Origin of the sequence: Moraxella sp. CTOTU46711 (assembly GCF_031975715.1) — a bacterium.
Lineage (GTDB): Bacteria > Pseudomonadota > Gammaproteobacteria > Pseudomonadales > Moraxellaceae > Faucicola.
In genome coordinates this window covers 57672-115342 of sequence record NZ_DALYMP010000004.1, presented here as the reverse complement: position 1 = coordinate 115342, position 57671 = coordinate 57672, and the positions used below count along the sequence as shown (strand labels likewise).

Annotated in this window: 40 protein-coding genes and 4 tRNA genes (1 of these 44 only partly in view); 16 read left to right on the top strand and 28 right to left on the bottom strand. The window is 44.4% G+C overall.

The features are described from left to right. The 4 genes from RTJ53_RS07505 to RTJ53_RS07490 all read left to right on the top strand — a co-directional run. Positions 1 to 989, top strand: the 3' portion of a protein-coding gene (locus RTJ53_RS07505; RefSeq protein WP_312276490.1) for a hypothetical protein. It extends 202 nt beyond the left edge of the window; only the last 989 of its 1191 coding nucleotides appear in the window; its start codon lies beyond the left edge, outside the window; the stop codon is at positions 987 to 989. Between the two features lie 448 nt (positions 990 to 1437). Then, positions 1438 to 1809 (top strand): HAD-IIIC family phosphatase, encoded by a 372-nt coding sequence (locus RTJ53_RS07500; RefSeq protein WP_312276489.1) that lies wholly within the window; start codon positions 1438 to 1440, stop codon positions 1807 to 1809. A gap of 43 nt (positions 1810 to 1852) precedes the next feature. Next, positions 1853 to 3427: an aminoglycoside phosphotransferase family protein gene (locus RTJ53_RS07495; protein WP_312276488.1), complete on the top strand. Its 1575-nt coding sequence runs from the start codon at positions 1853 to 1855 to the stop codon at positions 3425 to 3427. Further along, the gene (locus RTJ53_RS07490; protein WP_312276487.1) at positions 3418 to 4155 is read left to right on the top strand and encodes a glycosyltransferase family 2 protein; all 738 of its coding nucleotides are present in this window, start codon (positions 3418 to 3420) and stop codon (positions 4153 to 4155) included. The genes RTJ53_RS07495 and RTJ53_RS07490 overlap by 10 nt, the downstream gene beginning before the upstream one ends. 102 nt (positions 4156 to 4257) lie before the next feature. Here the strand turns inward: RTJ53_RS07490 and RTJ53_RS07485 are convergent, their stop codons facing one another. The 6 genes from RTJ53_RS07485 to RTJ53_RS07460 all read right to left on the bottom strand — a co-directional run bounded on the left by RTJ53_RS07485 (position 4258) and on the right by RTJ53_RS07460 (position 10961). After that, positions 4258 to 5334, bottom strand: a complete 1077-nt coding sequence (locus tag RTJ53_RS07485) for a WavE lipopolysaccharide synthesis family protein (RefSeq protein ID WP_312276486.1) — start codon at positions 5332 to 5334, stop codon at positions 4258 to 4260. A 174-nt stretch (positions 5335 to 5508) separates the two neighbouring features. Continuing rightward, entirely contained in the window at positions 5509 to 6480 is a 972-nt protein-coding gene (locus RTJ53_RS07480) for an HpcH/HpaI aldolase/citrate lyase family protein (protein ID WP_312276485.1), read from the bottom strand. 93 nt (positions 6481 to 6573) lie between these two features. Further along, a complete protein-coding gene (locus RTJ53_RS07475; RefSeq protein WP_312276484.1) occupies positions 6574 to 7713 on the bottom strand; it encodes a cysteine protease StiP domain-containing protein in 1140 nt (379 codons plus the stop codon). 2 nt (positions 7714 to 7715) lie between these two features. After that, positions 7716 to 8546 carry an HAD family hydrolase gene (locus RTJ53_RS07470; RefSeq protein ID WP_312276483.1) on the bottom strand — a complete coding sequence of 277 codons (831 nt, stop codon included), beginning with the start codon at positions 8544 to 8546 and terminating at the stop codon, positions 7716 to 7718. Between the two features lie 103 nt (positions 8547 to 8649). Further along, a complete protein-coding gene (locus tag RTJ53_RS07465; protein WP_312276482.1) occupies positions 8650 to 9849 on the bottom strand; it encodes a phosphoribosyltransferase domain-containing protein in 1200 nt (399 codons plus the stop codon). A gap of 29 nt (positions 9850 to 9878) precedes the next feature. After that, complete coding sequence (locus RTJ53_RS07460; protein WP_312276481.1) at positions 9879 to 10961, bottom strand: ATP-grasp domain-containing protein; 1083 nt, start codon at positions 10959 to 10961, stop codon at positions 9879 to 9881. Positions 10962 to 11401: 440 nt separating this feature from the next. Between RTJ53_RS07460 and RTJ53_RS07455 the strand changes: the two genes are divergently transcribed. Both RTJ53_RS07455 and RTJ53_RS07450 read left to right on the top strand, forming a co-directional pair. Continuing rightward, the gene (locus RTJ53_RS07455; protein WP_312276480.1) at positions 11402 to 12808 is read left to right on the top strand and encodes a short-chain fatty acid transporter; all 1407 of its coding nucleotides are present in this window, start codon (positions 11402 to 11404) and stop codon (positions 12806 to 12808) included. Positions 12809 to 12994: 186 nt separating this feature from the next. Further along, complete coding sequence (locus RTJ53_RS07450; protein ID WP_312276479.1) at positions 12995 to 15046, top strand: OPT family oligopeptide transporter; 2052 nt, start codon at positions 12995 to 12997, stop codon at positions 15044 to 15046. A 168-nt stretch (positions 15047 to 15214) separates the two neighbouring features. On the opposite strand, the gene RTJ53_RS07445 is transcribed toward RTJ53_RS07450, so the two are convergent. Next, entirely contained in the window at positions 15215 to 16729 is a 1515-nt protein-coding gene (locus tag RTJ53_RS07445; RefSeq protein ID WP_312276478.1) for an aminoacyl-histidine dipeptidase, read from the bottom strand. 231 nt (positions 16730 to 16960) lie between these two features. Between RTJ53_RS07445 and tauA the strand changes: the two genes are divergently transcribed. From tauA to tauD, 4 genes are all read left to right on the top strand, one after another. Continuing rightward, positions 16961 to 18040, top strand: a complete 1080-nt coding sequence (gene tauA, locus RTJ53_RS07440; protein WP_409418149.1) for a taurine ABC transporter substrate-binding protein — start codon at positions 16961 to 16963, stop codon at positions 18038 to 18040. Between the two features lie 29 nt (positions 18041 to 18069). Continuing rightward, complete coding sequence (locus RTJ53_RS07435) at positions 18070 to 18849, top strand: taurine ABC transporter ATP-binding protein (RefSeq protein WP_312276477.1); 780 nt, start codon at positions 18070 to 18072, stop codon at positions 18847 to 18849. 155 nt (positions 18850 to 19004) lie between these two features. Next, positions 19005 to 19808, top strand: coding sequence for an ABC transporter permease subunit (locus RTJ53_RS07430; protein ID WP_409418151.1), 804 nt, complete (start codon positions 19005 to 19007; stop codon positions 19806 to 19808). A gap of 30 nt (positions 19809 to 19838) precedes the next feature. Beyond that, on the top strand, positions 19839 to 20702 hold the full coding sequence (tauD, locus tag RTJ53_RS07425; RefSeq protein ID WP_312276475.1) for a taurine dioxygenase: 864 nt from the start codon (positions 19839 to 19841) through the stop codon (positions 20700 to 20702). Between the two features lie 137 nt (positions 20703 to 20839). Here tauD and RTJ53_RS07420 read toward each other — a convergent pair. Beyond that, a tRNA-Arg gene (locus tag RTJ53_RS07420) sits at positions 20840 to 20915 on the bottom strand. Positions 20916 to 21202: 287 nt separating this feature from the next. On the opposite strand from RTJ53_RS07420, the gene RTJ53_RS07415 reads away from it, so the two are divergent. From RTJ53_RS07415 to nagZ, 5 genes are all read left to right on the top strand, one after another. Further along, entirely contained in the window at positions 21203 to 21796 is a 594-nt protein-coding gene (locus RTJ53_RS07415) for a c-type cytochrome (RefSeq protein ID WP_159769166.1), read from the top strand. Between the two features lie 159 nt (positions 21797 to 21955). Then, on the top strand, positions 21956 to 22915 hold the full coding sequence (locus RTJ53_RS07410) for an ABC transporter ATP-binding protein (RefSeq protein WP_312276474.1): 960 nt from the start codon (positions 21956 to 21958) through the stop codon (positions 22913 to 22915). A 1-nt stretch (position 22916) separates the two neighbouring features. Beyond that, positions 22917 to 23690 carry an ABC transporter permease gene (locus tag RTJ53_RS07405; RefSeq protein WP_050324015.1) on the top strand — a complete coding sequence of 258 codons (774 nt, stop codon included), beginning with the start codon at positions 22917 to 22919 and terminating at the stop codon, positions 23688 to 23690. Between the two features lie 29 nt (positions 23691 to 23719). After that, positions 23720 to 24571 (top strand): NADPH-dependent 7-cyano-7-deazaguanine reductase QueF, encoded by an 852-nt coding sequence (gene queF, locus RTJ53_RS07400; protein WP_312276473.1) that lies wholly within the window; start codon positions 23720 to 23722, stop codon positions 24569 to 24571. A gap of 135 nt (positions 24572 to 24706) precedes the next feature. Continuing rightward, entirely contained in the window at positions 24707 to 25747 is a 1041-nt protein-coding gene (nagZ, locus tag RTJ53_RS07395; RefSeq protein ID WP_312276472.1) for a beta-N-acetylhexosaminidase, read from the top strand. Between the two features lie 131 nt (positions 25748 to 25878). Here the strand turns inward: nagZ and RTJ53_RS07390 are convergent, their stop codons facing one another. The 17 genes from RTJ53_RS07390 to RTJ53_RS07310 form a co-directional block, all read right to left on the bottom strand. Next, the gene (locus tag RTJ53_RS07390) at positions 25879 to 26433 is read right to left on the bottom strand and encodes a hypothetical protein (RefSeq protein WP_312276471.1); all 555 of its coding nucleotides are present in this window, start codon (positions 26431 to 26433) and stop codon (positions 25879 to 25881) included. 273 nt (positions 26434 to 26706) lie between these two features. Continuing rightward, positions 26707 to 26782: transfer RNA gene (locus tag RTJ53_RS07385), tRNA-His, on the bottom strand. A 31-nt stretch (positions 26783 to 26813) separates the two neighbouring features. Next, positions 26814 to 26887, bottom strand: a tRNA-Arg gene (locus RTJ53_RS07380). 62 nt (positions 26888 to 26949) lie between these two features. After that, positions 26950 to 27026, bottom strand: a tRNA-Pro gene (locus RTJ53_RS07375). A gap of 153 nt (positions 27027 to 27179) precedes the next feature. Further along, positions 27180 to 28301 carry a quinolinate synthase NadA gene (gene nadA / locus RTJ53_RS07370; RefSeq protein WP_312276543.1) on the bottom strand — a complete coding sequence of 374 codons (1122 nt, stop codon included), beginning with the start codon at positions 28299 to 28301 and terminating at the stop codon, positions 27180 to 27182. 205 nt (positions 28302 to 28506) lie between these two features. Further along, entirely contained in the window at positions 28507 to 29946 is a 1440-nt protein-coding gene (locus RTJ53_RS07365) for a lipopolysaccharide biosynthesis protein (protein WP_312276470.1), read from the bottom strand. A gap of 33 nt (positions 29947 to 29979) precedes the next feature. Next, entirely contained in the window at positions 29980 to 30528 is a 549-nt protein-coding gene (locus RTJ53_RS07360) for a tyrosine-protein phosphatase (protein WP_128680624.1), read from the bottom strand. A gap of 149 nt (positions 30529 to 30677) precedes the next feature. After that, on the bottom strand, positions 30678 to 32099 hold the full coding sequence (locus RTJ53_RS07355) for an FAD-dependent oxidoreductase (RefSeq protein ID WP_312276469.1): 1422 nt from the start codon (positions 32097 to 32099) through the stop codon (positions 30678 to 30680). A 150-nt stretch (positions 32100 to 32249) separates the two neighbouring features. After that, positions 32250 to 36719 (bottom strand): glutamate synthase large subunit, encoded by a 4470-nt coding sequence (gltB, locus tag RTJ53_RS07350; RefSeq protein ID WP_312276468.1) that lies wholly within the window; start codon positions 36717 to 36719, stop codon positions 32250 to 32252. A 222-nt stretch (positions 36720 to 36941) separates the two neighbouring features. Continuing rightward, positions 36942 to 37925: a hypothetical protein gene (locus RTJ53_RS07345; protein WP_312276467.1), complete on the bottom strand. Its 984-nt coding sequence runs from the start codon at positions 37923 to 37925 to the stop codon at positions 36942 to 36944. 69 nt (positions 37926 to 37994) lie between these two features. Next, the gene (gene aroB, locus RTJ53_RS07340) at positions 37995 to 39092 is read right to left on the bottom strand and encodes a 3-dehydroquinate synthase (protein WP_312276466.1); all 1098 of its coding nucleotides are present in this window, start codon (positions 39090 to 39092) and stop codon (positions 37995 to 37997) included. Positions 39093 to 39160: 68 nt separating this feature from the next. After that, positions 39161 to 39697: a shikimate kinase gene (locus RTJ53_RS07335; RefSeq protein WP_312276465.1), complete on the bottom strand. Its 537-nt coding sequence runs from the start codon at positions 39695 to 39697 to the stop codon at positions 39161 to 39163. A 107-nt stretch (positions 39698 to 39804) separates the two neighbouring features. Further along, on the bottom strand, positions 39805 to 42159 hold the full coding sequence (gene pilQ, locus RTJ53_RS07330) for a type IV pilus secretin PilQ (protein ID WP_312276464.1): 2355 nt from the start codon (positions 42157 to 42159) through the stop codon (positions 39805 to 39807). A gap of 17 nt (positions 42160 to 42176) precedes the next feature. Then, positions 42177 to 42710, bottom strand: coding sequence for a pilus assembly protein PilP (locus tag RTJ53_RS07325; protein WP_312276463.1), 534 nt, complete (start codon positions 42708 to 42710; stop codon positions 42177 to 42179). Further along, complete coding sequence (locus RTJ53_RS07320) at positions 42697 to 43458, bottom strand: type IV pilus inner membrane component PilO (RefSeq protein ID WP_409418148.1); 762 nt, start codon at positions 43456 to 43458, stop codon at positions 42697 to 42699. Before RTJ53_RS07320 ends, RTJ53_RS07325 begins: the two co-directional genes overlap by 14 nt. A 2-nt stretch (positions 43459 to 43460) precedes the next feature. Next, positions 43461 to 44132 carry a PilN domain-containing protein gene (locus tag RTJ53_RS07315; RefSeq protein WP_135888357.1) on the bottom strand — a complete coding sequence of 224 codons (672 nt, stop codon included), beginning with the start codon at positions 44130 to 44132 and terminating at the stop codon, positions 43461 to 43463. Further along, a complete protein-coding gene (locus RTJ53_RS07310) occupies positions 44132 to 45184 on the bottom strand; it encodes a pilus assembly protein PilM (RefSeq protein ID WP_224053501.1) in 1053 nt (350 codons plus the stop codon). Before RTJ53_RS07310 ends, RTJ53_RS07315 begins: the two co-directional genes overlap by 1 nt. Positions 45185 to 45385: 201 nt before the next feature. Between RTJ53_RS07310 and RTJ53_RS07305 the strand changes: the two genes are divergently transcribed. Then, positions 45386 to 48112: a penicillin-binding protein 1A gene (locus RTJ53_RS07305; RefSeq protein ID WP_312276462.1), complete on the top strand. Its 2727-nt coding sequence runs from the start codon at positions 45386 to 45388 to the stop codon at positions 48110 to 48112. Between the two features lie 129 nt (positions 48113 to 48241). On the opposite strand, the gene RTJ53_RS07300 is transcribed toward RTJ53_RS07305, so the two are convergent. From RTJ53_RS07300 to rpoB, 3 genes are all read right to left on the bottom strand, one after another. Continuing rightward, positions 48242 to 48760, bottom strand: coding sequence for a DUF6586 family protein (locus tag RTJ53_RS07300; RefSeq protein WP_312276461.1), 519 nt, complete (start codon positions 48758 to 48760; stop codon positions 48242 to 48244). An 86-nt stretch (positions 48761 to 48846) separates the two neighbouring features. Continuing rightward, positions 48847 to 53076: a DNA-directed RNA polymerase subunit beta' gene (gene rpoC / locus RTJ53_RS07295; RefSeq protein WP_312276460.1), complete on the bottom strand. Its 4230-nt coding sequence runs from the start codon at positions 53074 to 53076 to the stop codon at positions 48847 to 48849. A 145-nt stretch (positions 53077 to 53221) separates the two neighbouring features. Next, complete coding sequence (rpoB, locus tag RTJ53_RS07290; protein ID WP_312276459.1) at positions 53222 to 57340, bottom strand: DNA-directed RNA polymerase subunit beta; 4119 nt, start codon at positions 57338 to 57340, stop codon at positions 53222 to 53224. Positions 57341 to 57671 lie beyond the last annotated feature (331 nt).

Sequence of the window (57671 nt, the reverse complement as noted above, 5' to 3'; positions counted from 1 at the left end):
GCAATTTGGACGATCCTGATAAGGTGCAGTTACATTTTGATGATGCCCATAACCGCTGTGGCTTTTTGATGCAGCGGGGCAATGGTATTTTTAAAATCGATGGCATGACTATCAATGGTACTAAGGCGTTTTTGGGCTATGGACAGTGGCAAGATGAAGGCTATGGTGCCGGTATCATGTGCAATTACAATAGCCAGGTGCTCGTGGGGTCAAAGGTCCGTATCAATAAGTTTTATTATGGGGTTGCCGCCCGCTTTGGCTCAAGCATCCGCTGTGAGCCTGGGGTGATTGTGCAGTTTGCGGGGGATGTTGGGTTTTTCGCGTATGGCGGCTCGATAGATGCCCAGCAATGCGAGGCGTATCACTGTGCGCATTTGGATGAAGAGTTGGGTTTTGGATTCTGCGCGGAATCCAGCGGCTTTATCAATGCCGACAACAGCGTGTCTGCACACAACCATATCGCAGGGTTTTATGCACTCACCAATGGCTCGATGTGGTGCCATGATACCAGTGCCAGCGAAAACAAACATGGCTTTTTGGCGCTGCACAATGGTATGCTAAGCTGCAATAGCATCAACCGACGTACCAATGCCTTTCGCAATTATGGCTACGGCTATTTTGCTGACAATGGCGGGCGTATTTTGGCCAATCGCAGTCTTGGCAATGAAAACGTGATCGGTGGCTATTTTGCCCGTCATCAGGCCAGTATCGATATCACCCACGCCAATGCCAGCCACAACGAGGGTCATGGCTATACTGCAATCAATGCCACCTTGCTCGGTAACGGTGCTGAAGCGCGATTTAATCAAGGTAATGGCTTTGTCATAGGGCAGTCAGGTTTTTTGGATGGCAGTTTTTTGATGGCGTATGGCAATGCAGGCTATGGCTATCACTTAGATCATTGCCAAGCCTTTATGCCCTATGCCCGTGGCTGGAAAAACGCGCTGGGTCGTATGCACAAAGTCCATAGTCATGTCGCTATCAAATAAATTTTTCGCGACTTGCTACTGGCTACTGGTTTTTGCTTACTGTTTTTTTAGCTTTTTCGCCTTTTAATCTTTTAGCCTGTTAGCTCATCGTTAATAAGAGCCAATCTTTCATCAAATCACAACCTATTTCATTTAGATTTATCAGGCTCTCACCCAATTTTTACTGCATTTTTGGTGCTATGGCTTGCCCTCAAAAATTGTCAACATCGATTGGTTAATTGGTTAAAAGCGGTCTTGCCAATATTAAGCATTGTGATTAAGCCCTATAATCGATTTTTTTCTCGCATTCTTACCTAAAATTACAATAAGTAATGAATAAGTAATATCATTTGCTAGGGATTAGTTTTAAGGTATTGAAGTTAAAATAACAATCAAATACTTGATTTTATTATAAATACAAAAATTTTTAGTTTAAGTCTATCACTGCCATATTAGGAACATAATAACAATGAAGCGGCTAATCTTTGACCTAGATGATACCCTATGCACCACCCAAAATGGCGACTATGCCAATGCCCAACCTATCACCGAAGTTATCGAAAAACTTAGAGAATACCATCGACAAGGGTTTACTATTGTCATCAATACCAGTCGCAATATGCGCACCTATCAAGGCAATATTGGGGCTATTAATAAAAACACGTTACCAATTATCCTCGATTGGCTAGGACGACATGATATCCCGTATGATGAATTATACGTGGGTAAACCTTGGTGCGGCTTTGAAGGATTTTATGTGGATGACAAAGCTATTCGACCTGACGAATTGGTCAAGTTAAGCTATGCAGAGATTTGCCAGCTACTTGATTTAACACCTTAATAAAAAATAAAAACAATAACGACATTTAAGGTAATTTAACGCCATGATACTCATTAACGCCTCTTCCTATGTCAATGCCGAATTTGAAGCAGAAATTGGGCGCATTCCGCCTTGTATGCTGCCCATCGGCAATAAAAAACTATTACAACTCCAAGTCGATGTGGTACGCCAACAATTCCCCCATGAAAAAATTCTATTGTCACTACCCGAAGCTTATACCTTAACACTCAATGAAAAAGCAGTGATTGAGTCACTGCCCATTGATGTGGTAACAATCCCTGAAAATTTGGCATTGGCTGAGACGATTTTATATGTGCTTAATCTAGCCATTGATAAATCATACCAGCATATTCGTATCATCCAAGGGGATGTATTTTTACCACACTTAGTTGATTGCTCAGATTGTATTGGCGTGTCGGATAAAACGCGCCAATACGATTGGCAACAAACCAAAAAAATGAAAGAAAACCCCACCGATTGGATTGGCTATTTTGCCTTTTCCTCACGATTGGAGTTGATTAAAGCCCTAGCGATTAGTAAGAAAAATTTTGTACGGGCGATTTATTTGTACCAACAGACGATGCCAATGAAATCGGTCAACATTGAGTCGTATTATGACTGCAGTAATTTTGTCCATTATATTCATGCCCGCGCCAATATGACCACCGAACGCGCCTTTAATTCACTGCAGATTCGTGAAGGCATTGTCACCAAAAGCAGTGATGACAACAACAAAATTGAAGCGGAAATTTATTGGTACACCCATATTCCTGCGCCACTCAGACGTTTTACCCCACAGTTGATTGATTATCAGCAAGTGGACGGACAGTTTAGTTATAGCTTAGAGTTCTTGCCATTATTACCGCTCAATGAGTTGTATGTGCATGGGCTAAATACCACTGAATTTTGGCAACATATTTTTCAGCTATTAAAAGAATTTTTTAGTATGGCCAATCAGTCCGACGTGCATCGCCATATCGAAACAGGGTTTGCCAAATCATATGCCGAAGATTTGTACCATAAAAAAACCTTAAAGCGGCTGTACGCGTATGCCGATGATGCCGATGTCGATTTGAACAGACCTGTGATATATGATGAAACGATGCTTGGCAGTACGCTAGAGATTGCGCAGGACTGTATCGACAAAGCCTTGGCACTGCCAAACACCGTGAGTGTCATGCATGGCGATTTATGTTTTAGCAACATCATGTATGACATGCGCGGTCGCCGGGTAAAAGTTTTTGACCCACGCGGCACGGATTCTAACGGCAATTTTAGTATTTTTGGTAACGCAAGCTATGATTTAGCAAAGCTCACCCATTCTGTGATTGGTATGTATGATTTTATCATCGCAGGGCGTTATGAAATTATCGATAGCCCTAGCGGTAGCGATATAAGATTTGATATTGATAAGCGTTTGGAGCAAATCCAGCAAGAATTTTTTGCCGGCACTTGGGTCAATGGCATGACCACAGAATCTATCATGCCAGCGGTGGTGTTATTGTTTTTATCCATGCTACCCTTACACGCAGATAGACCCGATCGCCAGCGCGCCATGCTGCTCAATGCGTATCGTTTATACAAAATGTATGTGATGGAGGCAGTGACATGTTCGTAATTCCGATGGCAGGGCTAAGCAGTCGTTTTTTTAAGGCGGGCTTTGAGGTACCTAAATATCAATTGTCGATTGCCGATACCATTGTATTTGATTTGGCAATCAAGTCGTTTGAGCGCTATTTTAGTACCGATTTATTTTTGCTTATCGTGCGCGATGTGTATGATACCCCGCAATTTGTTGCTGAGCGATTAACGCGCTTGGGTGTGCGCAATTTTATGATTCATACCCTTGATGGCGAGACAGCGGGGCAAGCTGAAACAGTAGCCCTCGGACTGGGACTCGGTAATACTAGCATTGATGACGACGAGCCGATTTATATTTTTAACATCGATACCTTTCGCTATGATTTTGAAAAACCTGACTGGGTAGAGTCCGTTGATGGTTATTTAGAAGTATTTGAAGGCGAAGGCGACCATTGGTCATTTATTGCCGTCGATGACGATGATAAGGTGATTAAAACCACCGAAAAACAGCGTATCTCGAATCTTTGCAGTGATGGCTTATATTATTTTAAATCCAAGCAGCAGTATCTATCGTTGTTTCAACAAGCGATTGCCCAACAGTTGACGGTTAACAATGAATATTATATCGCCCCGATGTATAATTTATTAATCGCGCAAGGCGGCCGAGTTGGCTATGTCAAAATCACGGAAGACGACATTGATTTTTGTGGTACGCCGGATGAATACCAAGCGCTTAAAGCTCAAGGTTTAAAGATTGATACTTAAAGGCTCATGTTTAAAGGTTGATGTTTAAAAATTGGCGTTTAATTGTTTAACTGTTGAAAAAAAGCTTACCATCTGTTGGGTAAGCTTTTTTATTTAGCGAATTTAGGGATAAAGACGCGAGAAAATCTGCTGTTGATCGACTGGGCTATTCTGATAAAACTCTGCCGCGGCAACACTTTTCATCACTGCTCGTTCATTCGCATGCGCCAAGCGGGTTTCGTCAACCTGGTTGGGATACCAATATTGATAAAACAGCTGATACCAGTCATCATGGCTAATGCAGTTCATCGCCATAAAAGCATCGGTCAATGTCCACTCGTATTTGGGTAACCGCAGCCCATAGTCTGTCATATCAAGCACAATCACATCACTCGCCAAAAATGCCTTATGCGCGTCTAGAATCTGCTCGTTGAGCTCATTGTAATAGCTTGGTGTGGCAGCGTACCCGATTTGATTGGCATAATGACTGGCAATATGCTGCTCGACAGCCAACCGCGTACGAAATGTATTGTCCGCAAATTTGGCATCGATATCTTGTGCATGCGACTCAAAATAAGTGGCATTGTCACGACTCATCAGGGGTGCTGACCAAAACGCCTGCAGTCGATCAGTCTTGCCAAACTGCGCCCAGTCGCTAATATGAAACGCCATATGCTCAAACATGCTTGGGTCGATGGTAAAAAACGACGGCACTACAATCGGCGAGTAGTCGGTTCCTTTACTTTTTGAGGATAAATGGCGCTGTGAATGTAACGTTACTTGCTGGGTATAATAGCGATAAAATTGTAGCAGATTGTCATTGAGCAAGTAGCTATCGGCGCGTAGTTTGAGCGCATATTCGGTGCTGACTTGGCTTAAACCCGCTTGCGTGGATATGATTTGTCGATTGACGTTGTTAGGGGCGTCATAGCCAAATTTGATATTGGGTAGCCCACCAGGATCCGGGTTTAAAATCAGCTGATCGATACCCAATTTGTCGGCGCTGTCAAACTCGGTGGGCAAAGCAAGCGTATCCCAAGTCGATAATACAATGGTTGCATGGGGCAAGGCTGCTCGGGTTTTGGCGACGTTAGCTATGAAATCACTGCCGTCATCGCCGCCCTGCCCTAGCTGGAGAACGTTGATACCACCTTGAAAAATAACCGTCACTGACTGACTGGGGAGAGTATTTGCTTGCATAGGTTTCCGTGATGCTAGTTATCAGTTAAATTGTTATCATAAATTATTGTTATCTGCTAACCCGTCATCATAGCGCAATTTTGTTCAATTATCGGTCAGTGATTTGTTATCTGACTTTGATGTGACAAACTGTTAGACAGTGGCTTTTAGACCTTGACTGTTAAAAATTAGCTTTTAGACATTGGCACGGAGCATCACACTGGTCGCCCACGCGCGATGCGTGGCTGGCTCAAGCATACTGTTGTCTTGCTTGAACACCGCCTTGGCATCAGCAGCAAGAATCGCGGTGGCTTGACTGCGCTCTATATCGTTGACATAAAAAGCTTGTTTGACTGCAGCAATTTGCTCAGGGTGAATGATGGTTTTGCCCACCAGTCCCAAGGCGACATCTTGCCGCAATTCTTCAGCAAACAAGTCAGGTTTATCCAAATACTCAAACACGGGTGCAGTCAAATAAAAACCCTGCGGCACAAAACATGCAATTAACTGATAGATAAGTATGCCGACTGGGGTTTGATAGATCGTCACATCCGACGGACGACGCAAGCGCAGCGAGGCAAATAAATCATTGCCGCCAATACGCAGTGCCAAAATCGACTGGCTAAACCCTTCGCTAAAAGCTAGCGCCAGTTCTTGGTTGTGTATCGGGTTAAAGATGAGCCGAGTCTCAAGGGTCGGCATCAATAGCTGTGTCGATGGCAATGCCTGACAAGCCAATCGCCAATCGGCAAGGCTTTGCATATCGATTTTTGGTAATACAAAGCCATCCACTAAGGCAATCGCCTGCCAACTGGCAAGCTCGGTGAGCATCAAAGCGTTGCGCGGTCGGATAAACACCATCGGGCGTGAGGCTCGCGGTGAAATTGGACGCGATTCATCGCCGAAACCATGCGTCTGGGCGTGCTGAGCCCATGTCGCAAGCAGCTGCTTTAAGTTTGCGAGCGCGGCAGGAATTTCACTTTCACTTACCGCATCTTCCAAACAAATCACGATACTATCAATCTCAGCCAATTTTTGCTGGCTAATAATTTGCCAAATATCTTGGCGCGTGGCTGGCATATAAAGCGTCGCACCCAGCTGGTAGGGATTGATAGTTGGGGCAACGGGTTCAGCCAAAAAATGATTTACAGGGTGTAATAGTGTCATAAAAGTACAATGTGCGTAAAAGAGCGATTAGGATAAATGGGCGGTTAACAAGATCGATGAGCGCAAAGGCGCGGTTATCATTGGCTTTTGTCCTTAATTTTGGCTTCTGTTCTTAATAATGGTGACAGCTTGGTAAGGTGCAATACTGGCATCTTCAATTAATTGAATATTTTTTTCCTCACAAAGATGACGCAGTAACGCCGTATCTTGTCCGTCTGCCATCTCATTGACCAATACACACTCAGGGTCGCGCCGTAATATCGCGCGGGTCGCCTCGGCAATGGTGGGTTTGATACGGTTGCGATTGCTGATGGCAAAGCGCGCCGCTAAATCATCTATCACAGACTGGGTGGCAAAAGTCGGCAATAACTTGCCCGTTAGCGGCGTTGGTAAGGGCGTTTGCTGCCGCAGCGCATCAATGGTTTGGATAAACTCACCACTGCGATCCCAAGGCTGTAGCTTGTCATAATACACTGCTTGGTGCAGTCCATCACTAGGCTCACGATACAGGGTACGGGATATCAGCCCAGAGACAGTGCTATTGAGCAAACTTGCGGGCATCAGCCAATCATCATCACTTGCCGATAACCAAGCCACCCCGGCAGGATCTGCCAATGTCACCAGTGGAATCACCCCGTCACCTTGGTGAAACAGTTGCGCTTGTTGCCGCTTATCAGTGATTTGGGCTAAACTTCGTTGCAACTCACCATAGATAGCCCCTTTACCCGTCCAACCATCGACAAACACAATCGGACTATGGGGATGCTGCTGCAAAATATACTGCAAGGCAACAGGGTCAAGCCCGCGGTCACGGATGATACTCACCCCGTAATGCTGACTGGCTAATGCATAACTGGCAGATGCATCACTAAGCGCTTGTTGTAGTAATACCCCAATCGGCAATCCTGCCCGCACGAGACTGACCAATATCAGCGGCTGCGAGGCACTCACGCCATCATGAAATAGCTGATGTAAGCTAAAGGCAAGGCTTGTGACATCATTTGCCATGCGGTATTTGCCTGCCATCAATGCTTGATTGTACAAGGCTTCATGCGTGGCGCTGGGCGGTTTTTCAAGCGTGAGCATATCTGAATAATGGCGCTGACCTGATTGGATTAACGCTTCTTTTTGCATTGGGCTGATATCATTGACGCTATCAGCACTGACGATATCGAGCAGCAACGTAACCTCAGCGGGTAAATAACTACCCGAAAAATTAGCCTGAGTCATCATGATTATAAACACCCTTGACTGATAGCATCATGCAGTTGCCCTCGATTGGGCGTGCCATACCAGTCCAATAATTGTAAAAACGGCAAATCCGCCAAGCTATCACCAAAACCAAAACAAGGGCGGTTTTTCTCCAAATGATAATCGAGCAAAAAACGCATCGCGTGATGCTTGTTGACGACGTGCGGCAAGATTGCCAAGTTATTGGCATTGACATGGATATAAAACTCATCGCCCAAATCAGCCGCCTCATTGAGCACACTCGGCAGCTGTGCCGCAAACTGCAGCAAAGCATCGTGGTCTTTATGCCGATGTTTGATGGCGACATATACCATCAAATCCGTCGCGTTATTGTCTACTATAAAATGTTCATAATGTGGGGTTATGCGTAGTGCTTCAAACCCTGCCAATCGCGCCATAAGCTGGCTTAGTTTGGGTTGTAGCGTCACCAATTGCCCTGCCATTAGCCGCTGCCAACGCGCACAAAGCTGCCCCGATGGCGCTACAATTACCGCACCATGGGTCAAAACTTGCCAACTATCAAACGGCAGTTTGACGCGCATAATCTCAGTGGTATCTCTTGCGGTGACGGGGATGAGCTCAGTTGATTGGGATAACCAATTAAAAAAATGGCGCTGCTTTGGCGTCAAAAAGCTCAATGGCGCATTCTGCTTGTTGACTGTCGCCGCCACCAACCCATCCATTGGCAATTGCCAAGCTGCAATTTTTCGCTGGGTTTGAAACAAGGTATCATCCAAATCCATCAAAGCATAAGGCTTGACTAGCGCGACTTTTGATTCAAAAAAACGGGCTTCGGGTTTAAAAAAATCGGTCATTCACACTCACTTTTATCAAACTTAACTTTTATCGATTTTGTGGTTGATTGGGTTTTGGTTGTCGGACTGCAGATATCGCACTTCGGTTGTCAGGTTTAGAATGTCAGATTTCGGGTCTTGGTGAAATTACCATGACATTATCAAAGCGCCGCCAAATCTCGTCCACGCTATCTTGGGGGGTTTCCACGCACAACAGCACCCAATCCCACGCCTCAGGCGTCACGTTGTAAACAAAATTGGTCATGCCCAAGCCATAATGATCAAAGAACTTGATAACGCTAGTCACGGCGCTATCAGCATGGATAGCGATGGGTGACCGCGTCAAGGCAGAAAATTTGACATCCGCTTGATGCTGCGCCAGGCGTTCGGCAAGCAGCAATGGCAACCAAACAAACTCATTACTGCCCAGTACCAAGATTTTTTGATGGGCGAATGACGCTAGGGTCAATTGTCTTTGGCTCAGCGTATGATGCAAACCTTGCAGCAAAAAATCCAATCCCGATGTACTATCGCGTGTCGGTTGTCTACCCCAATTGCCGGTAGGCAGCAGTGGCTGACTGCCCGCCTTTGTGGTTGACACATTTGGCATGGTAACTGCGGGCGCATTCACCCTATCTATCCACGTCCAATCTCCTGCCAGCAAATGGTGGCGAAAAAAGGCGATGTCATTAAAAATATTATTATCCGTTTTGCCCAGTTTCTTACTAAGTTTTTTGCCCAGTGACCAATCAACTAACGTCGCCAAATGCACTTGCTCAAGCTTACTCATTCCTGCTTGACGCAGGGCGTTGACCACATTTTGGCAGGTATTACCTGTGGAGGCTTCGTCATCAACCATAATCAAGGTTTTGGCGTTTTCAACGTTCGCTTGTAGCGCGCTGTCATCACTTTGGTAAATCAAATGCACACTGGCATGACTATGATCTTCGCTAAACGTGGCAAGCAGCTCTGCTGCCTGTGCATGCCGCGTCGAGTTGAGCAAAATAGCTTGCGGATAACGCGCCTGCAGCACTTGATGCACCCCTGCAGACAGTCCAACAGCGGTCTCCGCCATACCAATTACCACAATTGGCTCGGGCAAATCATCGGGTATAAGAGTTGCCAACTGGGTAAAGGCTTGTCGCATCTTATCGGGGGATACCGGAATATGTCGCCCCAATACTTTGGATACAAACAAAAACGCGCGCTTGGGATTGATACGCTCAGCAAACCCCAACAAATCATCGAGTTGATAATCCGCGGTGGTTTGATAGCGTAAAGTAAGCTCGCCACGCGATAGCGAAATGGTTTTTTGCTCGGTCATGGCGTCTATTATCCTGTTATTTTTATCCGTTAACCGATTTTGACACTGGTCATCAGCGGCCGCACGATGCAAGGGGTGATGGTATCACGTACCGTTGGCAGATGCGGTTTAGCAATACAGCCTGACCAATAGGCAAAAGCTAATTGGGTTAGATTCATCGTACCGTTGTCAAAGGCATGATCGGTGTAACCAATCCCACCTGACGCGCGGCTATTGATTTCCAGTACCTTGTGCGTCCCATTTTCATCAGCCTTGGTTTGGATGCTCACAATACCATCGGCTTTTAGGGCTGCCACTAGGCGCTTGACAAGTTCCATCACTCCCTCATCATAGCCCACATGCTGTTCACTGCCGTCTTTATAGCGCGTCACTGCGGCTAACACTTCCCCTGTCTCACATACCACATCAATCGAATATTCTTTGCCTGCTAAATATGGCATCAGCAGCATGGCAATGGGTTTGTCAGTTACCATTTGGCTATGGTTATAGGCGTGTAAAAATTGTGCAAGATGAATTTTTTTAGCATCAGTAAAGTATAAATGTTCAAAACTATCCCATTCATCGACCGCTGCCGTATCGAGTCGCCAAAAACCTTGCGCAAATATGCCTTTAACGGGTTTTACACATAACGGCTGCCCACCATGCAACGCGAGCAGTGCCATTAACTCATCTGCATTATCGAACTGCCAGCCACTTGCCACAGGGATGTCATGTTGTTGGCAAAAGGCTGTAAAAGCGGCTTTATCATCCATTAATTCAAGCGTGGCTGTGTCAGTTGCGCCTGTCAATAACCGAATACCGGCTGCTTTGAAGTCTTGACGTCTGGCTTCGTAATCTTGGCTATTGCGCCCTGTCAATATCACTTTGCTATTGTGCTTTTTGGCCTGTGCAAGTACAAACCCCACCCGTTCACTTGGCTCGGATGGCTCTTGGTACGCTATATCAGCACAGTTTAAGATTTCTGGTCGTGGCTGTCGATGGGATGCCACGATGGTCATGGGTAAGTTATATTGGCATTTCATGGCTTGCATGGCAAGTAGCATCTCACGCTGGCTTGACTGCCCTTCTGCCAACCAAATTGAAAACGGGGTATTACTGGGGTTTAAAATCATTCAACTTCCATCACAACGCAGTTAGCACAAACCTTCATTGATTATGCTAAGCCAATAAATAGACACATAATAAAGTAAAATTTTGCGTAAGCAATGACATTTTTACTGAACTTTATCAAGTTGCAACATCACCCCTATTACAATTTCACTTTTTTGATATTTCCCTTAACCTATTTTTCAATTGACGTTTCCAAATCTTTAGATTTTGCCCAGACTTATTTATCTATTAAATAAACTTTTACTAGCTTGACCTTAATCTTTTTAGTTTGTAAGCTAACAAAATCTTGCAACATTATAGAAACAATTTCTAAAAACAATCTATAAAAAAATGTTGCGTGGCTTTAATAATGGAATAGACAATAGTAAAGCCAGTCAAATATAGGATTAAGCGCTTAATTAGGACAATGGATTCTAGCAAGAATCTATCACAAGGATGTTTTATGCAAACTTCTCAAAATATGCTACAACGTTTTGCCATTCGCGTCAGCGATTGGGCAGAAAAATGGTTTCCAGATTCTTATGTTTTTGCTGCACTCGGTGTTATCATCGTGGCGATTGCTGCGATGGCAATTGGTGCGCCTGCTCAACAAGTCGCATTAGCGTTTGGTGACGGATTTTGGAGCTTGATTCCCTTTACGCTGCAGATGTGTATGCTAATTGTGGTCGGCTTTGTGGTGTCGGTCTCCAAACCGGTGCAAAAATTCATTGAGATGCTAGCCCGTCTGCCTAAAAGTGGTACGGGGGCCATTGTTTTGGTCGCAATTATCAGTCTATTGGTATCGCTTATCAACTGGGCAATGAGTACCGTACTAACTGCGCTACTGGTTATTGCCTTAGCCAAGCGTAAAGAGCTGCGTATGGATTACCGTGCAGCCGCTGCGGCTGCAGTCGTTGGTATGGGGGCTACATGGGCATTGGGTATCAGTTCTTCTGCCGCTCAGCTACAAGCCAATAAAAAGAGTATCCCTGACTCGATTATCAATTTATCAGGGGTGATTCCTTTTACCGAAACTATTTTTTTACCTCAATCAATGTTGATGGCAGGGATTTTGATTGTGCTATCCATTGCTATCGCGTTTTGGTCGGCGCCGAAAGGTGACAACATTAAGACCGTAGATGATTTTGGCATTACCTTTGATGATGAGGTTAAAGAAGTTAAAAGTAAGCGCCCTGGTGACTGGTTAGAAAACTCACCAATTTTAACCGTGCTAGTAGTGCTACTAGGTGCGGTTTGGATGATTAATGAATTTACCAAAAGTAATCCGATTATCGCTATTTCAAGTCTCAATACTTACAATTTTATTTTTTTGATGATTGGACTGGCATTGCATGGCACGCCACGGAATTTTTTAGAAGCTGTATCAAAAGCAGTTCCTGCTATTTCCGGTGTATTAATTCAATTTCCCCTGTACGGTAGTATTGCTTTCATCATGACCAAAGCATTAAATGGTGCTGATTTGTCGCTATCTCACTATATTGCAGAATTCTTTGTATCAATCGCGTCAAAAGAAACCTTTTCAGTGGTAATGGGAATTTATTCTGCAATTTTAGGCTTTTTTATTCCTTCAGGCGGTGGCAAATGGATTATTGAAGCGCCTTATGTGTTGCAAGCTGCCAATGATTTAAAAGTCCATCTAGGATGGGCGGTACAAGTCTATAATGCCGCAGAAGCACTACCGAACTTAATTAACCCTTTTTTTATGTTACCCATGTTAGGTATTTTAAAAATCAAACCCAAAGATGTGATGGGTTTTACAGTAACGCAGCTAATTTTTCATATACCTGTGGTATTGATTCTATTATGGCTCTTAGGTACGACATTGACTTATAAACCACCCATGCTCTAAAAAATTTTTGCAAAAAAAACGAATGCCATCTCACAGTGACATTCGTTTTTTTAACTTCACAATTTATCTATGTTTCGAGGGTGAGGGTGCTAGATAAAAATTATTGTGTTAGCCATAAAACGCAGTATAATCGATAAAATTTTTTTTACTCACCATCAACTTTTGCTTTTACATGGAGATTTGCCCATGCAAGTTCAGCCTATCGGTGATATGTATGCCAATCACAAAGAATTGACGCTAAGGGGCATTATTCTTGGGGCATTAATCACTGTCATCTTTACCGCGTCCAATGTATATCTTGGACTTAAAGTCGGGTTAACGTTTGCCTCGTCCATTCCGGCGGCGGTGATATCAATGGCAGTTTTAAAATTTGCCAAAGATAGCAATATTCTTGAGAATAATATTGTACAAACCCAAGCTTCGGCGGCAGGTACTTTATCGTCCATTATCTTTGTGTTGCCAGCGTTATTAATGCTCGGTTATTGGACAGGGTTTCCGTTTTGGCAAACCACTATTTTATGTATCGCTGGCGGTATCTTGGGGGTGATTTTTACTATTCCACTTCGCTATGCGATGGTGGTAAACAGTGATTTGCCCTACCCTGAAGGCGTTGCCGCTGCTGAAATTTTGCGGGCAGGCGAACAGGACATATCAGATGATACCCCCGCTCAGTCAGATGCCTCAACAGGTGCCAAGGATATTGTGATTGGTGGCGCGTTATCAGGCATCGTAGCGTTTTTGACCGGTGGACTTAGGGTATTGGCAGACTCGGCAGGCTACTGGTTTAAAGCAGGGTCGGCGATTACCCAATTACCCATGGGGTTTTCCTTGGCGCTACTTGGGGCGGGCTACTTGGTTGGCGTAGCGGGCGGTATTGCTATTTTGCTGGGTATCATTATTGCTTGGGGTGCAGCGGTGCCGATATTGACGAGCATGACGCCTCAGCCCAGTGACATGGAAATGTCGGCATTTGCCATGAAAATCTGGAAGGAAAATGTCCGTTTTATTGGTGCAGGTACCATTGGTGTTGCCGCGATTTGGACGCTACTGACGCTCATGAAGCCAATGATTGAGGGATTAAAAATTTCCATGCAGGCGCTCAAAGGTGGCAACTCATCAAACCTCAGTCGTATGGAGCAGGATTTATCGCCCAAGGTTATGATCGGTTGGACGGTGGTAATGACGTTGTTATTGGCGATTAGTTTCTATCAGTTTGTGGCGGATGCAAGCTTGCCAGCGGGTCTGGCATGGTTATTGGTATTGGTTTGTACCGCGGTCACCTTTATCATTGGTTTCTTGGTAGCGGCAGCGTGTGGTTATATGGCGGGTTTGGTTGGATCGTCGTCTAGCCCAATTTCAGGTATTGGTATTATCTCGATTGTGGTGATTTCGCTCATTTTATTGCTCGTTGGCAATGCCTATCCGCAATTGTTAACCACGGGCGATGGCAAATTTGTTACCGCGTTGGCGTTGTTCTGTGGTTCGGCGGTATTATGTGTGGCGACAATTTCAAATGACAATTTGCAAGACTTAAAAACGGGTTACTTGGTAAAAGCCACACCTTGGCGTCAGCAAGTTGCCTTAATGATTGGTGTCGTGGTAGGTGCATTGGTAATATCCCCTATTTTAGAACTACTGTACAAAGCTTACGGCTTTACTGGGGCATTACCTCGCCCTGATATGGATGCCTCGCAAGCCTTGGGCGCACCGCAAGCAACCTTGATGACTACGATTGCTAAAGGGATTTTTGCGCATAATTTGAACTGGGACTTTATCCTTATCGGTGTGTTGATTGGTGCGGTACTGATTGTCGCTGATACCTTATTACGCAAAACTTCAGCGGGTAAATACAGCTTGCCAGTTTTGGCAGTGGGTATGGGTATTTATTTGCCACCTACCATTAATATGCCGATTTTTATAGGCTCGGTGTTGGCATGGTGGATCAAAAACCGTATCACCAAAAACAGTGCGGCGGCGCAACGTGAGCGCAACTTAAAGCTTGCAGAGCGCAAAGGTACGTTATTTGCCGCAGGGTTAATTGTGGGCGAAAGCTTGATTGGTGTTATTATGGCGTTTATTATTGCCGCGTCAGTCACGACGGGCGGCTCAGATGCACCGCTGTCGCTTAAACTTGCCAATTGGGATAACATTGCCCAATGGCTAGGATTATTGGCATTTGTATTGGCTATCGTGATACTAGCAAGACGCGTATTGAGCAGTACCAAAACAACGGGATAATAGGCATTAAAATCTAACATGCTTATAAACTAAACCCTTGAAAATCAATATTTTCAAGGGTTTTTTATGTATCGCGGTGTAAGAAAATAGGCTTAACACCATAGATTTAAAACCTTAGCGACGACATTTTTTCGCGACTGGGATAGCAGCATGAGCAATCATTAGCAATTATAAAACTTTTAATAAGTCTAATAATACCTGCCAAGTTTTTGCCACGCTGGCGATTTCTACGCGCTCTTTGGGTGAGTGTGCCGCACGGATATTTGGACCAAAAGAAATCATGTCCATGTTTGGCGCTTTACCTTTAAATATGCCGCATTCAAGACCGGCATGAATCACCTGTAACTTTGGTTCGCCTGCAAAATGACTCGCCATCACAGATTTTGCCACTGCCAATAGCTTAGAATCTGGGTCAGGTTGCCAGCCCGGATAATCATCGCTTAACTCTAGCGCTGCCCCTGCCAAATCTGCTAAAGCTTGTAGCCGCTGGGCGATGTCATCTTTTGGGGTTTCACCCAAAGATCGCATCAGACAACGTATCTCAAGGGTGGCGGTTTGATTATTGTCGTGAGTTTGGCCAAGCTTAACCACGCCCGTGCTAATTGATGTATCTACCACGCCGGCAAAACTATCACTCATCCGCATCACGCCATTGGGTAGGCTACGCAGCAAATTAAGCACACGCTGACTGTCGGCTATACTAAGGGCGGACAGGTTGGTAGATGCCGGTGACAGCGCGTCCGTGGCTACTAGTTTTTCAACAGTAACGGTGAGGTTGGGTTCCGTGATTTTATATTCAGCTTGTAGCGTTTGCAAGATAGTGGGAAGCAACTGGCTGATACGGTCAAAATCACCCAACACCGCCGCAGAGGCTTCGCGCGTAATCACATTTCGCAGTACCCCACCTGTCCAGTGTTGTAAATAAAAAGGCGATGAGCCAAACAGGCTTGCTAGCACGCGCGCGAGTAATAAGTTAGCATTGGCTAAGCCTTTATGAATATCAATGCCAGAGTGCCCACCTTGTAAACCGCTCACCTTAATCACCATCGGCGTGACATCCTCGGTTACGGTAATGAGTGATGAAGTTAACTGGAATGTGGCATCACGCCCGCCAGCACAACCAATAAACAGTTCACCTTCATCTTCTGAGTCAAGGTTAATCATTGCAGGTGCGGTCAGCCACTCTGGGTGAATGGCTTGGACGCCGCCCATGCCGATTTCTTCTTCACAAGTCAAAATCAACTCAAGCGGTGGATGGACAATATCATCACTAAACGCCACCGCCAATGCCATAGCAAGCCCAATACCATTATCTGCCCCAAGCGTCGTATCGCTTGCCCAGACCCAATCATCTTTAATCACAGGTTTGATAGGGTCAGTGATGAAATCATGGTTGGTGGTTTCCCCTTTTTGTGCCACCATATCAAAATGCGCTTGGATAGCCACCGCAGGATGGTTTGCCATCTTGCTATCAAGCTGTACGCTTGCTGGCTTATAGATAAAAATATTACCTTTTTCATCTTTTTTGACCGTTAACCCGTATGGCTGTCCGCGGGTTTGTACTGCTTGAACAATAAAATCACCCAATGCGTGTTCATGAAATGTAGGATGTGGAATAGCACAAATTTGATCAAACCATTGCCAAACAGCAGTGGGTGACAGTTGAGAGAGATTGGTTGTCATGGTATTGCCCGATTTTTAGTGTATTAACTATCAAAGGCAATATTGTAGCGAATTTTACATACGAATGGTCAGCTTATTTCTGGTTAGCTTAGTTATAGGGAGATTATTGGCAAACGTATAGTATTATTCCATTTTAGAAAATATAATATTATTAATATTATTTTACAGAATATAAAGGTTTTTACATAATAATTCACATACAGAATATCTATGATGAATTAAGGGGTAAAAATGACTAAGCAAAATAAATTATTCGCGGCAGGATTGACTGCAGGCATTGTGGCGATTGGCGCGGGCTATGTTTATTCTCAATCAAATTCGCAGTCACCAACACAGTCGCAAAACCAAGCAACGCCCAACAGCGCGTCTGCAACGGGCAACACATCAACCGCGGATAGCAAGCAAGCCGTTACCATTGCTTATCAAACGGGGGTTGACCCAGCCAAACTTGCTCAAGCCGACAAAACCTATGAACAAACCACACAGCGTGATATCAATTGGCGAAAATTTGATACCGGTGCAGACGTCGTTGCTGCCATTAGTGCCGGCAGTATTGATATTGGCAATATTGGCTCAAGTCCATTGGCAGCCGCTGCCACCAAAGGTGTACCGCTTCAAGTTTTTTTGGTCACCAGTGAAATCGGTGAAGCAGAAAGCTTGGTCGTGAGAAATGCTAGTAATATCAAAACACCGCAAGATTTAATCGGTAAAAAAATTGCCGTACCCTATGTTTCTACCACCCATTACAGCTTACTTGCCGCGCTGAAGCATTGGAACATTGACCCAAATAAAGTCACCATTATTAACCTTCGTCCACCGGAAATCAATGCGGCTTGGGAGCGAGGAGATATTGATGCCACCTATGTTTGGGAGCCTGTTTTAAGTAAAGTCAAAGCCACTGGGCATGTGTTAACGACTTCAAAAGAAGTGGCTAGCTGGGGTAGTCCGACCTATGACTTATGGGTGGCGCGTAAAGATTTTGCCCAAAAAAATCCTGACTTTTTAAAACAGTTCGTCAAAATCAGCACCGATGCCACCGGTAAATATAGCCAAGACCCTAAAGCCTTTATTGGTAATGCTAGCAACGTGCAAAAAATTGCGCAAATTACAGGTTCAACACCGAGCGATATCAGCACCCTACTGGCAGGCAATCGTTATCTACCCGTCAGTGAACAACAGACTTTGCTACAAAAACCCTTTGCTGACAACATCCGCAAAACGGCTGAATTTCTTAAATCACAAGGTAAGGTGGATACCGTATTAGCCGATTATTCAGATTTTGTCACCAATCAATATTTGGATAGCAAATAGTAGCAAGGCTTAATAAGGAATGAGATAGCATGAGCGGATTAGTGATTGAAAATTTAAGCGTACAGTATCCAACTACCCAGTCCAATAGCCACCCCACCTTGGCACTTAATAAGGTGAATTTATCATTGGCAGCGCAAAGTTTTTGTGTGGTGCTTGGGGCATCAGGCTGCGGTAAAAGCACTTTGCTCAACACCATTGCAGGCTTTATTCCTGTGACCCAAGGCGCGTTAAGCCTAGACGGTCAAGCCATCACCAAACCCAGTGTAGATAGAGCGGTGGTATTTCAAAACCATGCGTTATTCCCTTGGCTCAATGTCGCTGACAACGTCAGTTTTGCCGGCAAACTAGCAGGGGTCGATGCCAAAACGCAAGCCAAACAAACCGAGCAAATTTTGCAGTGGGTAGGACTAGAACATGCTGCCGAAAAATCGATTTGGGAATTATCAGGCGGGATGCAACAACGTGTGGGCATCGCCCGCGTACTAGCATCAAAAGCCAAAATGCTATTACTAGATGAGCCGTTTGCCGCCCTTGATGCTTTTATGCGCGAATCCATGCAAGAACTACTGCTCAATATTTGGCAACAAAGCAAACGACAAATATTGTTGATTTCGCATGATATTGAAGAGGCGTTATTTTTGGCAACCGACTTGGTGGTGATGGGTCAAGGAAAAATTCTGCACCATTATCAGCCGACTTTTAGCCAACGCTTTGCCCAAGGACAAAGCACTCGCGCCATAAAATCAGACCGTGAGTTTATTGAATGGCGAGAACAGTTATTTCAACAAATTGTGGCGGGTCGTATTTGACAGCCAGCTAAAACTGCGCCAATTCATCATAATAATTTAACAGGAATTAGGTCATGACGAGCCAAACAATTTCTAAGATTGATACCGCAACTCACCCCGCTGATAAACCAATCGACCATCAGTCAGCGCCAACTGCAGCCGTTATTGAGACTACCATGACAACACGCCCTACCCGTGCCTCATCTTTTGTGTCCCAACATCATGGGGTAGTTTGGGGCTTTATCAGTGTGGTTACTGCATTGGCAATTTGGTGGGCGGTGACTGCGACAGGACTGGTGCCAAGTTTATTTTTACCAAACCCTACCAGTGTGTGGCAACAGTTTGTCAAAGTATCCACTGAAGGCTATATGTCGGCAACCTTGATACAGCATACATTTGCTAGCCTAGGACGGGTATTTATTGCCTTGGTTTTGGCAGTAATTGTGGGTGTGCCTATCGCTATTTGGATGGGAACCAATCGCACAGTTCAGGCTATTTTTGACCCGTTACTCGAGTTTTATCGCCCAATTCCCCCGCTCGCTTATTTGCCATTATTGGTGATTTGGTTAGGGATTGGTGAGCTGACCAAAATCACGCTTATCTTTTTATCGATTTTAGCCCCGATTATTATCTCAACGTTGCAGGGTATTTTGACCGTTAATAAAAGCCGCCAATTTGCCGCGCTATCGCTCGGTGCGACCCCATCGCAATTACTTTGGCATGTGACATTGCCATCGGCTTTACCGCATATCCTAACAGGGATTCGTATTGGGCTGGGTGTAGGTTGGTCGACTTTGGTGGCAGCTGAATTGGTCGCCGCAACTAAAGGATTGGGCTTTATGATTCAGTCAGCCGCGCAGTTTTTATCAACGGATATTGTCATTCTAGGGATTATAATTATTGCGGTGATTGCGTTTATTTTAGAGATTTTATTAAGAAAATTACAAGCCAACCTTGCCCCTTGGTACAGCAAATATTAAAACAGCTGTAACAACTGATAACTGAACAATTTGGAGATCATCATGACCACGTTAACAATCGAACAAATCACCCCAAATATTGGCGCGGTGGTGACAGGTGTCGACTTTAGCCAACCTTTGATAGACACTCAACAACACGAAATTGAGCAAGCTTTATTGACGCATCAAGTCTTATTCTTTCGTAAGCAGCCAATTACCCCAAAACAACAAGCGGATTTTGCGCGTCAATTTGGCTCACTGCATATTCACCCGATTTTCCCCCAAGCCGATAACCAGCCAGAGATAGTACTACTTGATAATCATAAAACCGATTTGCGAGACAATGCCATTTGGCATACCGATGTGACTTTTAGTGAAACACCACCGCTTGGCAGTATTTTGGCAGCCAAACAAGTCCCAAGCTTTGGCGGTGATACGCTGTGGTCAAGCAGTTATGCCGCGTATGATAATTTATCGCCTGCGTTTCGCGCTTTTTTGGCAGGGTTGACGGCAACGCATAATATTATTCAATCCTTCCCGCAAGAGCGATTTGGCAATACCCCCGAGGGCTTCGCCCAGTGGCAACAAGCGCAAATTGACAATCCACCTGTGGTACATCCTGTCATTCGCACTCACCCTGTCACTGGTAAAAAATTGATTTTTGTCAATGAAGGCTTTACCACAAAGATAAATGAATTGTCCGACTCAGAAAGTAAAGCGGTACTCAACTTTTTATTCCAACATATTAGTAAACCTGAGTTTACGGTGAGATGGCACTGGCAAAATGATGACATTGCGTTTTGGGATAATCGAGCCACTCAGCACTATGCGACCCATGATTATGGCGATACGGTACATCGTGTCATGCACCGTGCGACTATTAATGGGGATAAACCGTTTTATTATTCAATCTAATTGTTGGTTAATTAATAGATTAAACAAACTTTTTATCAAGCATAAAACAATCAATGACAATGAGGTAAACTAAAGGGCAGATGATAGTGAATTTATCAATAGAGTTAATTTTTTAGATTAAGGATGAAATCAAGAAATGGTGCGCTCGGCGGGACTCGAACCCACGCCACAGGCTTCGGAGACCTGTACTCTATCCAGTTGAGCTACGAACGCTTATTGGTATTGAAAAAAAGCAGTGGGCTATTTTAGCAAACTTTTCGTGCAATAAGCAAATCATCAAAATCACTGCCAAAAACTGCTCGGCAAAGTTGATAGCACATATCAAATAAGCATAGCTTTTTCAGATAATTTTCCCTTATAATAGTATGGAAAATAAATCTGTGTAACATTTATCGCATCAATATTGCATCAACCGATACAATCGAGCAATCTAATGGCTCGATTACTCGTTTTAAAAGTATTACGATAATTTAATTCACCTGTTTGAGAGAACGTGACGAATGAAAAAAGTAGTGATGTTATCAGCGGTTACTATGCTAAGTCTTGCGGGTATCGCTGTCAGCCAAGCTGAGGATAAAGCCAGTGCCCCCGCAGCGGCATCAGCTACCGCTAGCGCTTCAAGTACCGCGACTGCCTCAAGTACTGCAACTGCTTCAGCACCTGCATCCTCTGCCGCTCCTGCAAAAAAGGCAGCAGAAAAAGCACCTGAAGATCCACCTCAAGTTGCAAAATTGGTTGCATTATACCCAAATCTAATCGCACGTATTGCCCCCCAAGGTAAAGTTTGTTTTGAAGGTAAAGAATGTGATATCACTATTGCCGCTGCATTAGGCGCCGCTGATCCAAACAAACCACGTGAAGGCAAAGTGATTTATGAAGGTGTTTGCCATACTTGTCACGCAGCAGGTCTGTTAGGTGCACCAAAATTTGGTGACAAAGGCGCTTGGGGTCCCCGTATCGCTAAAGGTACCGCTACCCTTCACCAACACGCGCTACAGGGCTTTAACGCCATGCCAGCCAAAGGTGGTAACGCTGATTTGCTCGATGTGGAAGTGACCAACGCGGTTGATTATATGGTGTCTCAAGCCAAATAATCATTTTTAGCCCAGATGAAGCCTATCAACTGATAGGCTTTTTTAATTGTATCATTGATATAATTTAGCTTAACCGCTATAAACTTAGTTCACTCAAATCTTTAAACTGTCTAACCCACCCCCATTAAGGTCTCACCTTTAACCAGAACCTGCATTGCTATGGCAAACTTTGACACTACCATCCCTGCTCTAAAAATCACCCAGCTTACCAAAACCTACCCAAATGGTTTTGCAGCACTCAAAGGCATTGATTTGACCGTACCCCAAGGTGGATTTTTTGCCCTACTTGGTCCCAATGGTGCGGGTAAATCCACCACCATTGGTATTATCAGCTCGCTATTTAAACCCACCTCAGGCTCGGTAGAAATTTTTGGGGTAGATTTGCTTAAACAGCCTGCCAAAGCCAAGCAATTCTTAGGCGTAGTGCCGCAAGAATTTAACTTTATGCAGTTTGAAAAAATCGAAGATATTTTGATTGCCCAAGCAGGTTATTTTGGCATACCTGCCAAGGAATCTCGCCCGCGTGCCGAAAAACTCCTTAAAGCATTGGGGCTTTGGGAAAAACGCGACGACAAAGCGCGTATGCTCTCTGGCGGTATGAAACGCCGTTTGATGATTGCGCGTGCTTTAATGCACCGTCCCAAACTGCTGATTTTGGATGAGCCGACTGCAGGGGTCGATATTGAACTGCGCCGCTCGATGTGGGATTTTATGCAGCAAATTAACACGGAAGAAGGCACGACCATTATTTTAACCACCCATTACCTAGAAGAAGCTGAGCAGCTGTGTAAAAATATTGCTATCCTTGACCAGGGTGAAATTCGTATCAATACCGATATGAAAAGTTTGCTTACCAGCCTTGATGTGGAAAGCTTTGTGTTTGATTTGGCGCAACCTTATTCCGCACCCATTGCTTTAACCAATGTGGTAAAAACCAAGCAGCCAGACCCGTTGACCCTTGAAGTCACGCTCAAAAAAGGCGACAGTTTAAATGATGTCTTTGCCCAGTTAAATGCTCAAAATATTCAGGTAGCGAGTATGCGTAACAAAGCCAATCGCCTTGAAGAGTTGTTTTTGGGGATTGTTGAAAATAATTTGACTGAAAAATTGGAGAATTAACATGGATTTTCAGCACCAGTTGGTTGCATTTAACACCTTGTTAGTCAAAGAAATCCGCCGAATTCTTCGTATTTGGCCACAGACGCTGTTGCCCCCTGCTATCACTATGAGTTTATATTTTATCATCTTTGGTAAAATGATTGGCGCTCGGGTTGGCGATATGGGCGGTGTCTCCTACATGCAGTTTATCGTCCCTGGCTTGATTATGATGTCGGTGATTACCAATAGCTACTCCAATGTGGTATCGAGTTTTTTTGCCACCAAGTTTCATGGTAATATCGAAGAGATGCTGGTCAGTCCGATTTCTAAACATACCATTTTACTAGGCTTTATCGCGGGCGGTTTGTTTCGGGGGTTGACCATTGGCGCGATTGTGACGATGCTTGCGTTGTTTTTTACTCAGTTATCACTGGTGCATGCGTTTGTCACGATTTTTACCGTGGTGATGACATCGGCATTATTTTCACTGGGCGGTATGATTAATGCGGTATTTGCGCGCTCGTTTGATGATATTTCCATCGTACCCAGTTTTGTGTTGACACCCTTGACGTATCTGGGCGGCGTGTTTTATTCACTTAAAGATTTATCGGGATTTTGGCAAAACATATCGCTACTAAACCCCATTGTTTATATGGTCAATGCTTTTCGCTATGGTATTTTGGGTCATTCAGATGTCAATGTATGGTCATCTTTGGTGGCGATTGGGATTTTTACCGCGATATTTTATGGTATTGCGTATTATCTTTTAGCAGATGGCTCACGCGTTCGTTTATAACTTAGATAACTTAGTTAAATTAAAAAAATATGAAACCACTTGAAACTCACGGTATTTTGGGTCAATCCACCAGCTACCCAAAAACCTACGCCCCCGATATACTTTACCCCATCCCTCGCGCATTAGGACGAGCAAACCTAGCGCTGCCTGCTGACGCCTTAAGTATCGGCATGGACTGGTGGCAGGTTTTTGAGATGTCTTGGCTTAACTCGCACGGTATATCACAGGTGGCAATGGCGCGCCTTGCCATCCCTGCCACATCAGACTACATTGTCGAATCAAAATCGCTCAAACTTTATTTTAATAGCCTAAATTTCACTGAATTTGACAATCAACAAGCTGTTAAAGCAGCGGTGGAAAAAGATTTATCCGCTTGTCTAAAAACCGATGTGACGCTTGAGATTTTTGAGGTAAATATTGCAAATAGCCTACCCATCAGCGCGCCACAGGGTGACTGCATTGATAACGCGTTGGATAGTAGCGATAAAAAAATCGCCATTGTCAGTGATGTCGATCCTTCAAGCTTGACCGTTGCCCATCAAGGCGCCTCTGATAGCCAGTTACAAATCTTGCATTCGCATCTGCTGCGTTCAAACTGCCCTGTCACCAATCAACCAGATTGGGGAACACTGGAGATTCAGATAGATAGCCAACCGATTGACCGAGCAGGACTGCTTGAGTATATTTTGAGCTTTCGTCAGCATAATGGCTTTCATGAACAATGCGTTGAGCAGATTTTTAGTGATTTAACCCAAGCCTTTGCACCAAAAACGCTCATGGTACGCGCATGGTACACACGCCGCGGCGGGATTGATATCAATCCTTGTCGGGTGAGTGATATCAGTTTGTTGCCGCCACCGTCACGGCTCAACCGTCAGTAATAATCGCTAATAATAATCGCCAGTAAGCTAGTCGCATTTTTAACAAAAAAAGCGTATGCTATGTTTTTTCAAAATTTTTCTGCCGCCAACTATATCTAACAGTTGGCGGCAAGCAATACCCAGAAGGATTACCGCATGCAAGCAGTCGGTCAACTCATGCTCGATATTGAAGGCACAGCGCTTAGCCTAGCAGATAAAGCACTGCTAAGCCAACCGGAAGTTGGCGGCGTGATTTTGTTTGGGCGCAATGTAGAAAGCCCTGAGCAAGTACGCGAACTGACCGATAGTATGCGTGCCATCAAACCCAATATTCTAATTGCCGTTGACCAAGAAGGTGGACGTGTCGCTCGCTTGCGCGCGGGTTTTTCGCCGCTACCTGCGATGGGTAAACTTGGTGAAAGGTTTGAGCATGACCCGATCACTGCGCTTGATCTGGCTTATTGCGCAGGCTATTTGATGGCAAGCGAAGTCTTAGCGGTTGGGATTGATTTTAGTTTTGCGCCTGTACTTGATATCAATGGGGAGAGCCGCGTGATTGGTGATCGCGCGTTTCACGCCCATCCGATTGCAATCACTGCCTTATCTGCTGAATTCATGCGTGGGATGAAGCTTGCCGGAATGGCAACCACGGGCAAGCATTTTCCCGGTCATGGCTCAGTTGCACCGGATTCTCATGTGGATGATGCCACCGATGAGCGCAGTTATGATGAGATTCGCCAATACGATATGCAGCCATTTATTCGCAATAAGCCGCTACTAGATGCGCTCATGCCCGCTCATGTGGTCTTTAGCACAGTTGATAACAAACCTGCAGGGTTTTCATCGATTTGGCTGCAGCAAATTATTCGTGGCAAACTAGGGTTTAATGGGGTATTGTTCTCCGATGACCTGTCGATGAAAGCGGCACATGTTGCAGGTGATGCAGGTGACCGTATTGCGGCTGCTTTAACGGCAGGTTGCGACATGGGATTATTGTGTAATGACCGCCCTGCCGCGTTGGTCGCGCTTGAGCGTTTGCAAAAAGAGCCGACACTGCTCAATACCACCAGCCAACATCGGTTATCTAGCATGAAAGGCAATATCAAAGGTTGGCGGGGCTCACTGGCTGACTCAGCCAAAGACTGGTCACATTGGCAAAGCAGTCAGCGTAAGGTGCTAGAAAATTTCTTTGCATAACTTTGCTTGAAACAAGAAAATTTAAAACGAGCAACTTTCAAAAAAACAAATTCAAAAAAAGCAACGCGGCAACGTTGCTTTTTTTATGGCTACTTTCTTATAGCTAATTTTTATAGCTACTTTTTGACTCATCAATTGACATAGCGTAATTGACCTATCATTTTTTGCAGATGCTCACTACTTAATTGACTCCAGATGTTATAAAAACAGTCATTGTTAAGCACGAGGTAAGCCAGCATTTTACCCTGTGGGTTATTGCCTTCTCGCCCAAGCGTCACATAACTGCCATCAGCATAGTTTTTACGATATGCCCAGCCCTGATACAAGTCACGCTTAGACGTCGTACCGGCGTTGGCTATACCGTAAGCACTGCGTAAAGGCTTGCCTTTATAGTTTTTCAAATCATACGCCACTGCAAAGCCACCTGAAAAATTGGCAGCGCGTGATTGTGCAGTCTTGACGTTCATTGACGAATGATTAGCAATAGCTAAAATTGGGCAATATTTATAATCAGATTGTCGCCATTGCTGTTGGTAAATTGGGCTAACTTGGGTACTTTTGAGTGACGCATGCGATTGCCAAGGCGATTTTGGCAGCCTAGTAGCCGCTTGGGCAGTATTAGCAAGTAAGTTAACAAGTAAGCAAGCACTTATAGCAAAGCTGGTCACAGCGAGTTGATGACACATAGCGTTACATCGTTTCATATTCAGGGTCTCACGCCATTTTATTTTAGGTTTTTTATCAGGTAAAGTTACGCTATTGGCAATTTACCTTTACAAGCTTATCTTTTAGTACACTATATGACCCTAGTATATAAAATAGATAATAGTTCATCCTAAAAAAGTGTAGCACAACCGTTGTTTTTTATAACAAATTTGCAAACGTAATAAATACACAAGATAATAGATAGGGCATAAAAAAAGCCCTTAATTCATTGAATTAAGGGCTTTTTTTGAATATGGGGCGAATGATGGGACTCGAACCCACGACAACCGAGATCACAACCCGGGGCTCTACCAACTGAGCTACATCCGCCATAAGGTAGGTTTTACAGACTAGCAAAATGCGCGCCTGACAGGATTCGAACCTGTGACCACCCACTTAGAAGGCGGGTGCTCTATCCAACTGAGCTACAGGCGCATAAAAAAAGCCTGCTCGGCTCTTGATTTATCTGTTTAACTTGGGTAAGTGTAAAAGATAAATGGTCGGAGTGAAAGGATTCGAACCTTCGACCCCCTGGTCCCAAACCAGGTGCACTACCAAGCTGTGCTACACTCCGATTGCCTAACTAGGCTTTAATTGTTACTTCAATACCTTAGCAATGGTGAGCTTAAAGGCTATCATCGCTAAGTGGTGCGTATATTAAAGCAAGTTAGTTAGGCTGTCAACGACTTTTTTCAATATTTTAAAAACAGACGATGGTTGTTGATGCCTATCTTTTGAGCGTGGCGCCAAACGCGAGCATTCGATCTAGGGGTTTTTTAGCTTGTTCGATTAGCTGCGCATCAACAAAAATCTCGTGCGGTATGGCGTCAGGCGTGCCTACTTTCTCCAGTGCATGGATGATTTGGTCTAAATCATTCATCGCCATCCACGGGCAGTGCGCACATGAACGACAGGTTGCACCTTCCCCACGCGTCGGCGCTTCGATAAACACCTTATCTGGCGCCGCTTGCTGCATTTTATAAAAAATACCGCGATCCGTTGCGACGATGAACATCTTGTGCGGCAGGGTTTGCGCCGCTTTAATCAGCTGACTGGTGCTACCGACGGCATCTGCCATTTGGGTCATCTCAATGGGTGATTCTGGGTGTACCAATACGGCGGCATCGGGGTACATCTCTTTCATGGTTTTTAGGCTGCGGCTACGGAATTCTTCATGCACGATGCAAGCACCATCCCACAGTAGCATATCTGCGCCCACTTTTTGCTGGATATAACGCCCCAAATGCTGGTCAGGTGCCCAAATGATTTTTTCACCTTGGCTGTCTAGATGGTCAATGAGCTCAACCGCGATACTCGATGTCACCACCCAATCTGCCCGCGCTTTAACAGCCGCTGAGGTATTGGCATACACGACTACAGTACGGTCAGGATGTTGGTCACAAAACGCGCTAAAGTCTTCAATCGGGCAACCCAAATCTAGTGAGCAAGTGGCTTCTAGCGTTGGCATTAATACCGTTTTTGCTGGGCTTAGGATTTTAGCAGTCTCACCCATGAATTTGACACCTGCAACAATCAGCACATCGGCATCACTATCACGCCCAAACCTTGCCATCTCTAAACTATCCGACACGATACCGCCTGTGGCTTCGGCAATTGCTTGGATTTTTGGGTCGGTGTAATAGTGAGCAATCAACGTGGCATTATGCTGTTTTAACAAATCGGCAATGCGCTGTTTTTTTTCTGCAAATTCGGCATCGTCAATCTGAATATCTTGGGGTATACCCAGTTTATCGAGATGTTGTTTGACAATGTCTTTGGCAGACACTGCTACCAGTTGTTCATTATTCGCTAATAGAGGATTGGCTAGCTGGGTAGTTGCTTGTGGCATACTTGATTGTTGCATGAAAAACTCCTTCTCATGAGATGACTTACCCATGTCTATCACAGGTAAGTAGCAATTCATTGATTCTCCTGCTGTTACTATAGCAAACTTTTTTGCGCAAGGTGAATCAATTGCGACTAGTAATTGATATAAGGGTAATTTGGCTAAATTAAATACTGGGACCAATTAAAATCTTATTATGGCTCAATCATTATGCTTTTGCCTTTACCAAACGTTTTAATAGCGCGCGCTCGCTATAGCCCATTAAGCCAATATAGACCAGTAATAAGGTATTGGATAACCAAAAATTCATTTGAAAAGCACTGACGATTATCACGCTAAACAGCATCAGCGTGCCCAAAAAGAAAACGATTTTTTTGGTTTGGTAAGGTATCGGATAAAAATGCTGTCCAAGCGCGTACGATACTACCATCATGAGGAAGTAAACAAAAAGCGTCACCCACGCCGACACCATAAAGCCGTATTGTTTTAAAAACAGCATATGGAGCAAAATGGTCAGTCCTGCCCCAAGCCATGAAATGGCTGAGCCAATCCCAGTACGGTCAGTTACCTTATACCAAGTTGATAGATTGTAATAAATCCCAAAACATAGGTTTGCAATGACGATAATCGGCACGATATTAATCGCTGTCCAATAACTGGGATCGGTGATAAATAACCGTTTGAGCCATGAAATATTGGCAATAATTCCAAGCGCCACCACCGATGCAAATAAAGCAAAGTACTCTGTCATCATGGCATAAGTATGTTTGGCATTGGCATGGTGCATTTGTTTGAATAAAAACGGCTCAATCCCCATCCGATACGCGGTCACAAACAAAGTCATTAATACTGCTAATTTGTAGCAGCCACCGTATGCCCCCGCATCGCCTTTATCAATCATATAATATTGAATGATTTTATCGAAGTTTTCATTCACCATAAACGCCAACCCTGCCAGCATGACCGGATAAGAATAGCGAATCATACGTTTGAACAAGGCTTTATCAAAATGTAAGCGCACTTTTTTGATAATTGGAAACAGCATCATAAAAGTGGCGAGACTGGCAACTAAATTGGCGAAAAACGGATACGCCACTTGCTCGGTCAAACCGAAACTTTTGGCAGCCTCAATGGGCACAAAGCGAAATAGCGCAATGACCACCACAGTTTGTATCAAAATTGACACCACACGCACCACCGAATACTTCACAGGCTGGTTATGATAACGTAGCCAAGCAAACGGAATGGTACAAATCGCATCAAAAAATGCAATCCAAGCAAACCAGCGCAAAAATTCGGGGTGATTGCCATAATCCATCAGGATTGATAACGGATTGCTAAAGAGCAACACCATGACCAAAAAACTGCCTGCCAACATGCCAATAAACCAAAACGCCGTGCTAAACACATTTTTTTCGGCGGCGCCTGTTTTATCTTCTCCTGAAAAGCGAAAATAAGATGTTTCAAAACCAAAAGTGAGCACAATATTGATAAAAGCAATCCAGGCATATAGGCTGGTAAAGATAGCAAAGGCTTCTTTATCGATGTAATTGATATACAACGGATTGAGTAAAAAGGTAATGACACGGGGTAAAATCGCACCGATACCATAGATAATGGTTTCACCTAACAGTCGTTTGATATTCACAGGCTATCCAAAGTTAATGTCGCTTGATGGGTTTTAAGGTTGGCTAATAATAGGCTTTTGGCGTTGTAGCGCTAACAAGGCGTGTTGCACTTCTTGCACTTTTTTCTCGGTCAATAAATTGCTGATATTAATCCAAATCCAGTGAAAGCCATACCCGCCGTCCTGCATTTCTATTTTGGCATGCTCAATCGTCCAGTTTTGTACCAAAATGCGATACATAGCAACGGTAATACCCGTGCGATCTGAGCCATGATAACAATGCACGAGCACCTTGTCGCCACGTGCTTGGTGCCACAAAATATCATACAAAATTTCAGCAAGTTGCTGCGGCTTAATCGCCCAAGTCATCAATGGGTGATTGATAAAGGTTAGCGGTAAATTGGCTAAATTTTCTTCGTTATCATCGCGATCAAAAAATCGTAAATTGATAAGGGTATTGATGCCGTATTGCTGGATAATACCGATATCATCGGGCGTCAGCTGCTCACTACGAAACAGCTGCTCATCGATTTGATAAAGATTGGCATGTTGACACCGTAATTTTGCCCAAGTAGCGGGACGAAAATGCTGCGCAAATGGCATGTCATTGACCTAATAGTATGATGAATTTATGCGACATAATAGCCCAAAGTGGACAAAAACGCACCGAAATTTACCTGTAAAAAAACCCAATCAACATTGGGTTTTTTTGGCGTAATTAACAGCAATTCTTAGCTAAAGAAGGTTCACGCTTAAACATCTAGGTAATCTAGGATACCTTTAGCGGCCTCGCGACCTTCCCAAATCGCCGTTACCACCAAGTCTGAACCCCGTACCATATCGCCACCTGCGAAGATTTTTGGATTCTTAGTTTGATATTTATAGGTTTGTAACTCAGGCGCGATCACCCGTCCGCTATTATCCATCTCGATGCCTTGGGTGGTAAACCAATCAGCAGGGCTGGTACGGAAACCAAATGCCATAATCACCGCATCGGCTGGCAAGATTTCTTCTGAATTGGGAATAGGCTCTGGGCTACGGCGACCACGGTTATCGGGTTCGCCAAGCTTAGTGGTCACCACTTTAACACCGGTTACTTTACCGTTTAAACCGATAATTTCAATCGGCTGACGGTTAAATAAAAACTGTACGCCTTCTTCACGCGCGTTACGAACTTCACGGCGTGAGCCTGGCATATTCTCTTCATCACGGCGATAGGCACAAGTCACAGTAGTTGCACCTTGGCGGATACTGGTACGGTTACAGTCCATAGCAGTATCACCACCGCCAAGGACGACCACTTTTTTACCTTGTAAGTCGATGTACTCTTGTGGGTTCGTTTCCCAACCTTGGCAGCGGTTGACGTTTGCGATTAAGAAATCAAGCGCATCATACACGCCAGATAACTCTTCACCGGCATAACCGCCACGCATATAGGTATAGGTACCCATACCCATAAACACCGCGTCATACTCAGAGAGTAATTCATCAATGGTGACATCTTTACCAATTTCGGTATTTAAACGAAATTCAATGCCCATGCTTTCGAACACTTCGCGGCGACGACGCATGACATTTTTTTCCATTTTAAACTCTGGAATACCAAAGGTCAGTAGTCCGCCAATTTCAGGGCGTTTGTCAAATACCACAGGTTTGACGCCATTACGAACCAATATGTCAGCACAGCCAAGACCCGCAGGACCTGCGCCAATCACCGCAACTTTTTTATCCGTCCAAGTCACACCGCTCATATCTGGACGCCAGCCTAGCGCAAATGCAGTATCGGTGATGTATTTTTCCACGTTCCCAATGGTGACCGCCCCAAAGCCGTCATTGAGGGTACAAGCCCCTTCACACAGACGGTCTTGGGGACATACTCGCCCACAGACTTCTGGCAACGTGTTGGTTTGGTGGCATAAATCTGCCGCTTGGAAAATATGACCTTCGGTAGCCAGTTTTAGCCAGTTTGGAATGTAGTTGTGAACGGGACATTTCCATTCACAGTAAGGGTTGCCACATTCAAGACAACGGTGCGCTTGGTCCGTCACCTTGTCTTGCTCAAATGGATAGTAAATCTCAACAAACTCGTGAGTACGGGTATTAATGTCTTTTTTTGAAGGGTCGACACGTGCGACGTCTAAAAACTGAAAATCGTTGTGTAATCGTTTTGCCATGCCACAATGCTCCTAAGTGAGTGGTATCCAGCGATTCACTGTATACCGACCTGCTTGACAGCGAACTTTTAAAATTTAAGTTAAAGGTAGAGCGCTGGTCACGCGCTACCTTTAGCAATCCAATATCATCAAATTATGCTACACAATCGCTTATTGTGGGTCTGCCATGGTCGTTTTTAGTAGCGAAGTAATGTTCGCGGCTTTTGGTTTGACCAAATAGAACTTACGAACATAATGCTCAAAGTCGTCAAGGATGGTTTGACCCCATTGGCTACCTGTTTTTGCCACGTGTGTTTTGATAATCGACATCAAGTTGATACGGTGATTTTCTGTTTGCTCACTTGAGATACGATGCATATCGATAAGCTCATGGTTACAACGGTCAAAGAAATCGCCATCTAAGTCAAGTACATAAGCAAAACCGCCTGTCATACCAGCACCGAAGTTTAGCCCTGTTTTACCCAACACCGTCACTACACCACCCGTCATGTATTCACAGCAGTGGTCACCGGTACCTTCAACCACCGCAAAACAACCTGAATTACGAACCGCAAAACGTTCACCGGCAGTACCTGCCGCATACAGATGACCGCTTGTGGCACCATACAGACAGGTGTTACCGATGATAGCGGTTTGCTGGCTAGCAAACGTCGAGCCTTTTGGTGGGTAAATCACGATTTCACCCCCTGCCATGCCTTTACCTACGTAGTCGTTGGCATCCCCTTCAAGCTTAATGTTTAAGCCGCCTGCATTCCACACACCTAAACTTTGACCCGCAGTGCCGGTTAAGTGCAAGTTGATTGGCGCGCTTGCCATACCGTTGTTGCCATGCAGCGCAGCAATCTCCCCTGAGATACGCGCACCGATAGAACGGTCACAGTTGCCAATACGATAGCTAAAGTCACCGCCTTTAGCTGATTTGATGGTATCCATCATATCGATAACCATTTGTTCAGCGAGCAAGCCTTTGTCAAATGGCTCATTGCGCTCAACTTGGCAGGTTTGTGGTTTGCCATCGCCTTTGCTATGGGTAAATAATAACGGCGCTAAGTTTAGGTGTTGTTGCTTGTTGGTGGTGCCTGACATGACTGATAGTAAGTCGGTGCGACCCACAAGCTCTTCCATTGAGCGTACGCCCAATGCCGCCAACCATTCACGGGTTTCTTGTGCCACAAATCTAAAGAAATTAATCAGCATTTCGGCTTCACCGATAAAATGCTCATCGCGCAGTTCTGATTTTTGCGTTGCCACACCCGTTGGACAGTTGTTTAAGTGACAGATACGCAAGTATTTACAGCCTACGGCAATCATCGGCGTGGTACCGAAACCGAAGCTTTCCGCCCCCAAGATTGCTGCTTTTACGACATCCAAACCCGTTTTTAGACCACCATCTGTTTGCACGCGTACTTTATGACGTAACCCGTTGACACGAAGCGATTGATGCGCTTCAGATAAACCTAGTTCCCAAGGCGAGCCAGCGTAGTGAATTGATGATAAAGGTGATGCGGCTGTACCACCGTCATAACCCGAAATAGTAATCAAATCGGCATACGCTTTTGCCACACCTGTTGCAATGGTACCTACACCTGGTCGAGACACCAATTTGACTGACACAAGCGCGTTTGGATTGACTTGTTTTAAGTCAAAAATTAGCTGCGCCAAGTCCTCAATCGAATAAATATCATGATGCGGTGGCGGTGAAATCAAGGTCACACCTGGCACTGAGTAACGCAAACGCGCAATTAAGCTATTTACTTTACCACCGGGTAACTGACCGCCTTCACCAGGTTTTGCCCCCTGCGCGATTTTAATCTGCATGACTTCTGCAGAACGCAAGTAAGCCGGCGTAACCCCAAAACGACCTGAGGCGACTTGTTTGATTTTTGAGTTACGAATCGTGCCATAACGCGTGGGATCTTCACCGCCCTCACCCGAGTTTGAACGTCCGCCAATCGTGTTCATCGCGGTTGCAATCGCCTCGTGTGCTTCTGGTGACAAGGCGCCTAATGACATACCTGCTGAGTCAAAGCGTTTTAGGATTTGTTCAATGGGCTCAACGTCATCAACACTGATGGATTTGCTAGTATCTAACTGCAGCAAATCACGTAACGTCGCTACAGGGCGGCTGTTGACAATCGACGCATATTCTTTGTAGTTGTCGTAGTCGCCCGTGCGTACCGCTTTATGTAGCGCTTGAATCACATCTGGGTTGAAGGCGTGGTATTCTTTGTTAAAGACAAATTTTAACAAGCCGCCTTGGTCAAGCGGTACACGTTTGGTAAAGGCGTTTTTTGCCAAGATTTGTTGGTCAATCGCCAAATCTTCAAACGTGGCACCTGAGATACGGCTTTCAACCCCAGTAAAACAAAGCTCAACCACTTCTTCTGATAAACCCACGGCTTCAAACAATTGCGCGCCGCGGTAAGAAGAGACGGTCGAAATACCCATTTTTGATAGGATTTTTAATAAGCCTTTATCCAAGCTTTTGCGGAAGTTATTTTTGGCGTACAACGGGTCACCAAGCAAGTCGCCTTTATCGACCAAGTCTGCAATCACATTGTAAGCCAAGTATGGATAAACCGCGGTAGCACCAAACCCTAACAAGACCGCTAATTGGTGCGAATCACGTACCAAACCTGTTTCGATGATTAAGTTGGCATCTGCGCGTAAACCCACATTAATCAAGTGATGATGCACCGCACCGGTCACCATAATGGCATTGGCAGGTACTTTACCTTTTTCAATATTGCGGTCAGATAATACAATCAATACTTTACCTGCACGTACCGCTTCGGCAGCTTGCTCACAGATTTGTTTGATGGCATCTTCTAATGGCATTGATTCATCATAATTTAAATCAATGGTTTCAATTTCAAAACCTGGTTTTGTGACGCTGCGTAGTTGCATCATTTTGCTCGATGACAACACAGGCGATGACAACACGATACGGTTGGCGTGGTCTGGCGTGGGTTCAAAAATATTCTTTTCGCTACCCAAACAAGTTTCCAAAGACATCACAATCGCTTCGCGCAGAGGATCGATTGGTGGGTTAGTAACCTGAGCGAATTGTTGACGGAAGAAATCAGCCACGTGACGAACTTGTTTCGACAGTACCGCCATTGGGGTATCATCCCCCATTGAGCCAACGGCTTCTTGACCGTTTTCGGCTGAAGGACGGATGATTTCTGTGCGTTCTTCATTGGTGATATGAAACATTTTTTGCAGTGCTAACAGATTCTCGCCTGTTTCACGTTGCTCGTAAGCTTTTTCTTCTAGCTGTTCATCATCCCGTAGACGTACCGCATTTTCACGTAACCATAGGCGATATGGGTGGGCTTTTTTCAGCTGACGACCCACTGCTTTGGTATCCATGATGTTACCAGTTTCGGTGTCAATCACTAGCATTTGACCCGGTCCGACGCGACCTTTAGCAATCACGTCTTCAGGCTGATAATCCCAAGTGCCGATTTCTGAAGCGACGGTGATATAGCCATTTTTGGTAGTCACCCAACGTGATGGACGTAACCCATTGCGGTCAAGCATACAAACCGCATAGCGACCATCTTGGATCACTAGACCGGCTGGACCATCCCACGCTTCCATATGCTGTGAGTAAAACTCATAAAACGCCCGTAAATCCATGTCCATCGTGTCAACATTTTGCCAAGCGGGCGGCACGAGGATAGAAAGCGCACGGAATAGATCCATGCCCCCTGACACCAGTACTTCAAGCATATTGTCTAAGCTTGATGAGTCAGAGCCTACACGGTTGACGAGTGGCTGTAATTCTTGCAGCTCTGGAATCAAATCGGTCACAAATTTTGGTGTACGAGCGACTGCCCAGTCACGGTTACCATCAATCGTGTTTAATTCACCATTGTGGGCAAGATAGCGAAAAGGCTGTGCTAATGGCCATCTTGGCAGAGTATTGGTTGAGAAACGTTGGTGGAATACCACAATGTGTGACGCCAAACGTTCATCTTGTAAATCCAAGAAGAATGCGGGCAAATCGGCAGGCATGACCAAGCCTTTATAGATAACCACTTGTGAGGTCAATGAAGTCACATAAAATAATGGGTCATCTTTCAGTTCGATTTCTGCTTTGCGGCGTGCAACGAATAATTTACGGTTAAACGTTGCCTCGTCCATATTGATGGGGCAATTGACTAAAATTTGTTTAAAGCCTGGGAGTGATTCACGGGCAATGTCACCCACGATACTTAAATCAACCGGCACATCACGCCAGCCAGCGACTAGCAAACCTTGTGCTTCAATCGCTTCGCTTAGTGTATCTTGGCTATGCTGTGCTAATGCTTTGTCAAGGTTAACAAATACTGTACCGACGGCAAAAATTTCGTTTAGGGTAAAGCCATTGTCTGAAGCGATTTTTTTAAAAAATACTTTGGGCGTCGCAATCAATAGACCACAACCATCGCCTGTCTTACCATCGGCTGCCACGCCACCGCGGTGGGTCATACAGCTTAAACTATGAATCGCTGTTTGCACTAAGTCATGACTAGCTTCACCATGGGTATGCGCAATCAAACCAAACCCACAGTTGTCTTTGAACACATCGGGTTGGTAAAGATTATGCTGATCTGAATACTGATTTAAAGACATAAGCGTGTTCCCTTAACAAGCTGGTAGCAAAGAAATGGGCATACTATAAATATGTGCAATGTTTGCTATTGAATCATAAAAGATTGGAATAGATAACCGTCATGTTTGTTATCTATATGTACCATAAGAAATCAAAATGATACCCTTCGTTATATTAACGAAAAAGGGTGAAAAAATCCACTGTTATTTGAATCCCAAAACTAACCAACTCGTCTAAAGTCACTAGTTAGCTTGGGACTTCTGCTTGATTAACTCGCCCATGCTATCCTTTGAGGCATCTTTGGATTTTGGCTTTTCTTCAGACGGCTTGCTGTGGGTTTGTTTGGGTTTGACATCAGCATTATCGTTCTTGCTATTGATAACTTTTGGTTCTGAACGGGTGGTGTTTGAGTCGTTACTGTTGCTTTCAGCAATCACTTTACCTTCTTGGATAGAAAGGGTCTCTTGCGGATTGACTGACTTTTCAATGCTAGTTTTTGGTGCTACGCGTTTGGGTTCTGCTGCTGTGGGGGTCGCAGCTTGTGGCTGCCGTTCAACTTTGGCTTTTGGTGCGGGCAATAATTTTGGTGTGGCGTTTAGTTTGACTTCCCGCGCGGCTGTCTTACCGACATCACGAAGGGGCGGCGCGACTTCATACTCATCCATTTGTGGGGCATACATTTTAAATTCTTCAGGAAATGCCTTGACCTCTTTTGGTAAATTAAAATTCACTACTTTAGCCGCGCCAACCGCTTCTTGTACTGAGCCAAATACGCCATAGGTGACCACAAAGCGTTTTTGGTTATGCGCATCAACGATACGAAAATAATTAAATTTATCACGATCGTCACGGCTATTTAGGTAATCGGTGACCACTTCATGCTCCACCACGTTCATGACTTGAACTGTCCATTTCCCATTATTAGCCTTGATAAAGCGACTGTCCTTAAATTCTTTGGGATAGTTGCGCATATCACGAATCACCGCATCAAATTTGATGGGTCTAACTTTGGTATTAAGCTCTTCAGGTGTTTTTGCCAATAGTAGCGCGGTGGGATCTTGATTTAGATTGGCATTACTCGCCGCTTTCACCGCACTTTTCGCAGGCTTAACTGCAGAAGCAATCCACACCATGACCGTCAAGCCGCCTGCAATCGCCGCTAAAATCAGCCAAGTGGTCACTTTAAATGCCCATGAACGATACAGCGTAGATAAAGAATGCACCATAAAACAACCTTCTGTCCGAGGTAAGGTTAACGCCCGATATGACGCTTTAACCCATCTATAAAATTTATATCAATTAGCTTTGTCAGTCAAAGCCAGCACGTCTGTCAGTAATGCTGGATCATACGCTGAAGTCAATACCGCTTGTCCCAATTGTTCTAGTAATACGAGACGAATTTTGCCGGATTTGACTTTTTTATCATGACCCATCAAATCCAGTGCTGTGTCCACCTTGATGAATGGCGGATGGGTGGGTAAATCAGCACGAGCGATTAAAGAACTGGCTCTGTCAACATCATCCACGCTGAGCCAACCTTGTTTTTGTGACAACTGCATCGCTTGAATCATACCTACCGCGACTGCTTCACCGTGCAGCCAATTGCCATAACCTTCATGTGTTTCAATCACATGCCCAAATGTATGACCAAAATTAAGTAGCGCGCGTGTATTGGCTTCAAACTCATCTTGCGCCACAATATCTGCTTTATGCTGGCAAGAAATCAGTACGGCTTGGGCTAACAAATTCAAATCGAGCGTGCGTAACGACGTCATATGGGTTTCAAGCCAAGCCAAAAACGCCACATCGCCGATTAACGCGTATTTAATGACTTCCGCTAACCCTGCTGATAATTCACGCGGTGGCAAGGTCTTTAACGTGGTCATATCTGCCAAAACAAGACGCGGCTGCCAAAACGCGCCAATCATATTTTTGCCCAAGCGATGATTGATGCCTGTTTTGCCGCCGACGCTAGAATCCACTTGCGATAACAAAGTTGTGGGAATTTGGATAAAATTCACACCGCGCATAAAACTTGCTGCCGCAAAACCTACCATATCACCAATGACGCCACCACCAAGGGCAATCAGCGTACAGTCACGGTTAAAGTGATTTTCCATCAACTGATCATAAATACGGTCAATGCTTTGCTGGGTTTTATACTGCTCACCATCAGGTAAAATACAAGTTTTAATGAGTTTATCGGCAGGCAGACGTGCGACGAGTTTATCAAGATATAAGGGTGCAACTGTCTCATTGGTGACAACCAATACTTGTTTGCCGCCAATATAGTCAGCAAACTCAAAGGTTTCGATGAGATTTTCCCCAATAAAAATGGGATAGTCGTGTGAACGTGTATGGACAATTAACTCACGGCGCATGGCGGTACTCATATCAATATTATCTTTTTGTCATCTATTAGGTTATCATCAATTAGCTTGTCATATCGAGAGTGCTACGTTTAGACAGTTATATTGGCGTCTTGCAATTGCTGCAAAATGTCATGCACCATTTTTTTTGGGGAACTATGACCCGTAACAATGGTGATATCAGCAAGCTGCTGATAAATTGGGTCACGTTTACAAAACAGTTCGGTTAGCTTTTGCTTAGGATTGTCTATTTGTAATAACGGACGGTTGCGGTCACGACAAGTGCGTTCATATTGAATATCAACTTCTGCCCGCAGATAAATGATTATACCACGTTTTAAAAAATGGTGATTTTCAGCGATAGTAACTGCCCCACCGCCTGTGGCTAGTACGATATGATCGAGCTGGGTTAGTTTATCAAGCACACGTGTTTCGCGTTGACGAAACCCTACTTCACCCTCTTTTTCAAAAATCCAGCTAATACTGGCACCTGAGACGCGTTCTATCTCCTGATCACTGTCATAAAACGTAAACCCAAGTTGCTGCGCCAACAGTTTACCAATTGTCGTCTTACCCGCACCCATTGGACCAATCAAAATAATTAACGGCTTAGGTTGATTACACTCCATAAAAAAACCACAAATCACTCTATAATATATTGAAAACATTATACTGTGATTTGTGGCAATGCGCTATAACACTATTTTGTTATGCAAAGCGTCTGTTGGGTTGTCAATTAATTGATACGACCTGTGTCATTCACCAATTTTGGGGTCACAAAAATCAATAATTCTTGCTTGTTATTGCTTTTTGAGGTGCGTTTAAAGAAGCGATCAACATAAGGTAAATCCCCTAAGAAAGGGATTTTAGTCACATCGTTACCTAAGGTATTTTTAAACACGCCACCGAGCACAACCGTTTGACCATCATCGACGACCACATTGGTTTTAATCGAATCTTTAGAAACCGCTGTCGCGCCATTGATGATGGTTGGTGAACCATTTTCAATACTCAAATCCATGCCAATACGACCTTCAGGGGTAATATTAGGGGTGACTTCAAGACTCAATGCCGCTTCGATAAAGCTCGTTGAGGTCGCCCCACTGGCAGAGGCTTCTTGATAAGGGATTTGCGTCCCTGACATGATTTTGGCAGTTTGTTTGTCGGCGGTTAGCACTTTTGGACTGGAGATGACTTCACCTTTGTTATCCGCTTGCATGGCTGACAATTCTAAATCTAATAGTAAATCTGAAATGCTCAACAAGCCAAAGGCAATTTGTCCTGCAGGGTTAGCTGCACCTAGATTGACACTAAGGTTGTCAGGTCGTGTAATGGTGTATGAAGGATAATCAACAGTTTGCCCATTTACGGTCATTGATTGCATACTATATTTCTTAAGATCCCATATGGTCTGCTCAGAACCACCCACTAATAAATTACGATTACTATGCACCCCTTGCGATAAAATGCCCCATTTCACCCCAAGTTCTTTACTAAAGGTGTCTGTCGCGCTCACAATGCGGGCTTCAATCATCACTTGTTTGACAGCGATATCGATTTTACTAATCAAATCACGAATGTTGCTGATGGTTTCAGCGGTGTCTTTAACAATCAAGGTGTTGGTTCGGGTATCGATTGTGACTGTACCTCTGTCTGTTAACAGTGAGGTATTGCCGCTCGAGCGATCGGATGTTGCTCTGCCTGCTTCAATCAATGTTCGTACATTTTCTGCTTTGGCATAGTTGAGTCGAATATATTCGGTACGCAGGGGATCTAATACTTTTTTCTCTTGTTGCGCTTTTAATTCATCGGCTTCTTGTTTGGCAAGTTCTGCCGCGGGTGCCACCCAAATTACATTACCATTAACCCGTTTATCCAAATTTTTACTTTTTAGGATAATATCTAAGGCTTGATCCCAAGGCACGTTAATCAGACGCAAGGTAATATTACCACTGACACTGTCACTGGCAACGATATTGGTATTGGTATGTTGTGCCAAAACTTCTAAAATCGTACGCACGCTGACATCTTGAAACTCTAGTGATAAAGGCGCCCCGCTGTAGGTACGCTCTTCAATGGTCGGCTCGCGCAGACGTCTGGGGGGATCGATATTGATATTTAGCTGATTACCTGTTTGAAAGGCTTTATAGTCATAATCGCCTGTCATGGCAACACGAATCACGCCATTGCGTCCTTGGTTGGTTGCGATAACATCACGCACCAAGCCATTACCTACGGTCATTTGTTTTTGCAGGCGACTGGGAATGGTAGCGCCTGTCAGACGAATGACTAACTCATCACCCATGCGCTGCACATCCACAGGGATGCTGTCATTCACTAAATTAATGCTAATATTACCGCCGCCGTTCGAGGTACCATTAAAATTAATCGCTGCTAGACCATCATAGTTGTATTGTTGAACAACGGCGGCAGCAGGATTTAATAAAGGATTGACTTTGACTATCATGGTATTGGCGGGTGGGGCGGCTTTTGGTGTTTGGGTCACGACGGCAACGGGTGGCGGCGTTTGCACGACCACAGGCGGCGGCGTGACAACCACAGGCGCAGGTTCAGTCACAACTACAGCAGGCGCTACTACTGCGGGCTGACTCACAACGACGGGGGTAGTCACCACAGGTGTAACGATTGCTGGATTGGTAGCTACGGTGGGTACTGCAGGGGTGCTTCCCTTCGGCTGCATGGAGACAACGAGGCGATTATTGACCACACGCGTACTATAGGTTGCTTGATTTGACAGTTCAATAATCATACGTGTCATACTGTCATTGGTCAGCGTTGTGATATTGTTGACATAGCCTTTGTTATAAGTTTGCATCCGTGATGAAATTTGATTATTCACATTGGGAAAATCCAACACCAGTCGTGTGGGTGAAGCAAGTTCATAAGCCGTCGGCGTCACAGCACTATTAGCAAAGTCGATATTGAGTTCTGTTAACATAGCGCTCGGCGTGGTAACCGAGATATTTCTAATCGTATCAGCTGCAAACACGCTGCTAGATACTAACATCGCACTCATCGCTACCGCTAGCTTAGACGTTGAAGTTCGAAATGGATAGGCATTAAAATTCATTGAGTTATCCCTTTGTTTTATTGACTAACTGCGGCAACAATTGAGTTTGGTTTTTCGACATAGCCAACACGACTGTCTGGTATGATTTCAATTAAGTTAATTTGGGTTGGCGTAATCTCTGCAATACGCCCATCATTTTTACCCATATAATTACCCACTTTGATACTGGCAATGCCCCCATCTGGGCGTTGAACAAGACCATATACCTCGCCAGATGATGACACCATCGTACCTTTATAGGTAAGCTCATTCAACTCAAATTGCTCAAGCGGCTCTTTGAGTCGAGTCACATCGGGTCTGACCCCTTGCATTTGCTGTACTTGATTGGCTTGCAGCATTAAACTGGGCGGCATAAATGGGCTACGCAGCTGTGAAGCGCTGTAATTAAACTCTTGTACCACTTCAGGTGTCGGTGGTGGCTTTACCGGTTGCGCGGGCTCTTGACGGATGTCCTGCATTTGTTGCTCTGCCAAACCGACACGGTCAGTACAGCCAGATAATAGGGCTAATAGCGCTAAGCAAATAGTGAGCTGTTTTTTATTTATCGCCATTATTTGCTTCCTTATTGTCAGACCCAGCGGCATTTTTTTGATTATCTTTTTGTGCCTTCTTTAATTCTTCTTCATTTAGCTCTTTTGAACGATAAGTTTTAACGTTCAAAACAAGATTGGTTTCTGGTAGCTTGTCTAGGCTAGGACTCGGGTTGGCAACTTCAAAGTCGTGCAGGGTAATAATGCGAGGTAATTTAGCTAGACCACTAATGAATGACCCAAATTGGTGATAATCTCCTAAAGCGGCAATACGAATTGGCTGCTCAATAAAGAACTCTTGGGACACTTCTGGCTCAACTTTGATATCCTGAAATTTAATGTTACTGCCCACACCAACCATATTTATCCCATCCACTAGGTCAGAAATACGGGTGTCTTTGGGTAATTGATTGAGCAGTTCTTTAAAATCAGACTGCATTTTTAATACTTGCGCTTGATATTCTTTTAAATGACGTGCTTTGGATTCTTTTTGGCGATATTGATCGAGCAAGGTTTGCTGCTCGGCTTCGGCAGCGGCAATCTCCTCACGTTTGGTACTAATCGGTAAAAACCAAGTTAAAAAGGCGATAACAGCGACCATAAATAGCAAGACGGTAACCTTAACAGGCACGGGCCAACTACCATAATTGTTTTGGTCTAGTGATTTAAAGCTCTCGGCGAAGGCTTTAACATCAAACGATTTTTTTGCGGTAATTTGAACAGGTTTTTTGACAAGTCTCGGTCTTTTTAGCGGATTGGTTAATTTCACCGTTATTTCTCCTTACTCGCACTTGCCGCAACGCCACTCGCAGCGGTGGCACTGGCGACGTCGGTTTGCTTAACCATGGTTGTTACCACAAAAGTCACGTAATTGGCTTCTGGTAATGTTGCGCTGGTACTGCTAGCGCTGATGTTACCGGCAGCAGGTGCGGGTGTGGGGGCTTGATAAGCCACTGCATTGGGCTGCTGTATACTGACCACCGCCGATTTTTCTAACCACTGCGTCCCATCAAGACTGCGTATAAATGTTGAAATCACATTCGGGTTGTCCGCTTGACCGGTAAAGGTGATGGTATCAGCTTCTCGCTTCATACTGGTCAAATACATTTGTGCGGGGATAATTCTGGCAATATCGTCCCAAATACGAACAGGGACAGGGCGACGACCTTGCAAATCTTGAATCACTTTCATACGCGCAATGATATCATCACGCTGCTGCTCAAGGGTTTCGATTTCTTTTAACGCCTTGTCTAAATTAGCGTTTTCTTGTTTGATGCGTTCATTAGCAAGCTGCTGGTTTTCTAGGGTATTTTTATAGTAACTCCATGCTGCAAAGGCACCGAGTAGCGATAAAAACAATACCGCAACCACTAAAGTCATAAACTCACGGTTTCTACGTTCACGAAGTTCTTGACGCCAAGGAAGTAAATTAATCTTTGCCATTAATCAAAACTCCGTAACGCCAAGCCACAAGCTGCTATTAAGCTTGGCGCGTCCATAATCAGTAACTCAGTGTTGATATGGTTATTAATCGTCATATTTGAAAATGCATTGGCAATACCTGTGCGCGTACCAAGTTTTTGTTCAACCATGCTTGCTAGACCCGCAATGCTGGCACTACCCCCACCCAACAAAATATAGTCTACTTGGCTATTTTGGCTTGATGAAAAATAAAACTGCAGCGAGCGGGTGATTTGCTGCACAATGGCATCTAAAAATGGCATTAATACATCTGTATAGTAATCATCTGGCAATGACAAGGTGCGCTTATTAATCATCGCCTCCTCGAACGTCAAACCATAACGGCTTTGAATACTTTCAGTTAACTGTGCACCACCAAAAAGCTGTTCACGGCTGTATACAAACTCCCCGTCCTTTGCAATATAAAGCGTGGTTTGGCTATGCCCGATATCAATGAGGGCTACATGCTGAGGTTGACCTGGCAAGCTATCGACCATTAATTGAAAAGCACGTTCAACTGCGTAAGCCTCTACATCCACAATTTTAGTATCAAGTCCCGCCAAAGCACCCGCATCGACACGTTGGTCGACGTTTTCAGTGCGAGAGGCAACTAACAATACCTTACACATATCAGGCGTGGCTGAAGGCCCTATCACTTCGAAATCTAAATTAACTTCTGATAAAGGATAGGGAATATATTGGTCAGCATCCAGACGGATACGAGATTCTCTTTCAAGCTCTGTAAGATCCGCTTCCATCTCGATAATTTTGCTAATAACCGAAGACCCTGATACGGCTGTCGCAATATGTTTACTAGAAAAGCCTCTACCACGGGATAATCTTGCGAGGGCGTCACTGACCGCGTCAATATCTACAATATTTTTATCCACAACTGCACCGCGGGGTAACGGTTCAATGCCGTAATTTCTTAAATGAAATAGACCTTGCTGCCGTGTTATTTCAACCATTTTTATCGCAGTGGTAGTGATATCTACCCCAACGACTAGCTTGTTGTTTTTTGTAAATAACCTCACAAGTTTGTTCCTTGTATACTAAGTTCGGTAACGTGATTTTTACTACGCTACAATACTTTAGAAACTTTAGAGATTCAACTATTAGTTATGACTAATTTATTAGGTGGCTTAAAAACAATATAAAAGCAAAATAGATTTTTCACAGAACTCAAATTTTTTTAGGTATAATGGGGCTTTATTTTGCTTTGAGCTAATGACTTTATGGCCCAGTCGACTGCTGCTACCTTTACTTGGATGAAATTTTTACTCAATCTCTTGGTTGCAATTTTAGCGTTTCTTTTTATTTTGGTATTAGCTTTCCCCATCGGTTTTTATGGTATGGCGATGTATATATCACCTAGCCTGCCAAGCTTAGATGACCTTAAAAAAGCCAAGCTATCAATGCCACTACAAATCTATACCGAGGACAACCAATTAATTGGTCAATACGGTAATGATATGTCTCTGCCAGTGAGTTATGAGCAAATTCCCAAAAATATGGTGAATGCTTTTTTAGCAGCCGAAGATTCGTCATTTTTTCAGCACAGTGGTATCAGTATTAAGGGTATTGGGCGGGCACTGACCGAAGCGGTGAGCGAGGATAGCCAGACAGGTGGGTCAACGATTACCCAGCAGGTTGCCAAAAATTATTTTTTATCCTCCGAACGTACCCTTAATCGTAAATTAACGGAGTTATTTTTAGCCCGTAAAATTGAAGAAAAGCTGTCTAAACAAGACATCATGACCTTATATGTTAATAAAATCTATTTGGGTCAAGGTGCCTATGGGATTAAAGCTGCCGCTAAGCAATATTATAGTAAATCATTAAATAACCTAACCATTGCTGAAATGGCAATGATTGCCGGTCTACCAAAAGCGCCATCCAAATACAATCCTGTTGCCAACCCTGAGCGCGCGTTAGAGCGGCGCAACTGGATTTTGGGTCAGATGCTTAAAAATGGCGCAATTAGCCAAGCGCAACACGACGAAGCGGTTGCCGCACCAATTGGACTGCGCCTATACCAAGCAAAACTTGATAAAAACTTACCGTATTTGGCGGAAATGACCCGTGCCTCATTGGTAGAGCAATATGGCGAAGCTGTCATCAATTCGGGCTGGCGCGTAAAGCTTACCATTAATAGTGAAGCACAAGAAATTGCAGAAAACGCCATTAAACGCGGTCTATTTGCGTATGATCGCCGCCACGGTTGGCGCGGCGCTCCTGCTAATACAAAAGATAAAGAAAAACTTGGCAAGCTTGCCAATTTCCCAGTTATCCATTCTTTTTATCCGGTTGAAGTCACCAAAGTCTATCCTGGCAATGGCTTTGATGCGGTCATGAAAGACGGTACCCAGATTAAAGTGCCTTGGTCAAACATGCGCTGGGCGACATTGCACTATCGCAATCCCAACTCAGCATTTATCTCCAACAACATCGTCAATCTGCATGATATTGTGTATGTCACATCAAATGCTGACAACACCAGCTGGAGTTTGGTGCAAATTCCAGCCGTTGAAGGCAGCCTAGTATCTGTCAATCCAGAAACTGGCGCGTTACTTGCGGTCGTTGGTGGCTTTGATTTTAATAAAAGTAAATTTAACCGCGCGATTCAAGGCTATCGCCAACCAGGCTCAACCATCAAGCCATTAGTCTACACTACTGCCCTAGAAAAAGGCTTTAGCCCAGATACCATGATATCTGATGATCCATTGACCGTCGGTTCATGGAAACCCAAGAACTCAGACGGTCGCAATTTGGGGATGATTCCACTGCGTAAAGGTTTATACCTATCACGTAACCTAGTGTCAATTCGGGTACTACGTTCAGCGGGCATCTCTGATACGCGTGAGCTACTCAATGAGTTTGGGTTGGAAAAAGAACGCATGCCAAATACCTTGTCATTGGCACTCGGTTCTGGTGAGGCAACCCCATTACAGATGGCGACGGGCTATGCCACCTTTGCTAACGGCGGTCACCGTATTCAACCTTATTTTATTCAGCAGATTTTTGACTACAACGGTAAGCTGCAATACCAAGCTAACCCAAAACAAGCCTGTGCGGTATGCTTTAACAATGATTTACAGCAAACCAATGAAGACAACTTAACTGCCTTTCAAGAACAACGAGATGCCCTGTTAAGTGGTCAGAGTGGCGACGCTGAAGCAGGCGATAAAGCGACTGAAAAATCGGATTTATTCAACGCAAACCCACTGGCTAAAACCAAAGAACAAGACAGTTTAGACAAACAAGATAAGAAAAAACTCAGCAAAGAAGAAGCGGCATTAGAAGCCAGCACTCAGCAAATGCTAGCACGCCAAGCGTCGCTTGAAGCGCAGTTATATGATGCAGGTCCCGACACTGATAAGCTAAAACCCATGCCGATTCAGTATATTCCAGCGCAGCAAGCGCCGCGTATTATTTCTTCTAACGTGGCATTCCAAATGGCAAATATCTTACGTGATGTCATCCAGCGCGGTACCGCGATTAAGGCGCGGGCGCTAGGTCGCTCAGATGTAGGTGGCAAGACAGGTACTACCAATGATGCCAAAGATGCGTGGTTTGCTGGTATCCATCCTAGAATGGTGACGACAGTATGGGTAGGTTTTGACCAACCCATCGGTATGGGTAAAAAAGAATTTGGTGGCGTGGCGGCGCTACCCATTTGGTTGGATTTCACCTCTAAAATGCTCAAAGGTCAACCTGTGGAATGGGTGTCAGTGAATAATCGCGCCAAATCCAAAAAACAAGAGCAGGAAACCATTGAGCTTACTGACAATGGGACTAGACGCGTCGATAGCAAGGGCAATGAAATCACCAGTGACGATAGTAAACCCCCGCAAGCGGTTACCCAAAAACGCCCTGAGGAACAAGCATCCGTGCCGATGCCAACGACGGGTAACAATATCAACTACGCTCAGTTAAATAGTAATAAACCACTGAATGAATGAGTCGTTAATAAACTTTAGTTAATAAACCTTAATAGAGAAGCTCGATTAATGATCGAGCTTTTTTATGGTCTTTGATAAGTATTAAGGTGATAAGTACCAAGTTGATAAATACCAAAATTGATTAAATGATTAAAACTCAATCATCCCTTCTCGCAAACTATCAATGGTATCAACCAAATCGCCACGCCATTGGCGAATCATATCGACTGAAATATTGGTACTTGATGGACTTGCCATGACATCAATCACCGGCAATTTGGCATTTTTATTGCTTTCATCACTCTCATTACCAAGGTTTTGTGGCACAGGTTTATAGATAATTTGCTGCCATGCTTTTTCGATATCACCCAAATAATCATTAGCTAATAGTTGCTTTAACCGCATGACTTCAGGTGATACTTGGGTTTTAGCTTCCAAGGCATCACTAATTGATTGTAGACTCGGATTTGGCATAGTTAAATTATAATAGCGCGCTACTTCTTGTAAAAATGCCAAATACCCGCCGTACAAATGCATGAGCGCGCTTTCAATATGCGCCTCTTGTAACTGACCCGTTGGAGTCTGCTCAGCTTGCTGACAATAAATTCGGCAAAAATACATTTTTTGATTGGTTCTATCTGCTTGATAACGTGCAACACGACCTGCCATATTTTTTCCTTAGACATTTGATACGGATATTTTGATGAAAAAAAAGGCCAGTTGCAAGCACTGACCTTTTTGTGACTGATTAATGATTATTTTGCATCTTGGCTATTAAACTCTTCGGCAAATTGGTCTTCAAATGACATTGACGCAGGTTCCATGGTTTCAGCAAACAAGCTGTCTAACGCTTCTAACTGGTTTTCACCAGCTTCTGTCGCGGTTGTTTTACCACCCTCTAAACGCTGTGCATGGTAAGCTAAACCAGTACCTGATGGGACCAAACGACCGACTACTACGTTTTCTTTTAGACCACGTAAGTCATCAATCTTCCCAGTAACCGCTGCCGCCGTCAATACACGCGTTGTCTCTTGGAATGACGCCGCTGAAATAAAGCTTTCAGTTGCCAATGAGGCTTTGGTGATACCAAGTAATAAACGGTCAAACTTGACTGGGAATTTGTTTTCTTCGTCGAGTTTTTTGTTCGTGGCTACGATATCAGCGTATTCAGCTTGGTCGCCTTTAAAGTGACTTGAGTCGCCGCCATCGGTAATTTCAACTTTACGTAGCATTTGACGAATAATCACTTCAATATGCTTGTCGTTGATTTTTACCCCTTGTAAGCGGTAAACGTCTTGTACTTCATTGACGATGTAGTTGGCAAGCTCAGTTTCACCTTTTAAGCGTAAAATATCGTGTGGGTTTTGTGGACCATCGGCAATCACCTCACCACGCTCAACACGTTCACCCTCAAACACGTTAATTTGACGCCATTTTGGAATCAACTCTTCATGCACTTCGCCATCATCATTCGTGATGATAAAGCGGTTTTTACCTTTGGTGTCTTTACCAAAGCTTACTGTACCACTCATTTCCGCCATAATCGCATGGTCTTTTGGACGACGCGCTTCGAATAAGTCAGCAACACGTGGTAGACCACCGGTAATATCTTTAGTACCTGATGATTCTTGTGGTACACGACCTAAAATCGAACCTGTTGTTACCTCATCGCCTTCACGCACACGAATGATGGTTTGCTGTGGTAAGAAATACACCACCTCTTTACCCTCTTTGGTATCAAGGATAATGGCAGGACGTAAATCTTTACCCGAGCTTGGGCGGTCTTTGGTTGCCAAGATTTCGTATGAGCTCATACCTGTCGCTTCATCGATTTTCATGGTGGCGGTTAAGCCATCGGTGATTTCGCTAAAGCGTGCGGTACCTGATACCTCGGTAATGATTGGATGGGTATGCGGATCCCATTTACCAATGGTTTGACCTGGGGTAACTTCGGTGCCGTCAGCTACTAGAATTGACGAACCATACGGTGCTTTATAGCGCTCACGCTCACGGCCTAATTCATCGGTAATACTAATTTCTGCAGAGCGAGAAACCACCACCAAATGACCATCGGCATGACTAACAGATTTCAAGTTTTGGAAGCGAACAGTACCGCCTTTATTAACCTGAATGCTGTTTTCCACAGCGGCGGCACTCGCGGCACCACCCACGTGGAAGGTACGCATGGTTAGCTGAGTACCTGGCTCACCGATTGATTGCGCTGCCATGACACCCACAGACTCACCAATATTGACGCGGTGACCACGTGCTAAGTCACGACCATAACATTGTGAACAGACACCATGTGGCACTTCACAAGTAATCACAGAACGTACCCAAACTTCGTCAATACCATGTTCATCAAGGACTTTTACCCAATGCTCATCAAGCAAGGTACCTAGTGGAATGGCTAGTTCGCCTGTTTTATTTGACATCACATCTTTAGCAGTGACTCGGCCCAGCACTCGGTCAGCCAATTGCTCAATGATTTCACCACCTTCAATGTGTGGCTTCATCAAGATACCTTTATCGGTACCACAATCAGGCTGGGTGATAACCAAATCTTGCGCAACGTCAACCAAGCGACGGGTTAAGTAACCTGAGTTTGCGGTTTTTAGTGCCGTATCGGCTAGACCTTTACGGGCACCGTGCGTCGAGATAAAGTACTGTAAAACACTTAAGCCTTCACGGAAGTTGGCTTTAATTGGGGTTTCAATAATCGAGCCGTCTGGTTTTGCCATCAGACCACGCATACCTGCCAACTGACGAATCTGTGCGGCACTACCACGCGCCCCTGAATCCGACATGATATAAATCGAGTTAAACGATTTTTCTTTTTCCGTTTCACCTTGGCTGTTGATAACGGTATCTTGTGACAAGTTATCCATCATCGCTTTGGCGATTTGGTCATTGGTACGTGACCAAATATCAATGACTTTATTATAGCGTTCACCAGCAGTCACAAAGCCTTGTTCAAACTGGCTTTCAATCTCACGAACTTCTGCGTCAGCCGCTTCGATGATTTTGTTTTTGGTAGGTGGAATCAGCATATCTTCCATACCAATGGATACACCTGACAACGTCGCTTGGGCAAAACCCAAATACATCAATTGGTCAGCAAACATGACGCTGTCTTTCACGCCCATTTTGCGGTAGCAAGAATTGATAAGGCGAGCGATGTTTTTCTTAGTCATCTCTTTGTTGACTTCGTCAAAGCTCATACCTTTTGGGGTAATATTCCAAATCAAACAGCGACCCGCAACGGTATCAACCATTTTGGTAACGGTATTGGCATTGCCTTCTTCGTCATACGTGGTTTCTTCAATACGTACTTTAATTTTGGCATTGACGCTTAAATCACCGGTACCTAGCGCGCGATACACTTCTTTCACGTTTGAGAAAGTCATGTTTTCGCCTTTGGCATTGATATGTGAACGGCTGATGTAATACAACCCCAATACAACGTCTTGTGATGGCGTGATAATTGGCTCACCATTGGCAGGTGACAAGATGTTGTTGGTTGACATCATCAAGGCACGAGCTTCAAGCTGGGCTTCTAGGGTTAACGGTACGTGTACCGCCATTTGGTCACCATCAAAGTCGGCGTTAAACGCGCTACAAACCAGCGGATGTAGCTGAATCGCTTTACCTTCAATCAGTACAGGCTCAAATGCTTGTAAGCCCAAACGATGGAGGGTTGGTGCACGGTTCAGTAACACTGGATGTTCACGAATCACGCTGGCAAGCATATCCCACACTGCGGGTTCTTCACGCTCAACCATTTTCTTAGCAGCTTTGATAGTGGTCGCAATGCCATTTTGCAAAAGTTTGGCATAAGTAAATGGTTTGAACAGTTCAAGTGCCATTTTTTTAGGCAAGCCACATTGGTGTAGACGCAGGTATGGACCCACGGTAATGACCGAACGACCTGAATAGTCAACACGTTTACCCAGTAAGTTTTGACGGAAACGACCTTGTTTACCTTTAATCATGTCAGCTAAAGATTTCAAAGGACGTTTGTTGCTACCTGTAATCGCACGACCGCGGCGACCGTTGTCAAGCAGCGCATCCACTGACTCTTGTAACATACGTTTTTCATTACGTACGATGATGTCAGGCGCATTGAGCTCCAACAAGCGTTTTAAACGGTTGTTACGGTTAATGACGCGGCGATATAAATCATTCAAGTCTGAAGTGGCAAAACGACCCCCTTCAAGCGGTACCAATGGACGCAAATCAGGTGGCAATACAGGTAATACGGTCATTACCATCCACTCAGGCTTGTTGTTTGAATCACGGAATGACTCAAGCAATTTTAGGCGTTTTGACATTTTTTTAAGTTTGGTTTCTGAACCGGTATTAGGAATTTCTTCACGTAACTGGTCGATTTCCAAATCCACATCAATATCGCGCAGCAAGTCTTGAACCGCTTCAGCACCCATTTTTGCAGTGAATTCATCACCAAACTCTTCAAGTGCTTTGAAGTAATCTTCATCGTCGAGCAACTGATATTTTTCAAGGGTAGTTAAACCTGCGTCAGTCACTACATAGCTTTCAAAATACAATACACGCTCGATATCACGCAAAGTCATATCAAGTAATAGACCAATACGGCTTGGTAATGATTTTAAGAACCAAATATGCGCAACTGGGCTTGCCAGCTCAATATGACCCATACGCTCGCGGCGTACTTTAGCGGCGGTCACTTCAACGCCACATTTTTCACAGATCACGCCTTGGAATTTACGGCGTTTGTATTTACCACACAAGCATTCGTAGTCTTTAACAGGTCCAAAAATTTTGGCACAAAAAAGACCATCACGTTCTGGTTTGAAAGTACGATAGTTGATGGTTTCAGGCTTTTTAACTTCCCCATGCGACCAAGATTTGATGGTGTCAGGTGAGGCAAGAGAAATTTGAATGCTGTCGAACTCTTGGTTACCAGAGTCGGCAGGGCTTTTCATGATGTCTAATAAGTCTTTCAAACTGCTTCTCCATCGATTAAATTGAAGGTCGCTACAGATTGACTTTCAATTTAAGGTTAATTTTTATTCGTTTGTCATTAAAAAGGTAAACTATTGAGTTTGAGTATGACGACGTTATTAAAGTCACCATACTCACAATCATGACTTAGTTTTTACTTTTGCTATGATCTTTTAACTCAATATTGATACCCAATGACTTAATCTCTTTGGTCAATACGTTGAACGATTCCGGCATACCGGCTGACATGTTTTGTTCGCCATCAACGATGTTTTTGTACATACGAGTACGACCTTCCACGTCATCGGATTTCACCGTCAACATCTCTTGCAATGTATAAGCAGCACCGTAAGCTTCAAGTGCCCACACTTCCATCTCACCGAAGCGCTGACCACCAAACTGGGCTTTACCACCCAGTGGCTGCTGGGTAACCAGCGAGTAAGAACCCGTTGAACGTGCGTGCATTTTGTCATCAACCAAGTGGTTGAGTTTGAGCATGTACATATAACCTACGGTCACCGGACGATCAAACTGTTGACCGGTACGACCATCAAACAATACTTGCTGACCCGAGGTTGGCATACCCGCTAATTCTAGCAGGCCTTTGATTTGCTGTTCTTTAGCGCCATCAAATACTGCGGTACCCATTGGTACGCCTGCACGTAGATTTTTTGACATCGCAATGATTTCGTCATCACTGATGCTGCCTAAATCCACTTGCTCGCCGCCAATTTGGTTATAGATTTTGTCTAAGAAATCACGTAACTCAGCAACTGCCGCTTGTTGTTTGATCATCTCGTCAATTTTGATACCCAAACCACGTGCTGCACCGCCTAAGTGAGTTTCTAGAATCTGACCGACATTCATACGCGATGGTACACCGAGTGGGTTTAGTACTATATCCACTGGGTTACCGTTTTCGTCGTATGGCATGTCTTCAATCGGCATGATACGTGATACTACCCCTTTGTTACCATGACGACCCGCCATTTTGTCACCTGGCTGAATACGACGTTTTACTGCCAAGTACACTTTGACGATTTTTTGCACGCCATGCGTTAGGTCATCACCTGCCGTTAACTTGCGTTTTTTCTCAGTGAATTTTTCATCGATTTCTTTTTGTTTATCGATTAAAAAGTCACCAATTTGTGATAAACGCTCTGCGGTATCTTCTTGAGTTGGCTGAATATCAAGCAATGTTTCAAGTGACATGTCTTGCATTGACGCTTCACTCAACACTGTACCTGATTTTAAGCCCGCACCACCACTGACAGTTTGACCGTCAAGCAATGAAATAATGCGACCGCGTGCCGCGTTTTCAAAGATACGCAATTCTTCTTTTAAGTCTTTACGATAGCTATCAAGCTGGGCTTTCTCGATAGCTTGCGCACGGCTGTCTTTTTCTACGCCATCACGGGTAAAGACTTGGACGTCAATAACCGTACCTTTGGTAGAAGAAGGCACTCGCAACGACGTATCTTTAACGTCTGCAGCTTTTTCACCAAAAATTGCACGAAGTAGTTTTTCTTCAGGGGTGAGCTGGGTTTCACCTTTTGGTGTCACTTTACCCACCAAGATATCGCCACCTTGTACTTCCGCACCAATATAGACGATACCTGCTTCATCCAAATTAGCTAGGGCTGCTTCACCGACGTTTGGAATATCGCCAGTGATTTCTTCCGTACCCAATTTGGTATCACGCGCCACACAGGTCAATTCTTGGATATGAATGGTGGTAAAACGATCTTCTTTAACCACACGCTCAGATAACAAAATCGAGTCTTCAAAGTTGTAACCGTTCCAAGGCATGAACGCCACACGCATATTTTGACCCAATGCCAACTCACCCAAATCGGTTGATGGACCATCTGCCAAGATATCCCCACGCGCAATGACATCACCTTGGTTGACGATAATGCGCTGGTTGATACAGGTATTTTGGTTTGAACGGGTGTATTTGATTAAGTTATAGATATCAATACCCGCTTCACCCGCTTGCATTTCATCTTCATTCACTTTTACAACGACACGGCTCGCATCCACGTCCATAATGACGCCGCCACGTTTGGCAGTCACACACACACCTGAGTCACGGGCAACGTGACGCTCCATACCCGTACCAACCAGTGGTTTGTCAGAACGTAAAGTGGGTACCGCTTGGCGCTGCATATTTGAACCCATCAAGGCACGGTTGGCATCGTCATGTTCCAAGAATGGAATCAAACTTGCTGCCACAGACACAACCTGACGTGGTGACACGTCCATATGGGTCACTTTCTCTGGTGCCATACGCACAAATTCACCATAATTACGCACAGAGACATAATCTTCTGTCAACTGACCGTTTTGGTCAATCGGCGAATCCGCTTGTGCAATCACAGTGCCCACTTCTTCAATCGCTGATAAATACTCGATTTCATCTGTCACTTTACCGTCGACTACTTTACGATACGGAGTCTCTAAGAAACCAAATTCATTGGTTTTAGCATAGACGGCTAGTGAGTTGATTAGACCGATGTTTGGACCCTCAGGGGTTTCAATCGGACACACACGACCATAATGGGTTTGGTGTACGTCACGGACTTCAAAGCCTGCACGTTCACGTGTTAAACCACCTGGACCTAATGCAGAAACACGACGCTTATGGGTGATTTCTGACAACGGGTTGTTTTGGTCCATGAACTGTGACAATTGCGATGAACCAAAGAATTCTTTAATGGCGGCTGCCACAGGTTTTGAGTTGATCAAATCTTGTGGCGATAAGTTATCTGTTTCAGCTGAGCTTAAACGCTCTTTAACAGCACGCTCAACACGGACTAGACCGACGCGAAATTGATTTTCTGTCATCTCACCGACTGAACGGACACGGCGGTTACCTAAATGGTCAATATCGTCCACTACCCCACGACCATCACGAATTTCAATCAACATTTTTAATACGTCAATAATATCGTCGTTGGTCAATACACTGCGTTCACGCTGCACATCAGGGTCATTGGTTGGCTCATAGACACGGCCCAAACGACGGTTGAACTTCATGCGACCGACATTTGATAAGTCATAGCGGTCCGCGTTAAAGAACATCGATTCAAACAGTTTTTCAGCCGTATCGAGTGTTGGTGGCTCACCTGGGCGCATCACTTTATAGATTTCAATCAACGCTTCTTCACGGCTCATCGCGGTATCCGCGCGCAATGTATCGGCAATATATGAACCATGGTCGATATCGTTAGTGAATAAAATATCAAATTCTTTAATGTCGTTATTGCTGATTTTGACCAAAGTCTCGTGATCGAGCAATTGGTTAGCGCGTGCAATGACTTCATCATCCACAACGATATCTTGTGCCAAAATACGCTCATACAGGTATTCATCAGGCACAGGTAATTTAGTCATACCGGCTTGTTCGATTTTACGAATCGCGCGCGCGTTGATACGTTTGCCCTGTTCGACAATCACGTCGCCATCCGGTGAAACGATTTCAAACTGCGCCATTTCACCGCGTAAACGGTCAGTGACAAGATCGATTTCAAACTGCTCATCACCTTTATAAACGTGGGTTTTTTCATAAAACGCATCTAAAATTTGTTGCGTATTCATCCCAATGGCATGCAAAATCACTGTTGCCAATAATTTACGGCGGCGGTCAATACGAGCAAACACCAAGTCTTTAGCATCAAATTCAAAGTCTAACCATGAACCACGGTAAGGAATAATACGGGCGTTATACAGCACTTTACCACTTGAATGTGATTTGCCTTTGTCATGGTCAAAGAATACCCCTGGTGAACGGTGTAATTGCGATACGATGACACGCTCAGTACCATTAATCACAAAAGTACCGTTTTCAGTCATCAATGGGATTTCACCCATATAGACGCTTTGCTCACGGATATCTTTAATTGCCGCTTTAGCATCTTTATCTTTAACATCTTTGTCTTTGATGACCAAACGGATTTTGACACGTAATGGCGCTGCATAGGTTGAACCACGTGAAATACATTCGCGCACATCAAACTCTGGTGTACCTAGATAGTATTCAACAAATTGTAGCTCGGCATTGCCAGTATGGCTTTCAATAGGGAAAATAGAATTAAAAGCGGCTTGTAAACCAATGTTTTCCCGACCTTTTGGCTTTTTATTTTCTTGCAAAAATTGCTCATATGAGTCAACTTGGATGGCCAATAAATATGGCACGTCCATGACGGTGGGCAACTTTGCAAAACTTTTACGAATGCGTTTTTTTTCAGTATACGAGTATGCCATTAAAAGTCCTTAAACATTCAAAGCGTTAATGCCTACCCATCTATCAATACTTCAGTGCACTAATACCGCTATGCACTGATAAAGCCACAAATCACCACATTTCCTGTTAGGAAATTAAATTTTTTGCGCATTTATTAACGATGGAATCTATTTTTAAAAGATTTGATGACTCAATCCCTACAGTCTTAAGCCACCAACTTAAATCCAACTTCCTAACGGAAATCTTAAAACCTTGCTCAATCAGCGAATAAGTTAATCATCACAGGATGCATAACCTAATCGGCGACATAATATAAAATCGATACAAACAAAAACTGTAGAGACGACAAAA

Excerpts from the sequence above, each read along its gene's own strand:
- RTJ53_RS07500 (WP_312276489.1), top strand. The coding sequence starts at position 1,438 with ATGAAGCGGCTAATCTTTGACCTAGATGATACCCTATGCACCACCCAA.
- RTJ53_RS07495 (WP_312276488.1), top strand. The coding sequence starts at position 1,853 with ATGATACTCATTAACGCCTCTTCCTATGTCAATGCCGAATTTGAAGCA.
- RTJ53_RS07490 (WP_312276487.1), top strand. The coding sequence starts at position 3,418 with ATGTTCGTAATTCCGATGGCAGGGCTAAGCAGTCGTTTTTTTAAGGCG.
- RTJ53_RS07485 (WP_312276486.1), bottom strand. The coding sequence starts at position 5,334 with ATGCAAGCAAATACTCTCCCCAGTCAGTCAGTGACGGTTATTTTTCAA.
- RTJ53_RS07480 (WP_312276485.1), bottom strand. The coding sequence starts at position 6,480 with ATGACACTATTACACCCTGTAAATCATTTTTTGGCTGAACCCGTTGCC.
- RTJ53_RS07475 (WP_312276484.1), bottom strand. The coding sequence starts at position 7,713 with ATGATGACTCAGGCTAATTTTTCGGGTAGTTATTTACCCGCTGAGGTT.
- RTJ53_RS07470 (WP_312276483.1), bottom strand. The coding sequence starts at position 8,546 with ATGACCGATTTTTTTAAACCCGAAGCCCGTTTTTTTGAATCAAAAGTC.
- RTJ53_RS07465 (WP_312276482.1), bottom strand. The coding sequence starts at position 9,849 with ATGACCGAGCAAAAAACCATTTCGCTATCGCGTGGCGAGCTTACTTTA.
- RTJ53_RS07460 (WP_312276481.1), bottom strand. The coding sequence starts at position 10,961 with ATGATTTTAAACCCCAGTAATACCCCGTTTTCAATTTGGTTGGCAGAA.
- RTJ53_RS07455 (WP_312276480.1), top strand. The coding sequence starts at position 11,402 with ATGCAAACTTCTCAAAATATGCTACAACGTTTTGCCATTCGCGTCAGC.
- RTJ53_RS07450 (WP_312276479.1), top strand. The coding sequence starts at position 12,995 with ATGCAAGTTCAGCCTATCGGTGATATGTATGCCAATCACAAAGAATTG.
- RTJ53_RS07445 (WP_312276478.1), bottom strand. The coding sequence starts at position 16,729 with ATGACAACCAATCTCTCTCAACTGTCACCCACTGCTGTTTGGCAATGG.
- tauA (WP_409418149.1), top strand. The coding sequence starts at position 16,961 with ATGACTAAGCAAAATAAATTATTCGCGGCAGGATTGACTGCAGGCATT.
- RTJ53_RS07435 (WP_312276477.1), top strand. The coding sequence starts at position 18,070 with ATGAGCGGATTAGTGATTGAAAATTTAAGCGTACAGTATCCAACTACC.
- RTJ53_RS07430 (WP_409418151.1), top strand. The coding sequence starts at position 19,005 with ATGACAACACGCCCTACCCGTGCCTCATCTTTTGTGTCCCAACATCAT.
- RTJ53_RS07415 (WP_159769166.1), top strand. The coding sequence starts at position 21,203 with ATGAAAAAAGTAGTGATGTTATCAGCGGTTACTATGCTAAGTCTTGCG.
- RTJ53_RS07410 (WP_312276474.1), top strand. The coding sequence starts at position 21,956 with ATGGCAAACTTTGACACTACCATCCCTGCTCTAAAAATCACCCAGCTT.
- RTJ53_RS07405 (WP_050324015.1), top strand. The coding sequence starts at position 22,917 with ATGGATTTTCAGCACCAGTTGGTTGCATTTAACACCTTGTTAGTCAAA.
- queF (WP_312276473.1), top strand. The coding sequence starts at position 23,720 with ATGAAACCACTTGAAACTCACGGTATTTTGGGTCAATCCACCAGCTAC.
- nagZ (WP_312276472.1), top strand. The coding sequence starts at position 24,707 with ATGCAAGCAGTCGGTCAACTCATGCTCGATATTGAAGGCACAGCGCTT.
- RTJ53_RS07390 (WP_312276471.1), bottom strand. The coding sequence starts at position 26,433 with ATGTGTCATCAACTCGCTGTGACCAGCTTTGCTATAAGTGCTTGCTTA.
- nadA (WP_312276543.1), bottom strand. The coding sequence starts at position 28,301 with ATGCCACAAGCAACTACCCAGCTAGCCAATCCTCTATTAGCGAATAAT.
- RTJ53_RS07360 (WP_128680624.1), bottom strand. The coding sequence starts at position 30,528 with ATGCCATTTGCGCAGCATTTTCGTCCCGCTACTTGGGCAAAATTACGG.
- RTJ53_RS07355 (WP_312276469.1), bottom strand. The coding sequence starts at position 32,099 with ATGGCAAAACGATTACACAACGATTTTCAGTTTTTAGACGTCGCACGT.
- gltB (WP_312276468.1), bottom strand. The coding sequence starts at position 36,719 with ATGTCTTTAAATCAGTATTCAGATCAGCATAATCTTTACCAACCCGAT.
- RTJ53_RS07345 (WP_312276467.1), bottom strand. The coding sequence starts at position 37,925 with ATGGTGCATTCTTTATCTACGCTGTATCGTTCATGGGCATTTAAAGTG.
- aroB (WP_312276466.1), bottom strand. The coding sequence starts at position 39,092 with ATGAGTACCGCCATGCGCCGTGAGTTAATTGTCCATACACGTTCACAC.
- RTJ53_RS07335 (WP_312276465.1), bottom strand. The coding sequence starts at position 39,697 with ATGGAGTGTAATCAACCTAAGCCGTTAATTATTTTGATTGGTCCAATG.
- pilQ (WP_312276464.1), bottom strand. The coding sequence starts at position 42,159 with ATGAATTTTAATGCCTATCCATTTCGAACTTCAACGTCTAAGCTAGCG.
- RTJ53_RS07325 (WP_312276463.1), bottom strand. The coding sequence starts at position 42,710 with ATGGCGATAAATAAAAAACAGCTCACTATTTGCTTAGCGCTATTAGCC.
- RTJ53_RS07315 (WP_135888357.1), bottom strand. The coding sequence starts at position 44,132 with ATGGCAAAGATTAATTTACTTCCTTGGCGTCAAGAACTTCGTGAACGT.
- RTJ53_RS07305 (WP_312276462.1), top strand. The coding sequence starts at position 45,386 with ATGGCCCAGTCGACTGCTGCTACCTTTACTTGGATGAAATTTTTACTC.
- RTJ53_RS07300 (WP_312276461.1), bottom strand. The coding sequence starts at position 48,760 with ATGGCAGGTCGTGTTGCACGTTATCAAGCAGATAGAACCAATCAAAAA.
- rpoB (WP_312276459.1), bottom strand. The coding sequence starts at position 57,340 with ATGGCATACTCGTATACTGAAAAAAAACGCATTCGTAAAAGTTTTGCA.